We start from the raw sequence: 57,671 nt of genomic DNA, 5'->3' as shown, positions 1-57,671 counted from the left end.
GGTCGCGAAGAATCCCGGCGTTGTTCACCACGATGGCCAATCCGCCCAGCCGGTCGGCGCAGCTGATGAGTTCGTCAGCGGTGACACGCTCGCTGACATCACCGGCCACCGCGACGGCCGCCGCCCCCGCCGCAGCGATTTCGTCGATGACATCCGAGGCATCCAACGCGGGGGCGAGGTCGTTGACGACAACGGTGGCCCCCGCGCGGGCCAAACCGATCGCCTCGGCGCGGCCCAATCCCGCTGCCGCGCCCGTCACCACCGCAACCTTTCCGGACAGGTCGGTCGCGTTAACGCTGCCAGTCACGTGATGAACACCTCCAGTCCGGGGCTGTGCGGGCGCTGGGGGTGGTGGTCGCTGCCCAATGCCCACGCGTATCACGTGGCCGTCACGCCGGCCGCGGCCCGCCAGCACCCGCACCGTATCCTCCGTGAACCGTGTCAGACGGCTCGCCGGTCCGTATCAGCACCATACGGCCATCTCCGCGCAGCCGGGTGCTGGACCCACCGGCTGCACAGGTGGTACAACCGCGGTGGCGGCCGTCGGCACGGCATCACGGCCGGCGCCCGCCAGTGTTCAGCGGAAGGTGGCCGGCATGCGAACCAGCGACGTTCCCGGACCGGACAACGGCGCCACGGGCTGCGACCGTTTGTCAGCGAGCGCATCACGCCGGACGCAGGCGTTAGCTCTCGCGCGATACTGCTCAATGTGACTGAATGTGATTGTGGTCTCTGCTCCGCGCACGCTGTCAGTGTGCCGGCGCCGCAGCATAGTGGCCGCCCGCCCAGCGCCGCCGGACCGGTGAAAACGCCCGGCCCGCTGGCGGCGCTGCACATCGCCGAGCACCCCCGCTGAGATGCCGATCGACGTCGATGCGGCGCTCGGCGCTGAGGTCCGCGCAGTCGAATTCTCATGGACCCCCAGCGACGTCCAGCTCTACCACCTGGCTCTGGGAGCCGGCGCCGACCCGACCAACCCACGCGAGTTGCGCTATCTGATCGACCGCAACCCACAAGTGCTGCCGACATTCGCCTGTGTCGCGGCATCGTTTCACCAGGTCGAACCGCCGAAATTCAGCTGGCCCGGCGTCGAGATCGACCTGGCCGCAGTGCTGCACGCCTCCGAACAAGTCAGCGTGCCCGCACCGCTGCCGCCGTCGGGCAGCGCCCGCGTCATCAGCCGCATCGCCGAGATCTGGGACAAGGGCAAGGCGGCTGTTGTGGTGCTTGAGAATTCGGCCACCGCCTCAGACGGCACACCGCTGTGGACGCAACGAAGTTCGATCTTCGTCCGCGGCGAAGGCGGGTTCGGCGGGTCCCGGGGGCCATCGACATCGGATCCGGCGCCTGAGCGGGCACCCGACCTCGAGATCAAGCTGCCCGTGCTGCCGCAGCAGGCGTTGCTGTACCGACTGTGCGGCGATCGCAACCCGCTACACTCGGATCCCGAATTCGCTTCCGCTGCAGGCTTTCCGAAACCCATCCTGCAAGGGCTGTGCACGTATGGCATGACTTGCAAAGCCCTGGTTGATGCGATGCTGGACGCCGATGTGTCTTCGGTCTGCTCCTACCGGGCGCGGTTCGCTGGCGTCGCATTTCCGGGCGACACCCTCAAGGTCAGCGTCTGGAACGACGACACCCGGTTACTGGCCAGCGTCACAGTCCCTGCCCGCGATGATGCGCCGGTGCTATCCGGCGTAGAGCTGCTTCTGGCCCCGCAGCGACCGTAGCACCATGACGCCCATGTGGGGCCCCGGATTCCCCACCACTCCCCGGCTCGTGGACACCACCAATGACCGCGCGATGGCTTACACTCGCAGAGGCGGAATCGATTGTCGCCGACAGTCGGGTGTCACCGCTGACGAATGCCTAACTCGGGGTGAGAGCGTCTCTGGCTCATGTCGACTGATGTCACCAGCGGGCTGATCTGAGGACAGGCAGTGGAATTCAACCTCGCCCAGGTGTTCGCGGCGGTGGCGGCGGCCAACCCCGACAGGGACTGCATCGTCTATGGAGATCGGCGATTTACCTTCGCGCAGACCGACGAACGCACCTATCGCCTCGCTCAGGCGCTGCATGGGTGGGGGCTCGGCGCACACCGTGAACGATCGGAGCTAGCCGCACACGAGTCCGGTCAGAGTCATCTCGGCTTGTACATGACGAACTGCAATGAGTTCCTCGAGGGCATGGTGGGTGCCTATAAAGCCCGGGTCGCCCCGTTCAACGTGAACTATCGCTACGGGGTCCCCGAATTGGTGTACCTGCTCAGCAATGCCAGGGCGGACGCAGTCATGTATCACGCGCGCTTCGGCCCAACCCTGGCCGACGCGCTCGCTCAGCTGCCGCCGTTATCGCTGATCCACGTCGATGACGAGTCCGGGAACGATCCACTCCCGGGCGCGGTGCGCTACGAGGAGTTGCTGGCAGCTATGCCCGCCGAGCCGCTCGATCTTGCGCTGTCTCCCGACGATCTCTACGTGCTCTACACCGGTGGCACCACAGGGTTGCCCAAAGCTGTGTTGTGGCGCCAGCACGACATCTATCTGAACGCTATGGGCGGGCGGCTTTTCGGTTCCGGCGAAATGGTCAAAAGCCTCGGCGAAATCGTTGCGCGGTCGCGACCTGAGACACCGGGTTCGATGACGGTGGCACCGCTCATGCACGGCGCGGCCCAGTGGGCGGCTTTCATCAACCTGCTTGGCGGCCGGACCTTTGTCATGCCCGCGACAACAGGTCATTTCGATCCTGCGGCGGCTTGGGCGCTGGCAAGCCGGGAACGCGTCATGTCGCTCTCGTTCGTCGGCGACGCCTTCGGCCGACCGTTACTCGATGAACTGGAGTCCGGCAACTACGACTTGTCGGCGCTGATGTTTCTGTTAACCGGCGGCGCCACGCTGAGCGCTGGGGTCAAACAGCGGTTCATCGAGCTCCTGCCGCACGTGACGATCCTGGACGCCGGCGGATCCTCGGAGACCGGCCCGCAAATGGGCCAGACGTCCAGCCGTGCGCAGCCGGCGACCGGACGCTTCGCCCCGAATCCGGGTGCGGTGGTGGTCAGCGCAGACATGACCCGGATATTGCGGCCTGGCGACGACGAGGTGGGCTGGCTGGCTCAGCAAGGCCTCATTCCGTTGGGCTACCTGGGTGACCCGGAGAAAACGGCCCGGACCTTTCCGGTTATTGAAGGCATCCGGCATTCCGTCCCCGGCGACCGGGCCCGCTGGCACCCCGACGGCCATATTGAGCTGCTGGGCCGCGATTCGGTGACGATCAATTCGGGGGGCGAAAAGATCTTCGCCGAAGAAGTTGAAGCCGCCATCGCGTATCACCCCGCGGTCTACGACGTTGTCGTAGTGGGCCGGCCCAGCATCCGGTGGGGAAGCGAAGTCGTAGCGCTGGTCCAGTTAGCTGACGGCGCCCGCGCCGAGGCTGACGAGATCATCGCCGAAGCAGCCCGGCATATTGCCCGTTACAAACTTCCCAAGGAAATAGTCTTTTGCACACGCATACAACGCTCACCATCGGGCAAAGCGGATTACCCTTGGGCGAAAGCTCAAGTCGCAGCGTTGAGTGCTCATCGCCCGGCGTAGCGGCGGTGTCGGGCCGCGTTTTGTGGGCGGCCTGCGGATGCACGCCCGTCGTGCGATATCCAACCCCGTCACAATGACGGCTTATCCCCCGCCAGCATGCGGCGCAGCCGCCGAACCTGGTGCCAGGGAATCACGATCATCGCCGCGGTGGCGAACCCGGCGAGCCCGTAACCGGTCCACGCCGCACCGTCCCGGCCGATAGCCATCAGGTAAGTCGCCGCCGCGACGGCGACTAAAGCAGCTCCCATCGTGCCGAGAAGAGCGAGCGTGCCCCGCAACCAAATTCGATCCACTGCCGCATCGGATAACGTGGCTGCCGGCCCGAACGTGGTCAGTCTCTCCGTGCGGGCCTGATCGACCATGACAGGCTCCGCCAGATACGGCGAGCCGCCCAGTCGCTGAGTCGCTGCACGCGCTCCCGGCGGCCGGGCCGGTGAGGGGTGCTCCCACGTGGTGCGGCGGGCACGCAGCAACATCGGGACGGCGCCCAGGATGACCAGTGTGGACACCACGATGATGGCGTAGAGCACCGGCGGCGTATGCGCATTGCCCGACGAGGTGTGAAATCCGCGCCCGAGATCGACCAACGCCACAATTGCCGCTACGCTCACGCCGACCAGCAAAAGCCATACCACAGCACAGACGCCGATGAGGACTCGGTCGGTGGTGTTCAGCGACATGCTGCCCCACCCGCGTCCGACTGCGGAGGTCCTGTCGACCATCAGCAACTCGTTTGGGGCTGGTCGTTGTTGTTGGATGACAACACGGTTCCGTCGCTGGTGGTGATCGAGCAGTTGAGTTTGCTCAGCCGCAGCAGACTGGAGGCTTCCACCGAACCGATCTCGGACTGCGAGATCGGCGTCAGGGTGAGCGACCACGAGATATACGCATTGCGCTGGGTCCGGCGCTGCCCGGAAGCGTCGATATAGGTGATCGTGATGACGTCGAAGGGCGCTTTGGTGCCGGTCACCGAGTAGGTGACCTGACGCGGCCCGACCGGAGTGGTGGTGGTCGGCGGGGGGGCCGCGACGGTCGACGTCGCCGGCGGCGCGGGTGCGGGCGCCGGAGGCGGTGCCGCTTCAGGCGGAGGCGGCGGCGGCGCTGTCGTCGTGACAGTCACCGTCTCGGGCGGGGGCGGCGGCGGGGGCGGCGTACTCGGCGGCGGGGGCGGCGGAGGCGGCGGCGGTGTGGTGGTGGTGATCTCGTCCTGCACCGGCGGCGTGGATACCGGCGCGGTGCCCGGGGTGGCAAGTTTCTGGGTGTCGGTGCGGGCAAACAGCAGTGACACCGAGACCACCAGCGCGATTGCAGCCACGATCGCCGCTACGCCGACGACCCACGGCCAGCGCGGGGTGGTTCGCTCATCCTCAAACTCGATCGCGTCGTCGTAGTGGTCGTAGTCGTAGAGGCGGGGATCGACCGGGACATAGGGACCACTGGTGAAATGCTCGGACTCGGGAGCCGAATAGGCCTGCGAGTAGAACTCGGTTTGGCCGGTCCCAGCCTCCGGCGCGTCGTCGATGGACTCCGGTTCGTCGCCCGGCTCGCTGCCCAGGTCCAATTCGTCGCTGGGCTCACTGCCGGGTTCCAGTTCTTCCGATTCTGGTCCTGGGTGATTAGGCCCGCTCATGTTCGCCTGTCCTGTTCGACTACATCACTAGCACGCGGCCGCGCCGCGCACACCTCGATGTTTCTCATTGTGCCTCGGCAACCCTATCGAACCAGTCGCGACAGGGCGGTTTCGGCGGACTGGCCGCCGACCGGCCAACGCCCTGATTGGGGCCTCCGTGCCGACGATGCGGGCCGAGTTGTCCACCACGATACCGGGCATCGCAGAGCAGTCGGCTGTGGTCAGTGCTTCTCGGGACCGACGTAGTACTCGAAAACCAGCCCGGCCGCCGAGCTGAGGATGAACACCACGCCGGCAACAATCAACCATGGCAACCATAACGCGATGCCCACCGCAGCAACTGAGCCGGACAGCGCGACCAGGATCGGCCACCAGCTATGCGGGCTGAAGAACCCCAATTCTCCTGCGCCATCACTGATCTCGGCGCCCTCGTAGTCCTCGGGCCGGGTGTCGAGGCGGCGGGCGACGAAACGGAAGAAGGTGGCCACGATCAGCGCCATACCGCCGGTCAGAGCCAGCGCGGTGGTGCCGGCCCACTCCACACCGCCGGTGGCGAACATCGCCGTCAGCACACCGTAGAGCGTCGCGGTCAGGATGAAGAAAACGGCCACAAACTCAAACAGCCTGGCTTCGATCCGCATAGATGTTCCTACCTAATTGCTGGGCTGACCTGCTCGCCGCGACGGGTTTCGAACGGGTGCGTGGTGACCGCGACCGGGGACTGGTGGATCGCTTGCAGGGCCTGCGCGTTGGTTTTTCCCGCGATGCGTTGTTGCAGGTAAGCCTTGAAATCATTGGGTGCCACCACCCGGACCTCGAAGTTCATCATCGAGTGATATGTGCCGCACATCTCGGCGCAGCGCCCGACGAACGCCCCTGTCTTGGTGATTTCAGCGACCTGGAAGGTGTTCACTGAGTGGTTCGCCGCGGGATCGGGAAACACGTCACGCTTGAACAGGAACTCTGGCACCCAGAATGCATGCACAACGTCCACCGAGGCGAGATGAAACTCGATGCGTTTGCCGGCGGGCAGCACCAGCACCGGGATCTCGGTGCTGGTCCCCAGGGTCTCGACCTTGTCGAAGTTGAGGTAGGTGCGGTCGGCGGTGTTGAGCCCGCGCACCGGACCAACGAGTTCTTCGCCGTGTTTGTCTTTGCCTTCCGGCTTGGAGGCCATCGCATGTTTGCGCGCCAGATCAGCCCCGTCGTATGTCAGGGTGCCGTCTTTGAAATCGACCTTCCGATAGCCGAACTTCCAGTTCCACTGAAACGCTGTCACATCCACGACGACCTCGGGGTCAGAGGTCATGTGCAGCATCTTCTCCTGCACCACCACAGTGAAGTAGAACAGCACCGAGATGATGAGAAAAGGTATGACCGTGAGCACCAGCTCCAGCGGCAAGTTGTAGCCGAACTGGCGGGGCAATTCGGTGTCGGTTGCTTTTTTGCGGTGAAATGCCGAGGACCAGAAGATAAGGCCCCACACGAGGGCTCCGACCACGAGAGAGGCGATCACCGCGCCGATCCATAACTGCCGGTTGATGTCGGCTTCGGGGGTGATCCCTTTCGGCCAGCCGATGCCCAGCACTTCCGACCAGCTGCACCCGCTGACGGTGAGCATCAGAACCCACAGCGTCGCGGCCAGCCCCAGCAGCCGAAGCCGGCGTGAACCCGGACGAAAACCTCCATGCAGGCCACCCAAACGTCCTGGCCGGCGAGGTGTCACGTTGGCGCCTCCTGTGTCACACGCTGGGCCGACGTGGGTCGCCGGCTGAGCCAAACGTCGAATACTACGCAGCGTAGACCACGCCGCCCGGGCCGGTGACGACGCGGGCCGGGTTAACGGCTCCGCACAGCAGCCCTCAGCCCCGGCCGGGTGCGGCATACTGGGGCGTCGTGTGTGGACTGCTGGCCTTCGTGAGCGCTACGTCCGGCCAGGAGGCTTCCGGTCGTGGCCCCGATATCGCTGAAGCGGTCGCGCGGGCATCCCGCTTGATGCGCCACCGCGGGCCCGACGAGCTCGGCACGTGGAGCGAGGCCGGTGCGCGGCCCGCCGTGGTGCTGGGCTTCAACCGGCTGGCCATCATCGATATCGCGCACTCGCATCAGCCGCTCCGCTGGGGACCCCCCGAGGCGCCCGACCGCTACCTGCTGGTGTTCAACGGCGAGATCTACAACTACCTGGAGTTGCGCGACGAGCTGGCGACGGGCTACGGCGCCGCGTTCGCCACCGATGGCGACGGTGAGGCCATCGTCGCCGCCTACCACTACTGGGGCACCGGCGCCTTGGCGCGGTTGCGCGGAATGTTCGCGTTCGCGTTGTGGGATACGGTTACCCGTGAACTGTTCTGCGCCCGAGATCCTTTCGGGATCAAGCCGCTGTTCTTCGCGACCGGCCCCGGCGGCACCGCGGTGGCCAGTGAAAAAAAATGCCTGCTTGATTTGGCCGACGTGCTCCACCTCGACGGCGCGATTGACCGCAGAGCGCTGCAGCACTACACCGTGCTGCAGTATGTGCCCGAACCCGAAACGCTGCACCGGGGCGTGCGCCGGTTGGAATCGGGTTGCTACGCACGGATTCGACCGCACCAACCTCAGCCGCAGATCACTCGCTACTTTGTGCCCCGATTTGCCGCCGAACCGTTCACCCGGGACAGCGAGCAGGCGCGATACGACCAGATCACTGCGGTCCTGGAAGACTCGGTCGCCAAGCACATGCGCGCGGATGTCACCGTCGGCGCGTTTCTGTCCGGCGGCATCGACTCCACCGCGATCGCGGCGCTGGCCATCCGGCACAATCCGCGGCTGATCACGTTCACGACCGGTTTCGAGCGTGAAGGCTTCTCCGAAATCGACGTCGCGGCGGCCTCCGCGGAAGCCATCGGCGCCCGGCACATCGCCAAGGTGGTCAGCCCGAGCGAGTTCGTCGCTGCGCTGCCCGAGATCGTCTGGTATCTCGATGAGCCGGTGGCCGACCCCGCGCTGGTGCCGCTGTTCTTTGTGGCCCGAGAGGCCCGCAAGCACGTCAAAGTAGTCCTTTCCGGAGAGGGCGCCGACGAACTGTTCGGCGGATATACCATTTACCGAGAGCCCTTGTCGCTCAAGCCTTTCGATTACCTGCCTGGGCGGCTGCGACGCATGGTGGGCGCCCTATCCAAACCGTTGCCCGACGGGCTGCGCGGCAAGAGTTTGTTGCACCGCGGTTCGCTGACGCTCGAACAGCGGTACTACGGCAATGCCCGCAGTTTCTCCGACGAGCAGCTGCGGCAGGTGCTGCCCGGGTTCCGGCCGGAATGGACCCACACCGATGTGACGGCGCCGCTGTACGCACAATCGGCCGGCTGGGATCCGGTGGCCCGCATGCAGCACATCGATTTGTTCACCTGGCTGCGCGGCGACATCCTGGTCAAGGCTGACAAGATGACGATGGCCAACTCACTAGAGCTGCGGGTGCCGTTTTTGGACCCCGAAGTGTTCGCCGTGGCGTGCCGCTTGCCGGTGAACGCCAAGATCACGCGCAGCACGACCAAGTACGCGCTGCGGCGCGCGCTGGAGCCGATCGTGCCCGCCCATGTTCTCCACCGGCCCAAGCTCGGGTTCCCGGTGCCCATCCGGCACTGGCTGCGCGCCGGGGAGCTGCTGGAGTGGGCGTATGCCACAGTGGATTCCTCGCAGGCGAATGATCTCGTCGACATCGCCGCAACGCGTCGGATGCTCGACGAACATCGTTGCGGCGCTGCAGATCACAGCCGCCGGCTATGGACGGTGCTGATTTTTATGCTGTGGCACGCGATCTTCGTCGAGCACAGCGTGATACCGCGGATCACCGAGCCGCAGTATCCGGTGCAGCTGTGAGTCTCCGTGCCGGCGACGATCACATGCGGTGCGCGTCTGTTCGCCTACGGTAGGGTCGCGGCGATCTCGGCGGCCGCCTGCTGGCCGTAGGCGCCCGCCAGCCGGGTCAGCGCGGCCTCGCGGTCCCACTGCCATTCCTGGGTGCCGCTGGATTCCAGCACCAACACCGCGACAAGTGAGCCGAGCTGTGCCGAACGCTCCAGGCTCAGACCCGCGCTGCGCCCGGTGAGAAAGCCGGCGCGGAACGCGTCACCGACACCGGTGGGATCAACCTGGCCCTTCTCGGGAACCACGTCAACGTGAACGGTATGACCGGCGGGCTCGACCAGATCCACGCCTTTGGGGCCGAGCGTGGTGACCCGCAGCCCGACCTGCGCCATCACATCGGCTTCCGACCAGCCGGTCTTGCTCAGCAACAAATCCCATTCATAGTCGTTGGTGAACAGGTAGGTGGCCCCATCGATAAGCTTGCGGATTTCGTCGCCGCTGAGCCGGGCCAGCTGCTGGGACGGGTCGGCGGCGAAGGCCAGCCCCAGTTTGCGGCACTCCTCGGTGTGCAAAAACATCGCCTCCGGGTCGTTGGCCCCGATGACCACCAGCTCCGGGGTGCCCAGCGCCGACACTACTTGGGCCAGCGAAATATCGCGGGCCTGCGACATCGCACCGGGATAAAACGACGCTATCTGCGCCATATCCAGATCGGTGGTGCAGATAAAACGCGCGGTATGCGCGGTGGTGGAGATCAGCACGTGTTCACAGTTGACGCCGTGGGCCTCCAACCATTCGCGGTAGTCGGCAAAATCGGTGCCGGCGGCGCCGATCAGCGCGACATCACCGCCGAGCACCCCGATCGCATAGGCGATATTCCCGCCGACACCACCGCGATGGATCACCAAGTCGTCGACCAAAAAGCTCAGTGACACCTTGTGCAGGTGATCGGCTAACAGCTGTTCTGAGAACCGCCCGGGAAACCGCATTAAATGGTCAGTGGCAATCGAACCGGTCACCGCGATCGTCACGAACTATCCGCCCTTCATTCATAAGCTCGTCTATCTAAGCGTACGCGGGTTGCGCCGCGCTATGGTGACGGCCAGCGGCTGGTGGTGCGCTAGCCTGCCTAGAGCACTCACGCCGGAAGCGAGTGCTGTTGGCGACAGCCGCCAGTCGCCCCGTCCACCACCATAGGAGAACCACCATGCCCGCTCCGCACCCGCGCAACCGCGGTGTCGGCGCCGGCGGGCCGCCCTCCACTACCCCGCCTCCCGGCCAGCGCGCGATCAACCAGCCCGGGTACCCCGGCACGTCGGCGCCGGGGACCCCATCCCCGTCGGGCCCCTATCCGGGGAGGCCGCTGCCCCCACCCCTGCCCTATCCCAAACACCAGCGCCGGCGACTGATCGTCGGCGCCGTGCTGACCTTCGCCCTGATCGCCGTGATGACGGTCGGGATCGGGTACGGCACCCGTGCGACCAGGTCGGCCACCGGACCCGCACTGTCCGACGCGATGGCCAAAACGGCGATCCAGGGCTATCTGGACGCTTTGGAGCAGCGCGATCTCGACACCATCGCCCGCAACACGCTGTGCGGTATCTACGACGCCGTCCGCGACCGCCGCTCTGACCAGGCGCTAGCCAAACTCAGCAGCGACGCGTTTCGCAAGCAGTTCTCCAAAGCCGAGGTGACCTCGATCGACAAGATCGTGTACTGGTCGCAGTATCAGGCCCAGGTGTTGTTCACCATGCGGGTAACACCCGCGACCGGCGGCCCGGCACGCGGGGGGGTGCAAGGACTCGCGCAGGTGCTACTGCAACGCAACCACGTGCTGGTGTGCTCGTATGTGCTTCGTACCGCGGGAACGTATTAGCGGGTTTTCGCGCCTCAGTTGAACGAATCGCCGCAGGCGCAGGACCCGGTGGCGTTCGGGTTGTCGATCGTGAAGCCCTGCTTTTCGATGGTGTCGACGAAATCGATCGACGCGCCCTGCAAATACGGGGCGCTCATGCGGTCGACCGTCAAGGTCACACCGCCGAACTCCGCGGTCAGGTCGCCGTCGAGCCGGCGGTCGTCGAAGAAGAGGTTGTAGCGCAGACCGGCGCACCCACCCGGTTGCACGGCGATACGCAGCGTCAGGTCGTCGCGTCCCTCCTGGTCCAGCAGAGACTTCGCCTTGGCGGCGGCGGCCTCGGTCAGGGTCACGCCGTGAGTCGTGGCGGTCGACTCGCCCGGAACAGTCATTGCGTCTCCCTACGTGTTCCTACGTGCCATCCATACGTTCGTGGCCGGGTCTGCTCAGCGCGGCAAACCCACTGCATCAACGGTACCCTGTCATGTCGCTATTCCCGAGTCGCGCCGCCACCTGTGACGCCAATCCCATCAGCTGGTTGGCCGCATCTGCCAGGGCCAGCCGGACCGAACCGGCGTAGTCGGCAAGGGCGTAGGCGGCCAACCCGGCTGCGCGCAGCGCGGTGTCGTCCAGCACGACTTGCCCGGCCAGCACCAGCACCGGAATATGCCGCGCCCGCGCGGCACTCGCGAGCGCTCCGACCACCTTGCCGTGCAGCGACTGCTCGTCTAACCGGCCCTCCCCGGTGATCACCAGGTCAGCCGCCGCAAGATCCTGGGCCAGGCGGGTGTGCTCAGCGACTATCGCGGCGCCGGATTCACACCGGCCGCCCAACGCCAACAGCGCCGCCCCGATACCCCCGGCCGCGCCCGCCCCCGACACCGCACTGACGGCCCGCCCGGCAGCGGTGTCCAGCTGGACGGCCCACAGCGTAAGCCGCCGTTCGAGCTCGGTGACAGCGCGGGCATCAGCGCCCTTCTGCGGCCCGAAGACCCGGGCCGCACCCCAGGGCCCCAGCAGCGGATATTCCACATCGCAGGCGCCGATCAGCTCCACTTCCGCCAGCCGCCGGCGGCCCGCGGCCAAGCCGCCCAGCTCGTCGACCAGCCCCCGCCCACCGTCGGTACAGGCACTGCCGCCGAGTCCGAGCACAATGCGTTTCGCTCCGGCGTGCAGAGCGGCCACCAGAAGCTGGCCGACACCGCGGCTATGGGCGGACAGGGCCGTCTCGGGGGTGGCCGGTCCGCCCAGACGGCCCAGACCGCAGGCCTGGGCGCATTCCAGATAAGCCGTGGCCGTGTCGGTGTCGAACAACCACTCGGCGTCGACGTCGGTGTCCAATGGTCCGCACACCCGCGCCCGGCGCAGCTCGCCGAACCGACTGGAAAGCACCGCCACGAAGCCCGGGCCACCGTCAGATTGCGGGGCGATGGCCAGTAGATCCCCGCGCCGCGCCCGATCCCAGCCCGCCGCGATGGCGGCGGCGGCTTCGACGGCGGTCATGCTGTCGCCGTAGCAATCCGGGGCGATGAGCACCCGCAGCACCGGCTTGCGGGCATCCGCGAGCCCGATGCCGGCAGCAGCCGTCTTCGGGGCGCCGACGCCGTTCATCTCAGCAAGCGTAGGACCGGCCACGCTGCGCTGCATGCCCGACCGTGACACGTGGCGACGGTCGCGAAGTACCCTGACGACTGTGAAACTGCTGGGCCGTAGGAAGGCTGACGGCGACGAGGCGCAACGAGACGGTGGTGCTGACGCATCGGTGACCGCCCCGGGCATCGAGTCGACATCTGCCGCCCGGCGCAAATCACGTACCACCGCGCCCAAAGGGCGTCCCACCCCGAAACGCAGCGACGCTGCCAGACGCCGCGGCCCGCTGCCACCGGCGCCCATGACCCTCGCCGAGGCACGGGCACGCCGTAAGTCGCTGGCCCAACCCAAACTGAGCCGCGCGGAACGCCGAGCGGAAAGGGCACGACAGCGGGCCCAGATGGCACAGCGCCGGGAGCGCATGATGGCCGGCGACGAGGCCTATCTGCTGCCACGCGACCGGGGCCCGGTACGCCGATTTGTCCGCGATGTGGTGGACGCTCGCCGCAACGCGCTGGGATTGTTCATGCCGTCGACGCTGGCACTGCTGTTCGTCATGGTCGCCGTCCCGCAGCTGCAGGTCTACATGTCGCCCGCCATGATGGTCCTGATGATCATCATGGTGGTCGACGGGATCGTCTTAGGTCGCAAAGTCAGCACACTGGTCGACGCGAAATTCCCGGACAATACCGAAAGCCGGTGGCGACTCGGCCTGTACGCGGCCAGCCGGGCGTCCCAATTGCGCCGGATGCGGGCACCCCGGCCTCAGGTCACCCGCGGCGCCAGTGTCGGGTAACTACCGGAAAGCTGGCTGACCCACCGTGCGAACCCTGGTACTGGGCGGGATCAGGTCAGGCAAATCCCAGTGGGCAGAGGCAGCCCTCGCCGAGTCGCTGCCGCCCGGACAGGCCGTGCGCTACCTGGCGACCGGCTCGCCCGTCCTCGATGATGCCGCATGGTCGCAGCGGATCGCCGAGCACCGCGGCCGGCGGCCCGAGCACTGGGTGACAGTTGAAACCGACGACATCGCTACGGAATTACGGCAGTCACCGGACACTCCCACATTGATCGACGATGTGGGCGCCTGGCTGACCGCCACTCTGGACCGCCACCGCGCTTGGGACACTGGATCGGTGGCGGTCGATGTCGAGGAGCTGGTCGCGGCAGTGCGGGCGTTTCGCTCCACGCTGATGCTGGTCAGCCCGGAGGTTGGGATGACGGTGGTGCCCGCCACCGCGGCCGGCCGCCGATTCGCCGACGAACTAGGCGGGCTCAACCAGCGGCTCGCCGCCCTGTGCGAGCGGGTGGTATTGCTGGTGGCCGGCCAGCCGGTGCCGATTAAGCCGGGGATCAGATGAAGTTCCCACCTGTGCTCCCGCCCGACGCGGGCACCGCCGCTGCCGCCCGGGCACGGCAAGACGCGCTGACAAAGCCGCGGGGCGCCCTGGGCCGGCTCGAGGATTTGTCGGTGTGGGTCGCCGCGTGCCAAGGACGCTGTCCACCAAGGCAATTCGAACGTTCACGGATTGTGGTGTTCGCCGGTGACCACGGGGTCGCCCGGTGCGGGGTGTCTGCCTACCCGCCGCAAGTGACGGCCCAGATGGTCGCCACCATCGACGCGGGGGGTGCGGCGATCAACGCGCTGGCCGGTGCCGCCGACGCGACGGTTCGGGTGGTGGATCTGGCCGTGGACGCCGACCCGCTGTCAAAACACATTGGTGCTTACAAAATTCGCCGCTCCAGCGGAAACATCGCCAAAGAGGATGCGCTCACCGACGATGAGGTCGTCGGCGCGGTCGAAGCGGGCCGGCGAATCGCCGACGAGGAAGTCGACACCGGAGCGGATCTTCTCATCGCCGGTGATATGGGAATCGGAAACACCACTGCCGCAGCGGTTCTGGTTGCATCGCTCACCGATACCGAACCAGTCGCCGTGGTCGGCCGCGGGACCGGGATAGACGACGCCGGGTGGGCCCGCAAAACAGCCGCGGTGCGCGATGCGTTGTTCCGGGCACAATCGGTGCGCCCGGACCCCGTCGGGTTGCTGCGCTGCTGCGGCGGGGCGGACCTGGCCGCGATGGCCGGCTTTTGCGCGCAGGCGGCGGTCCGGCGCACACCTCTGCTGCTGGACGGGACGGCGGTGACGGCAGCGGGGCTGGTCGCCGAGCGCTTGGCGCCGGGTGCGCGGCAGTGGTGGCAGGCCGGACACCGTTCTCCTGAACCGGCTCACCAGCTTGCGCTGGCCGCTCTCCAGCTGGATCCGATCCTGGACCTGCGGATGCGCGTGGGCGAGGGCACCGGCGCCGCGGTGGCGCTGCTGGTGCTGCGGGCAGCGGTGACCGCGCTGTCATCGATGGCCACGTTTTCCAGCGCGGGAGTGTCCAACCGTGATGACGGCCCCGGAGCTGAATCTCGGTGATCCGTTCACTCGCAACAGCTTTAGCGTTCGAAACCGTCGTTCCCGTGCGGGGGGCCCACCCGCTTGGCCGCGGTGCTTTGACCGCGCTGCCGGTGGTCGGCGCGGCGCTGGGCGGGCTGGCGGCGGCCGTCGCGTGGGCTGGCGGACTGGTGTTCGGCCCGGCCAGTCCACTGTCCGGACTGCTCGCGGTCGCCGCAGTGCTGGCCGTGACCCGCGGACTGCACATCGACGGTGTGGCCGACACCGCCGACGCACTGGGCTGCTACGGGCCGGCGCCCCGCGCGCTCGCGGTGATGCGCGACGGGAGGGCCGGGCCGTTCGGCGTGGCTGCTGTCGTGTTGGTGATCACGCTGCAGGGGCTGGCTTTCGCCGCGCTGAGCGCGGCCGGGATCACGGTCGCCGTCTGGGCCGGCCGGGTCGCTGCGGTGCTGGCGTGCCGCCGCTCGGTGCCTGCTGCCCAGGGCAGCATCCTCGGCGCGCATGTCGCCGGCACCCAGCCCGGCCCGGTGGTGGCGGCCTGGGTGGGGGTGCTGGTGACCGCCTCGCTGGCGGCGGGCCCGCGGCTGTGGCAAGGGCCGTCGGCGGTGCTGCTGGCGCTGGCCTGCGGCCAGGTGCTGGTCGGGCACTGCGTGCGCCGATTCGGCGGTATCACCGGTGACGTGCTGGGCGCGGCGATCGAAACGACGACGACGGTGTGCGCGCTGGTCCTGGTCGGGCTGGCGCGGTTCTAACGCGTGGCCACCACGAGCCCGGGGGTGCCGGCGTCAGCCCAGCCGCGCCATCCAGCCGTGGGTGTCGACGAAGGTGCCCCGCTGGATTCCGGTCAAGGTGTCGCGCAGCGCCATCGTCACTTCACCCGGTTCCCCGTCGGCGATGGTGAACTCGACATCACCGTATTTGACCCGCGACACCGGGGTGATGACGGCGGCGGTGCCGCAGGCGAACACCTCGGTGATCTCGCCTGAAGCGGCCTTCTTCTGCCACTCTTCGATGTCGATCTTGCGTTCCTCGACACCGATAGCCGCGTCGGTTGCCAACTGCAGCAACGAATCCCGCGTGATACCGGGCAACAGCGAACCGGACAGCTCCGGAGTGACCAGCCGCGCGGAAGCACCGCTGCCGAACACGAAGAAGATGTTCATCCCGCCCATCTCCTCGATGTAGCGGCGTTCGACGGCGTCCAGCCACACCACTTGGTCGCAACCATTCTCAGCGGCCTGAGCCTGGGCCACCAGCGATGCGGCATAGTTGCCGCCGAACTTGGCCGCGCCGGTGCCGCCCGGGGCGGCCCGCACGTACTCGGTCGACACCCACACGCTGACCGGCCTGATGCCGCCTTTGAAGTACGCACCAACCGGTGATGCCATCAGCAAATAACGGTATTGCTTGGCTGGGCGCACCCCGAGTCCGGGCTCGGTGGCGAAGATGAAAGGCCGCAGATATAGCGCCGCTTCCCCACCGGGCGCCGGCACCCACGCCTTGTCCACCGCGATCAGCTGACGCAACGATTCCAAAAACAGCTCGTCGGGTAGTTCCGGAATCGCGATGCGGCGAGCCGACGATCGCATCCGGGCCGCGTTTGCGTCAGCGCGAAACGACACGATCGATCCGTCGGCCCATCGATATGCTTTGAGCCCTTCGAAGACTTCTTGCGCGTAGTGCAGCACGATCGCCGAGGGATCCAGCTCGATCGGCCCGTAGGCCATGACCCGCGCGTTATGCCACCCCTCGCCGTCGGTGTAATCGATCGACACCATGTGGTCGGTGTGGTATTTGCCGAAACCCGGGTCCGCCAGAATCGATTCGCGTACCTCGTCGACCGTCGGGTTTGCGGTAGGCGAAACCGTGAACTCGAGCAGGCCGCTGGTCATCCAGCGATTGTAGCTGTCTGCGCTATCGCGTCTTAGCGGCCACGAACGGCAGGCGCACCACTTCGCATTCCATTGCGCGCCCGCGCACGTCGACGGTGACGTGCTGGCCGTCCTCGACGCCGGCGTCGGTATCGATCAACGCCAGCGCGATGCCGACTTTCAATGTCGGAGAAAACGTTCCCGAAGTGGTGATCCCGATCGCGCGGTCTCCGCACCGCACCGTCAGACGGGGGCGCAGCACCCCGCGGTCGACGGCCCGCAGGCCACGCAGCCGTCGACGTGGTCCTGCAGCCTTTTCGGCCAGCAGTGCATCCCGGCCGAAGAACGCATCCTTTTTCCAGCCGACCGCCCAGCCGCAGCCGGCTTGCAGCGGCGAAATCTCAGTCGACAATTCATGCCCGTGCAACGGGTAGCCCATCTCCGTCCGCAGCGTGTCACGGGCACCGAGACCGGCCAGCTGCCCACCCGCGCCGGTGACCGCTGCCAGCAGCGGTTCGAAAATCACCCCGGCGGACTCCCAGGGCGGCAGCAGCTCGTAGCCGTGCTCACCGGTATATCCGCTGCGGCACACCCGCACCGGCACCCCGGCGTAGGACGCGTCGGTGTAGCTCATGTAATCCATGCCGGTCGGCAGGCCCAGGTCGTCGAGCACCTCGGCCGAACGGGGCCCCTGCACCGCCAGCACAGCGTAGGAGCGGTGCTCGTTGCTGATCACCACCCCGGGCGGCGCGACTGCCCGCAAGGCGGCAACGACAGCCGCGGTGTTGGCGGCATTGGGCACCAAAAAGATCTCGTCCTCGGCCACGTAGTAGGCGATCAAATCGTCGATGACCCCACCGGAATCGGTGCAACACAAGGTGTATTGCGCTTTCCCCGGCCCAATACGATTCAAGTCGTTCGTCAGCGTCGAGTTGACGAACTGCGCCGCGCCCGGCCCGCGGACCAGCGCCTTGCCGAGATGACTGATGTCGAACAAGCCCACCGCGGTGCGGGTCGCGATGTGCTCGCTGACCGTACCGGCGTAGGAAATCGGCATCAGCCAGCCACTGAACTCGGCGAAGGTGGCGCCAAGTTCACGGTGGCGGTCTTCCAGGGGGCCGTGCACCAGGTCATCGTTCACGACAGCCCACCCTAGACCGGCCATGGTTAGGGTGATGGCCGTGAGCAGACAACCCGGTTACCTTGCCCCCGACGTCACCGTTGCCTCCACGCTGCCGCGCCGCGGCGCCGCGTCGGCGGTGTTGATCGTGCCGGTCGTCTCGACCGGCGATGACGACCGGCCCGGCGCGGTCGTCGCCGCAGCCCACCCATTCCTGCCCGGCGAAGCGGTCGCCGAGATCGAGGCGGGGCTGCGCGCTCTGGACGCCACCGGCGGCAGCGAACAGGTGAACCGGCTGGTGGTGCCGTCACTACCGGTGGGCAGTGTGCTGACGGTGGGCCTGGGCGGGCCGCGAGACGAGTGGCCGGCCGACACGCTGCGTCGCGCGGCCGGTGCGGCCGCCCGGTCGCTCGGGGGCGCCGAATCGGTGATTACGACGCTGTCCGAACTGGACATGGCCGCCACCGTCGAAGGTCTCATCCTGGGCAGCTATCGGTTCACCGCTTTCCGCAGCGAAAAGACCGCCCCGAAAGACCGTGGGCTGCGCAAAATCACCGTGCTGTCCACAGCCAGGGAGGCCAAAACGCAGGCCGCACACGCCGCGGCGGTCGCGGCCGCGGTCGCTACCGCCCGCGACTTCGTCAACACCCCGCCCAGCCACCTTTTCCCCGCTGAATTCGCCGCACGGGCACAGGCTTTGGGCGAGTCCGCGGGCCTGGACGTCGAGGTGCTCGATGACAAGGCGCTGCAGGACGCCGGCTACGGGGGGGTGATCGGGGTCGGCAAGGGCTCGTCCCGGCCGCCGCGGCTGGTGCGGCTGATCCACCGCGGGTCACAGCTGGCGAAAAACCCGAAAGCAGCCAAGAAGGTCGCCCTGGTGGGCAAGGGCATCACGTTCGACACCGGCGGTATCTCGATCAAACCGGCGTCGAACATGCATCACATGACCTCGGATATGGCGGGGGCGGCCGCGGTCATCGCCACCGTGACACTGGCCGCGCAGCTGAAGTTGCCGATCGACGTGATCGCCACCGTGCCCATGGCCGAGAACATGCCGTCGGGAACCGCGCAAAGACCCGGTGATGTGCTGACCCACTATGGTGGCACCACCGTCGAAGTGCTCAACACCGATGCCGAGGGTCGACTGATCCTGGCTGATGCGATCGTGCGGGCATGCGAGGACAACCCTGATTACCTCATCGAGACATCGACGCTGACCGGTGCGCAGACGATAGCCTTGGGGACCCGCACGCCGGGGGTGATGGGCAGCGACGAGTTCCGCGACCGGGTGGCCGCCATCTCGCAGCGGGTCGGCGAGAACGGCTGGCCGATGCCACTGCCCGAGGAGCTCAAAGACGAGCTGAAGTCGACGGTGGCCGACTTGACCAATGTGAGCGGCCAGCGTTTCGCCGGCATGCTGGTGGCCGGCGTCTACCTGCGCGAGTTTGTTCCCGATACCGTGTCGTGGGCTCATATCGACGTGGCCGGCCCGGCCTACAACACCGGAAACCCCTGGGGTTACACGCCCAAAGGCGGCACCGGTGTCCCCACCCGCACCATGTTCGCGGTGCTGGAGGACATTGCAGAGCACGGCTGATCGCTGCCGCGGTCCGCGGCAGCACCGTTGACCCCGCGCGGCACGGCTTGCACCCTGGTGCCTGCCGTGCCGATCGGGCGCCTTTATTCCGTTTCGCGTTTAGACACGGTCCGCCACGGCTACACTCGCTCTGGTTTAAGCCGTGGAAAGGCACACATATGGGCGCGCGGCGGGTGATCGTGATTATCGGTGCCGCGGTTTTGGCGGCCGGGCTGATCGGGTTGTTCCTGCCGGTGTCGGTGTCAGGTGGCGGGAGCGGTTCCATCGGGTGCGGCAACGCGGTGGCATCGAATCTCTCGTCGGCGCAATCAGCCAACAACCAGAACCCGGCGAACCTCCCCATCGTCAGCCAGCTGGTGCCGCACACCGATTATGTAGCCGAATGCCAGTCGTCACTGTCGAGTCGGCGTGCGTGGAGCATACCGTTGACGATTGCGGGGGTCATCGCCGCCGGCGGCGCGCTGTTGGTGCGGCGACCGCGGGGAACAACAGCGCGCGAGCTGTAAGGCCGAGCGCTGCCGCAGCTGCGGCGGGCGGGATCGGGCCGACCCATCTGACCAACGTCACGACCCGTTGCCGCTTTCCCACACCATCGGGAACGCCGCTGCCCTGGGTGTGGGTCGAGTCTGCCGCAGTGACAGGATGGTTTCGATAATCGACTTGGGCACCGCCCACGGACGCTGCGGGTGAGACAGAGGTCCCGTGCGATGACCGACCGACCGATCGAGGAGTCAACACAATGGCCTTCTCCGTCCAGATGCCGGCACTCGGTGAAAGCGTCACCGAGGGGACAGTCACCCGCTGGCTCAAACAAGAAGGCGACACGGTCGAGGTCGATGAGCCGCTGGTCGAGGTGTCGACCGACAAAGTCGACACCGAAATCCCGTCCCCGGCGGCCGGTGTGCTCACCAAGATCATCGCCCAGGAGGACGACATCGTCCAGGTTGGCGGTGAGCTGGCCATCATCGGTGACACCGCGGATGACACCGGCGCGCCGCCCTCCCCGCCACCGGCCCCATCCCCATCAGAACCCGAGAGCGCACCGCAACCCCAGACCGCACCGCCACCGGCCGCGGCGGCTTCCGGCCAGTCCACACCGGTGCTGATGCCTGAACTCGGTGAATCGGTGGCCGAGGGCACGGTGACCCGCTGGCTGAAAAAGGTCGGCGATCATGTGCAGGTCGACGAGCCCCTGGTGGAAGTGTCGACCGACAAAGTCGACACCGAAATCCCCTCTCCGGTGGCCGGCACGCTGGTCAGTATCACCGCCGACGAAGACTCCACTGTCCCGGTCGGCGGCGAGCTGGCCCGGATCGGGGTGGCCGCCGACAGCACGGCTGCGCCGGCGACTGAACCTGAGCCGGCAACCCAACCACCCCAGCCCGCCGCGGCGCCGGCACCTGCACCGCCAGCCCCGCCACCTGCACCCAAGGCCGGGGTGACACCGCCGTCGGAGCCGGCGCCGCAAGCCCAACCCGCACCGCAACCTCAGCCGGTGCCCACGGCCGAAGCGCCGCCGCCCCGGCCCGCTGCGGCCGCCACCCCACCAGGCGCGCCCTACGTCACCCCGCTAGTGCGAAAGCTGGCGGCAGACAACGGTGTTGACCTCAGCCAGATCAGAGGCACCGGTGTGGGCGGGCGCATCCGCAAGCAGGATGTGCTGGCTGCCGTCCGGCGAAAAGACGAGGTGCGCACGGCGCCGACACCGCCACCGCCCGGACGGGGCCCGGCGGCGCCGACCCCCTCCGTGCCCGCATTGGCGCATCTGCGGGGCACCACCCAGAAAGCCAGCCGGATTCGCCAGATAACCGCCAACAAAACCCGCGAATCTCTTTTAGCGACAGCACAACTCACGCAAACCCACGAAGTGGACATGACGAAGATCGTGGCGCTGCGGGCGAGGGCCAAAGCCGCCTTCGCCGAACGTGAGGGGGTGAATTTGACGTATCTGCCGTTCATCGCCCGGGCGGTGATCGACGCGCTGAAGATCCACCCCAACATCAACGCCAGCTATAACGAGGAAACCAAGGAAATCACCTACTACGACGCCGAGCACCTCGGGTTCGCCGTCGACACCGAGCAGGGTCTGCTCTCACCGGTCATCCACAACGCCGGCGACCTCTCGCTGGCCGGGCTGGCGCGCGCCATCGCCGATATCGCCGCCCGCGCGCGGTCGGGTGACTTGAAACCCGACGAGCTCTCCGGCGGCACGTTTACCATCACCAATATCGGCAGCCAGGGCGCGCTGCACGACACCCCGATCCTGGTCCCGCCGCAGGCTGCCATCTTGGGTACCGGGGCCGTCGTCAAACGTCCCCGGGTGGTCGTCGACGAGAACGGCAATGAATCGATCGGTATCCGCTCCATCTGCTATCTGCCGCTCACGTACGACCACCGGCTGATCGACGGCGCCGATGCCGGACGTTTCCTGACCACCATCAAGCACCGGCTTGAAGAGGCAGCGTTCGAGGCCGATTTGGGGCTGTGACGATATGGCCAAAGCCGTCATCGCGGTCGCTGGTTCATCCGGACTGATCGGCTCGGCTCTGGTGGCAGCGCTGCGCGCGGCCGATAACCAGGTGCTGCGGATCGTGCGCCGTACACCGTCGAATTCCAATGAACTGCATTGGAATCCCGATAGCGGTGTTTTCGATCCGGGTGCACTGCACGGAGTTGACGCCGTGGTCAACCTGTGTGGTGTCGGCATCGCCCAGCGCCGATGGTCTGGCGCCTTCAAGCAGAGCCTGCGCGACAGTCGCATCACGGCCACCGAAGTGCTGTCGGCCGCGGCCGCCGATGCCGGCGTCGGCGTGCTGATCAATGCCAGCGCAGTGGGCTATTACGGGAACACCAGGGACCGTGTGGTCGACGAAACCGCCTCGCCGGGAACCGGTTTCCTGGCCCAGCTGTGCCGGGACTGGGAGGCTGCCACCGCACCCGCTCAGCGCGCCGGCGTTCGTGTGGTGCTGGCCCGCACCGGACTGGTGCTAGCCCCGTCCGGTGGGCTGCTGCGCCAGCTGCGGCCCCTGTTCTCGCTCGGGCTGGGCGCTCGGCTCGGCAACGGCCGCCAATACATGTCGTGGATCACCCTCGAAGACGAGGTGCGTGCGCTTCGCTACGCGATCTCGCACGCGTCGCTGTCCGGTCCGGTGAACATGACCGGGCCGGCGCCTGTCACCAACGCCGAATTCACCGCAGCCTTAGGCCGTGCCCTCAACCGCCCTGCCCCGTGGACGCTGCCCGGATTCGCCGTGCGCGCCGCGCTCGGTGAATTTGCCGACGAGGGGCTGCTCACCGGCCAGCGTGTCATTCCGGCTGTGCTTGAGCGAGCCGGTTTCCAGTTCCACCACAACACCATCGGCGAAGCGCTGAGCTACGCCACAGCCCGCCCCAGCGAAGCCTGATCGGACTCGCGTGGACGCGGCGCTACACCGCAGTCGGGGTGACGCCCGCGGCATCCCCTGCTGCGGCGATGGTGGGTGGCCGATCAGTGTCCCGGCCGGGGGTTGGCCAGGGGCCACCGGTGGGCCGGGTGGGCGTACCCTCGCCACCGTGACGAGGTCTATCCGCTCGAGCCCGGCTCCGATCGACGTGCGCCAACTGGGCAGCATCGACTACCTCGAGGCGTGGCGGTTGCAGCGCGAACTGGCCGACGCCCGGGTGGCCGGCGGTCCCGACACCCTGTTGCTGCTGGAACACCCGCCGGTGTACACCGCCGGGCGGCGCACTGAGCCGCATGAGCGGCCCGTGGACGACGCGTCTGTCGTCGACACCGACCGCGGCGGAAAGATCACCTGGCACGGTCCGGGCCAACTGGTCGGTTACCCCATTATCGGCCTGACCGAACCGCTCGACGTGGTCAATTACGTTCGCCGCCTCGAAGAAGCGCTGATCGAGGTGTGCAGCGAGCTGGGCCTGGACACTGGCCGGATCGACGGCCGGTCCGGGGTGTGGCGCCCGGCCGGCGGTGGCCGGCCCGCGCGGAAGGTCGCCGCCATCGGCGTGCGGGTGTCGCGGGCCACCACGCTGCATGGGTTCGCCCTCAACTGTGACTGTGACCTGGGCGCTTTCGCGCGGATCGTACCGTGTGGCATCAGCGACGCCGGGGTGACCTCATTGTCGGCCGAACTCGGTCGGCGGGTGGGTGTCGATGAGGTCCGATACCTCGTCGCTGACGCGGTGTGTGCTGTCCTCGACGGTGTGCTGCCGGTCCGTGACCACGATGCGACCCGCGTAGCATCAACGTTGTGACCGTCGCTCCGGAGGGCCGCAAGCTGCTACGGCTGGAAGTGCGCAACGCTGCGAGCCCGATCGAGCGCAAGCCGCCGTGGATCAGGACCAGGGCCCGCATGGGGCCGGAATACCGCGAGCTGAAAAACCTGGTCCGCCATCAGGGACTGCACACCGTCTGCGAAGAAGCGGGCTGCCCCAACATCTTCGAATGCTGGGAGGATCGGGAAGCCACCTTTCTGATCGGGGGGCAGGTGTGCACCCGTCGCTGCGACTTCTGCCAGATCGACACGGGCAAGCCCGCCGGCCTGGACCGCGACGAGCCGCGGCGGGTGGCCGAGAGTGTGCATGCGATGGGGTTGCGGTATTCCACGGTGACCGGTGTGGCCCGCGACGACCTGCCCGACGGCGGGGCTTGGCTATACGCGGAGACGGTTCGCGCCATCCGGCAGCTGAACCCCTCGACCGGTGTGGAATTGCTGATCCCAGATTTCGGTGGCGACCCCGGCCGACTCGAGGAGGTGTTCGCGTCTCGTCCGGAAGTGTTGGCGCACAACGTTGAAACCGTCCCTCGCTTATTCAGACGGATCCGGCCCGCGTTCAGCTATCAGCGCAGCCTCGGCGTGTTGACGGCGGCCCGCGACTTCGGCCTGGTCACCAAGAGCAATCTGATCCTCGGCCTGGGCGAGACCCCCGCGGAAGTGCGTGCTGCCCTGGCTGATCTTCGCGCCGCCGGCTGCGATCTGGTGACCATCAGCCAGTATTTGCGTCCGTCGGTGCGCCATCACCCGGTCGAGCGCTGGGTGCGCCCTGAGGAATTCGTCGACTATGCCCGCTACGCCGAGCAGCTGGGTTTCGCCGGGGTGCTGGCCGGGCCGCTCGTGCGATCGTCGTACCGGGCCGGCCGGCTTTACGCGCAAGCCACACAGCACCGACGCGCCCGAGCGTCGCGCTGACGGCGGTTCCGTATGGTGGGTAGTTATGGCGAAACCCCGCAATACCGCTGCCGCCAAGGCGGCCCGGGCTGAGGCCAGGGCCGCTCGCAAAGCGGCGGCACAGCAGCGGCGCAGTCAACTCTGGCAGGCGTTCGTCATGCAGCGCAAAGAGGATAACCGCCTGCTGCCCTACATGATTGGTGCATTCGTGCTGATTGTGGGGGTATCGGTGATGGCGGGCGTGGCCGTCGGCGGTTTTGCGATCATCATGATGATCCCGCTGGGGGTGGTGCTGGGCGCGTTAGTGGCGTTCGTCATATTCGGCCGGCGGGCGCAACGCACGGTCTACCGCAAGGCCGAAGGGCAGGCCGGCGCTGCGGCGTGGGCGCTGGAGAACTTGCGCGGCAGATGGCGCGTCACTCCGGGCGTGGCTGCCACGGGCAACTTCGATGCGGTGCATCGGGTGATCGGCCGGCCCGGGGTCATCCTGGTCGCCGAAGGTTCACCGGCCCGGGTCAAACCGCTGCTGGCCCAGGAGAAAAAACGCACTGCCCGGCTGGTCGGCGACGTACCGATCTACGACATCGTCGTCGGCAACGGGCAAGGCGAGGTTCCGCTGGCCAAGCTCGAGCGCCACCTCAACCGCTTGCCGGCGAATATCACGGTCAAACAGATGGATGCCCTGGAGTCGCGGCTGGCTGCGCTGGGCTCGCGGGCTGGTGCCGCCGCCATGCCCAAGGGACCGGTGCCCCCCGCCGCCAAGCTGCGCGGGGTCCAGCGCACCGTACGCCGCCGCTAGCCCGCTGCACGCCACGACGAGCCGCTCCCAGCCGACCGGTTACCGGCGCAGCACAGCGGTGCCGGTCAGCCGATCATGCAGGCCGCGTCCGTCGGCGTCGACGAACAGCGCCGGGATGACCGTCGCTATCAATGCCGCCCGCAACGCCGCGCGGCCAAGCCGCACCGGCGCCGGCCTGTCCACGCACACCACCATCAGCCCCAGCATGAATTGTCCGGGCGTGAAACCGAACAACCAGACTGCAACCGTGCCAAGTATGAACCAGAAGACCAGCACCGCCGTGTCCAGCAGCGCGAGCGGAACGACCCCGAGCGCTGTCCCCAGGCCAGCCAGGCCGTACGCCACCAGCCAGTCGGCCGCCAACGCGCTCAGCCGGCGTCCCATTCCGGCCAGTGCGCCGCGACCAGCCTCCGGTAATCCCAGCGCCTGGCCCCGATACCCGTGCCCGGCAGCTGATACCGGCCGCTTCGGCTGCCGGCCGGGGCGCGGCCATCGGTCGGCCGGTTCCGGGACCCGAGCGGCATTTCCGCAAGGCATGGCCCAACGATACGGGGTCACCACACCGGAATAGAGCCAGCACGGTTCGAGCGCGGGCACCCCTCCGCGTAACGTCTGCGCAACAAGGGGGTGACTATAGTGCAATATCGGCTCCATAGCGTCAGTGCGGCGGTTACCAGTAGAGGAGCAGGCAGTGACCGAAATGACGCCCGACGACGTCTTCAAGCTCATCAAGGACGAAGACGTCCGCTACATCGATGTGCGCTTCTGCGATCTGCCCGGCGTCATGCAACACTTCACCATTCCGGCGTCAAGCTTTGATGAAAGCGTGTTTGACAACGGGATCGCGTTCGACGGTTCGTCGATTCGGGGCTTTCAGGCGATCCACGAGTCCGACATGCTGCTGCTTCCCGACCCGGACACCGCGTGTGTGGATCCGTTCCGTGCCGCTAAGACGCTGAACCTGAACTTTTTCGTGCATGACCCGTTTACTCTCGAGCCCTACTCCCGCGACCCCCGCAACGTGGCCCGCAAAGCCGAGAGCTATCTGGCGAGCACCGGTATCGCCGACACCGCGTACTTCGGCGCCGAGGCCGAGTTCTACATCTTCGACGCGGTGCGATTCGATTCCAAGGCCAACGCGTCTTTCTACGAGGTGGACGCGATTTCCGGCTGGTGGAACACCGGCAACCCCACCGAGGCCGACGGCAGCCCCAACCGCGGCTATAAAGTCCGCCACAAGGGCGGCTACTTCCCGGTGGCACCTAACGACCATTACGTGGACCTGCGTGACCAGATGCTGACAAACCTGATCAACGCCGGCTTCACTTTGGAGAAGGGCCACCACGAGGTGGGCAGCGGCGGGCAGGCCGAGATCAACTACGTCTACAACACACTGCTGCACGCGGCCGATGACGCGCAACTGTACAAATACATCATCAAGAACACCGCGTGGCAGGCCGGCAAGACCGTGACCTTCATGCCCAAGCCGCTGTTCGGCGACAACGGGTCGGGTATGCACACCCACCAGTCGCTGTGGAAGGACGGCAGCCCGCTGTTCTACGACGAGACCGGCTACGCGGGGCTGTCGGATCTGGCCCGCCACTACATCGGCGGCCTGCTGTATCACGCGCCGTCGCTGCTGGCATTTACCAACCCGACCGTCAACTCGTATAAACGGCTGGTGCCCGGCTACGAGGCACCGATCAATCTGGTGTACAGCCAACGCAACCGGTCGGCGTGTGTGCGTATCCCGGTGACCGGCACCAACCCGAAGGCGAAACGGCTGGAGTTCCGCTGCCCCGATTCGTCGGGCAACCCGTATCTGGCTTTCGCCGCCGAGCTGATGGCTGGGCTAGACGGCATCAGGAAGAAGATCGAACCGCAGCCCCCGGTGGACAAGGATCTCTACGAGTTGCCACCCGAAGAGGCCGCCAACATCCCGCAAGCACCGACCTCGTTGTCGGCGGTGATCGACCGGCTCGAGCAGGACCACGAGTACCTCACCGAGGGCGGCGTGTTCACCTCCGATCTGATCGAGACGTGGATCGCCTACAAGCGCGAAAACGAAATCGACCCGATCAACATCCGGCCACATCCTTACGAGTTCGCGCTCTACTTCGACGTGTAGACCGACTATCACTGGTGGTCTGTGTCAACACTGGCACAGTGGATCAGCAGTGCACAGCAGAGCGGTGGCGCCCCGCCCTTTTCCCGGGAGTTACACCGTTTAACTTCAAACAGTCCTTACATTACGCCGCCCGGCTTGACCCGCTAAACGGCTGACGGTAGCTTCTCCGCTGTGGATTCCAAGGGCGTCAACTATTCGCGCACCGTCACGGTGTTTGAGCGAAAGCTGAAGTTGCATCGACATATTGTTGGTGGCCAGTGGGATAAGATCGGTCGGCTTCAGTTTGATTTCATGGTCGCGCAGGGATTGAAACCGGATTCGACACTGCTTGATGTGGGGTGCGGCGCACTGCGGGGGGGGGTGCACTTCGTCCGCTATCTCAATGACGGAAACTATTACGGCATTGATATCAACAAGGGGCTGTTAAAGGCCGGCAAGCAGGAGCTTCGAGACGCTGGCCTTGATAAGACCGTGCATTTGCACCGTACCGCTGACTTCGACGCCTCCGGGTTCGGAGTAAAGTTTGATTTCGGCATCGCAATGTCGCTGATCACTCATTTGGCTGCAAACCACATCCTCTATTGTTTCGCGCAGATGCGCCGCGTCATGCACAAGCAGAGCCGGTTCTACGTCACGTTCTTTGAAGTTCCCGAACTTCCAGTACCGGATCGCGGCTATAAGCAACCTAAAGCTGGTATCGTGACATATTTTCTGCGTGACCCATTCCACTACACACGTGAGCAAGTTGAGGATTTCGCACGTTCGGCCGGATTGCTTCCCAGTTACATTGGCGAATGGGGTCACCCACGGAATCAGCGGATGCTAGCGTTGCGACCCAGCTCAGATCACAAATTCAGCGTCAGAACCCGTCTAACTTCGAACTAGCGCCCCTCGGTTGCTAGACGGTATGGGGGGCTGGGGCCTCGCTCACATGTGAACGTGGGTTGCCGACAGGAAACGGGTCCTGGCCGGTAGAGCCACAAGATGTGGGAGGCCCCAGTGAAGGTTCAGCGTACGAGTGTCGGTTTGGATGTGCATGCGCGGTCGGTGGTTGGGTGCGCGTTGGACGGAGATACCGGTGAGGTATTCGAACGTCGGTTGACCCCGGATTATCGGCTCTACGCAGCCAAGCGTGGTAGACGACCTCGCAGTGGTGTCGGGATTTGATGGTTCCATCTGATTCCGCAGTGCAGTAGTAGGCGCAGCCGATAGTTGCTGAAGTTTCGAAATCCGTGGCCAACGCGCTTGACCTTCTTGATGAGCAGGTTGACTGCTTCGGTGGGTCCGTTGCTGATCCGACCGGCGTTGAAGTAGGCCAGGAACTCCTCGCGCCAAGTGGTGATGGTGCGCGCCAGGCGGGCGAGTTCAGCAACGCCGGAGTCGATGCCCAAGACCGTCCAGTCATAGAGGCGGTTGGCCGCATGGTCGCCGTCACGGCAGCCGTAGATCGCGCGCAGCTCCTGGGCGGCCACCCACGCTTTGGCGACCTGGCCATCATCGTCGCCGGCTTCGATGCCAGACAGCAGCCGCGCCCAGGCGTGCTCGGTGAGATTGTCGGCGCCGCGGCGCAGTACTCGCCGAATCCCATACAGCGGGTCGCCACCGCGGCCCCGATGCCCGCACGTTTCTTGTTGCACCCGGCGACGCGCATCATCGACGGCCGCAAAGCCCAGGCGCACCACGTGGAACGGATCAAGGACCCGCACCGCATTGGGCAGCCCGGCCGACAGGGCGGCGCCATAGCCGCGGAACAGATCCAATGCCGCCACTGTAACTGCGCTGGCCCACACATCCGGCTGTTCAGAAAACCGGTCCGCCAACACCTTCCGGCTCCGACCAGGTACCACATCAATCAGCCGGACACGATGTAGGTCAACGATGCCCGTAGCGAACCCAGTGCCACAGACCGCATTGGCTCGGGTGAACGCGGTTTCATCCACCCCGATCGCGGTAGCCGCCGCGCCAGGGCATGCCCGCTGCAACAACGGCTCGCCATGGTCGCGCACCGCAGCCATCACGGTGGCCCAGCCGACGCCGAACTCGCGGGCCACCGCGGCCACCGCATGCCCGTCACGACCCACCCGCCGACAGGCGTGGGCGCGGGCCCGCTCGGTCCATGACGCGCGCGGCGCGATCGCCGGATGCGTTTCGGTCCAGGTCTGCTGCTCACATTGGGGATGCACGCACCGCCAGATGCGTTTGACCCACACCAGCGTCACCGGTCGATCCCCGGCCGACAAATCACGCACCCACGTCGGGCGGCGATCATGCAACCGCGCGATCGCCCCGCATACCGGACACCAGCCGGTCGCCGCGGTTGTCTCAATCGCGTACTCCAGTTCACCATCGTGCTCGGACACCGCCAGCACGGCCATGCCTTCCAGTCCAAGCATCACCGTCGCACTACTGTTGTTATTCACCTGGGGCCTTTCCATTCGTGTTCACTAACACCACGAATCATGAGGCCCCAGGCCCATTCCCAGGGCCAGGCAGACAACCGTGTCACCCGACCGCTACCAAGCTTCATTGCGAAGACCCGGATTATCAGGAGATTTTGGAGTGGTTGCGATCGTTGCCGGGCCGGGTCGCGGTGGCCTATGAGGCTGGCCCGAAGGGGTTCGGTCTGGCGCGCTTTCTGGTGGCGGCTGGGGTGATGTGGCTGGTGGCCGCTCCGTCGAAGCTGCAACGCCCGACCGGGGATCGGGTCAAGACCGATGCCCGTGATGCGGCGCATCTGGCCCGGTTGCTGCATTTGGGTCAGATTGTGGAGGTCACGGTTCCCAGCGCCGAGCAGGAGGCGGCCCGAGATCTGGTGCGGGCACGAGAGGACTGCCGCGGGGATCTGATGAGTGCCCGGCATCGATTGTCGAAACTGCTGTTGCGGCAGGGGGTTATCTATTCCGGTGGAGGAACTTGGACCGGCAAGCACGAACTGTGGCTGCAGCGGCGCGTTGCAGCTCACCTACGACACGGCACTGGACACGATGCTGGCCACCGTGGATCGCCGTAACCGCCTCGACGAGGCGATCGCCAAGTTGGCCGCCGACAGCGCCTACACCCCGGTGGTGACCCGGCTGGGTTGTCTGCGCGGGGTCTCGACGCTGACGGCGTTTGGGCTGGCCGTCGAGATCGGCGACTGGCACCGGTTGACCGGCCGCTCGATCGGCGCCTACCTGGGTCTGGTGCCCACCGAGTACAGCTCGGGGGCTTCCCGCTGGCAGGGGGCGATCACCAAGACCGGCAACAGCCACGCCCGCCGACTGCTCATCGAGGCGGCCTGGCATCACCGCCAGCCCTACCGACCCGGAATGGTGATGCGGCGCCGCTGGGACGCGGCCAGCCCGGCAGCACGAGCGCGCGGCCAACAGGCCAACCGGCGCCTGCACGAGCGCTGGTGTCGCTTCGATGCCCGTAACAAGCGCCCGGTGGTCGCCAACACCGCGATCGCCCGCGAACTGGCGGGCTGGTGCTGGTCACTGGCGGTCCTCGACAGCTAAACCGAAGTTGCGACTGTTTGGGTGGCTGATCTGGGCTTTGGGGTGGGGATTTGGTGGTTTTTGGTGGGTTGGGTCTGACTACGCGGCGATGGTGAGGGGTATGGTGACCCCGATGAGGTCGAAGGCGCGGCGTTGTTCGGGTGTTGGCTGGGTGAGTGTGTCGATTTCGATGTTGGTGTGGTGGTAGCGGATTTGGTTGCGGGTCAGGGTGGCCAGGTGGTCGAGCAGGGCGCGAAAGCTCCGCGGGGTGCCGTGGGGGGTTTGTTGGCGGGAGGCTTTGGCTTTCGCGGCTGGTGAGCGTTGGGCGGGCGCGACGGGGTTGTCGCGAGCTGGTGGGTGTTCGTCGGTGTAGGTCAGCGGTGCCCAGGTTTTACGCAAGTGCCAGGTCAGATAGCAGGCCAGCAGGCAGATCAGCACGTGGGCTTTGACACGGTCGGACAGCCGGTGGTGGATGGGCCGCAGGTCGAGGTCGTCGGTTTTGATGCTGCGGAAGTCGCGTTCGAGGTGGGCGAGGTTCTTGTAGCTTTGCACCACGGCGGGGCGTCGAGGTCGGCGGCGGGCACGCAAGTGCGCAGCACGTAGATGCCATCGAGGGCGGCTTCGGCGGCGATGGCGGCCTCATCGCGCCCGTAGGTGAAGCCGGTGTCGGTGATCTGGTAGCGAAAATGCTTGCCCACCTTGTATTTATTGATGACTTTCCCGACGGCTTCTCCGATGCGGGCCGCACCGGTGAGGGTTCCGCGATCGACCCGCTCGGCGATACGGGCCAGCAGCGCCTGGGTCGCGGCCAACAGTTCGGCGCGTTTGCGGGCGCGCTCGGCGGCCAGGGCGGGGTTGCGGCAGGCGATCAGCCGCTCGCCCGGGTAGTCGGGGTGGGTGATCTCGGCGAGGTCTTGGATGTCGAACAGGCTCATCTGCAGCGGCCCGTCGTCGGCGGCGAGTTTGGTGATCGCCGGGGCGCGCAGCGCGGTGATCCACCCGAACCCGGCGCCGGTGTCGTTGAGTTTTTTGATCGCCTCGATGCGCGCGCGGGTGATCATCCCGCGATCACCCACCAGCACCAGCTGGGTCAGCCCAAACCTGGTTCGGATGACGTCGACGATCTCGGTGAAGGCGAGCGGGTCGGCGGTGTCGCCGGGAAACACCCGCACCGCCACCGGGCGCCCGGCCGCATCGGTGAGCACCCCGTAGGTGATCTGGGGAAGTCCCTTTTTGCGGTCGCGGGAATACCCGCGGGCGGCCAGCTCGCAGCAGCGCCCGGTCACCCACGAGCTGGTCAGGTCAAACAACGCCATACGCGACGGGTTCACATCGCGACCAAGGTGTTTGGCAACAAGCTTTTTTTCGATCACGTCTTGGCGGGCCAGCAGCCAGTCCATCGCGGCATACACCTCGTCGGTGGATGCGCCGGCGATGGCCAGGTCGGCTCCCAGCGTGGTGTCGGCCCAGCGCGACAGCGTCGCCAGCTTAGAGCCCGGGTGAATCACCCGGGAGATGATCAATCCCAGCACGAGATCGCGGGACCGGCAGGGCGGTCCCAAAAGCGCCGGCAAGCCAAGCTGGCGGGCCATCGCCGCCACGGCGGCCACATGCCCGTGCGGCAGCGCCCGCGTCACCGTGAATTCATCGTCGGCGGGCACCAGGGTATGCCCCTTCAACGTCGCCTCCAGCGCGGCGATCGCCGCCGGGGGCAGCGTGGACAGGTTGGCCACCGTCTCGTTACGCACCGTGGGCCCATCACGGTAGGTGCGGCGCAGCAGCACCGACTCATAGATCCGTTCGCTGCCCTGCTTATCCACGTGAGTCTTCCTCACTCTGACTACGTGGGCCTTCATCGGGCTACGCGGCATAGCCACAAGTATAGACGCTTTACACCAGAATACTCGGAACAACACACATAAATTCGTGACTACAAATTCAGGCCAGGTCCATGCCCAAAATGTCAGCTCAAACGGCTAATCCCCGATCAGAACCCGCCGCAACTTCGGGCTAAACCCGCGCCCTCCACAACTGTCCGAATCGAGCCTGGTGGCGGCAGCGCCTGGGAGTGACCCGCGAACGCTTTATGAGCAATCCTGTTGCCTGACAACGTGATGACGCTCGACCTCTAGATCTGCGATCCACTCCAGCAGAACAGTCCGTCCTGCGGTAACCAACCCGCGAATATCAGACTTGACACCCGCGTCGACAACCTCGACACGCTCGCCAACCGGGACGATTCGGTCAACCGGAAGCGGGCGCCCGGCGACGGCCGCGGCGCCTGCTTCCCCCTGCCTGGTTGACAAAACGAATTACATATCAAAGCGTGTCGAACAACTGGCTGCGGTCGAGTCGTCGGAGCAGCAGAGCGATTTGGCTGAGGTGGCGGAAGCCTTTGCGGGCGGCGAGGGTGGTTTGGTAGTGGCGGTCGATGCGGCGGCAGTGGTTGATCCAGCTGTTGGTGCGTTCGACTACCCAGTGGGTGCACGATGAACCCGCGGCCGGGTTTCGGCCCGGACACCACGTCCACTGTGACACCGGCCCTGGCCGCGGCGGTGGTGACGGTCTGGCCGGTGTAGCCGGGAATGCGCGGGCAAAGCAAGCGGCGCAACGTAACGCGCCGACGGCCCGATCAAAGTCATCCGGATGCCGCGCATTGCCCGCAACGGAGCGGTCAAGGCCCGTACCGCCGCGCTCAACACACCGTGGCGCTCAATGAGCGGACGCGATCAACACCTCGACAGCGAGACACGCACTTTGCGAACGCAACTCGACGAGCTCACCCGCGGAGCAGCGTCAGGCCCAGCCGGCCGGTGCGCCTTATCGGTGCTGAAGGATGACTGTGGCCCGGTTGATCGGCATCAGCATCGGTCGAATCGGATGCGCTCGAGCGGGCGGCCCCGGCAACGCGGTCAGTGACCGGTGCTGCAGCAGGGTCCGGAATAACACCCGGGCCTCGAAGGTGGCCAGCTTGGCGCCCAGACACCGATGAGCCCCGCCGCCGAACGGCAGCCATGTGTAGGTTCCCGGCGGGGTGTTCAGGAACCTCTCCGGCCGGAACGCCAGCGGGTCGTCGTAAATATCGGGCCGTTCGTGCACAGCCAGAAAAGGGATCACGACCACCGTGCCCCGGGGCAGGGCGATGCCGTTCAAAACGGTGTCGCGCAACACTCGCCGCGCGGTACCGGGAACGGCCGGCCGCAGGCGCATCACCTCGTAAATCACCGCATCCAAATAGCAGTCGTCACCCGCCTCGATGCTGCGCTGCAACTCGTCCAAGACCCGGGGGTTGTGGCTGACAAACTCGGCGATCCACGCTAACGTCACCGCCGTGGTCTCGTATCCCGCGAGAACGGTTCCGCGCAGCTCCCGGGCCAACGTGGCGTCATCCTTGGGATTTTCACTTTGGGCATTCACCTGAAGCATGTGCTCAATCAGGCCATTGTCCGAGTAGCCTCGCCCGGCTCGGCGGTTGGCGATCTCTTTGAGAAGGATTGCGTCAACTGCCTTCTCGTGTCGGCGGAGCGGAAGATAGGGAAGGGCGTGCCCGCCGGTGAACACGCCGAGCGCACTGAGACCTTGAAAAGCAGGGCTTTCCAGAGCCTTGAACCACCCGTACATCGCCTGCTCAAGGTCAGCTGTCGCGCCGGGCTCGGCGGCGCCGAAGACCACCGACATCATCACATCGACGGCAAGCTGGTAGCCAATCTTGAGAAAGCTGATCGGCGAGCCGACCGGCAGCCGCTCGAGGTGCTTTCGCATCACGGCGGCAATCGCATCCTCATAGGACTTCAGAGCCCGGCCATGGTAGGGCGGTGACACCAACTTGCGCTCCGCGCGATGCTGCGCACCTTCGAGGAAACTCAACGTGTCGGTACCGAATATCACATCGTGGGCCGTCAGACGCCGCAAGACCTGCCCGAACGAGAAGTTGTCTTCCGGGTCGATCAATAACGCCCGCACGTCGGCAATCGAACTGGTGAACAGCAGCGGCGGTAGGAGCGGCACGTCGACGACAACCCGCTCGCCGAGGCGGCCCAAAGCAGAGCTGGCCGCCCCGGGCCACAACAATGCCGGAACGTCTCTCGCGGCCGACCACACCCGGGCGTGCGGCAAGTCGTGCAGGCTGGACATCTGATCAACAGGGGCCGCCATCGAGCGCACCTACCTTCTGGGACGTCAACGGTGCATAGGCAGACCTTAGGCTCACCTGGCGGACCGCTCAACCCCGCCCGGACCAGCCCCGGCGCACTCAACTGCGCTGCTGTTCCCGCGACAGCGCCGTGCCGGCGAAAACCGTCGACCCTCGGCGCACCGTCTTCTACTGTGCCGCTTAGGAACTCTGGAACTCTCGCCCACCGCCATGTTGTGCGAACAATCCGGGGCCGACGGCGTGGGTCGGCAACCCCCGACCAGGTCTGGCCCGGCCAGGGAGGCTGCGCGTCCCCCAGCGTGCACCCGGGGCGACGGTCACCGGCGTGTCGCCACCCTGGCTGCACAGTGGGCACACCGTCTAACACCCGCAGCGAGAAATCCGAGTTTTGCGAAAACCGGGGGCTGGGCCTGCACCACGGCACCGATTTCACAGATCAGCCCGGGGATCTCCTGTTGACGGCACCACAATGCACGGGTCTCAGTGAAACGGGATATCCGGCGACGTCGCCCGTCTGCCGTTCACATCACGGTAATGAGTTCCGCGACACGCCCGGAGAGCGCACATTCCCCAGTGCAGACCCCGTTCACTTTTATGGTGGGCGCACCTGTGTCGAAGAGGTAGCGCCCGGATGAGCAACAGCCCGTTTGACGGCATGTCCCGAAGGGAGTTTATCGCCAAAGTCACCGCCGCGGGGGGCACTGCGATGCTCGCGGCATGGGCGGCACCCATTATCGACAAGGCCTACGCAATGCCGGTGCCATCGGGTTCACTGCAAAGCATCCAGCACATAGTTCTGTTCATGCAGGAAAACCATTCATTCGACAACTATTTCGGAACCCGGTACGCGGTTAACGGATTCGGCCACGATCCGAATAATCCACCGCCGGTTTTCCGGCAGCGCGGCTGGGCACCGTCACCGACCGGCGGCCGACCCACCGACTTCAACAACCCTAGCTTGTACACATTGCCATTCCGGCTCAACACCACCCGAGGCCCGAGCCTGGACGGCGAATGCGTCAACGACCCCGACCACACCTGGATCGGCATGCACAAGGCGTGGAACGGCGGCGCCAACGATATGTGGTTGCCCAACTCGATCCGCGCCGTAGGTCCCCGCAACGCGCCGGCCGTCATGGGCTACTACACGCGCGCAGACCTGCCCGTGCACTATATGCTGGCCGATAAGTTCACTATCTGCGATAACTATTTCTGCTCAGTGCTGGGACCTACGATTCCCAATCGGCTGTACTGGCTCAGCGCGACAATCGACCCAGAGGGTAACTTCGGCGGCCCGATTGTGGAAACACCAGGAATTTGGCCGAATTTCAAGTATTCCTGGGAAATCATGCCGCAGGCCCTCGACCAGGCGCAAGTGAGCTGGAAAGTTTACAACAGCCACGATGTCGGGCCGATCAACCGTGTCCTTTACAACGGATTGGTCAGTGCATTCAAGCAAGCCCGGGATATCAGATCGAGCTTGTGGAGAAACGGCATCGCGCCCAGATATCCGTCGGACTTCGCCGCTGACGTCGCGGCCAACCGCCTCCCGCAAGTGTCATGGGTGATTGGCCCCCTGCTTCAATGCGAGCATCCGGCGCTGCCGGTGTCCCTCGGCGGTACCGGCATCGTCAATGTGCTGCGGATCCTGCTGTCCAACCCGCAGGTTTGGGAGAAAACGGCGCTCATCGTCACCTATGACGAGAACGGCGGATTTTTCGACCACGTCACCCCACCGACCGCTCCTCCCGGTACCGCCGGTGAGTACATCCCGCAGTCCATCGTCAGCAATGTGCCGGACTCAGGCGGGATCAGCGGGCCGATCGGCTTGGGCTACCGGGTCCCATGCCTGGTCATCTCACCGTTCAGCCGGGGCGGGCGAGTCGATTCGACCGTCTACGATCACACCTCGCAGCTGCGGCTCATCGAGACCCGGTTCGGAGTGCAGGTGCCGAACCTGACCTCCTGGCGGCGGGCGACCACAGGCGACATGACAAACGCATTCGACTTCAGCACGTTCGACCCGGGCCGTCCCTACCTCGACACACCCACCCTGGATGCGCTGCCGAAACTCCCACAGTGTGTGCCCAATGTCGTCACCGGCTTTTTGGATAAAGGCACGCCGTATCGGGTGCCGTACCCCCAGCAGATGCCGGTGCAGGAGACCGGTCCGCCCGCCTAGCGGTCACGCATCGAGCGCGAGATCCTTGCGCAAGCGCCGCATACCGTCGATCTTTTCCGACAAGGTGGCGCCGGCGCCGGTATAGAACATCCACGGCATGGTGAGAATGCCGGTGATGCCAGCGTCCTCAGCGCGCCGGTAGTCGCCGATGGTGAAAGCATCGGTGAGCGGAGTCAGGATGGTGAAATCGTCGAGCGGCAAGTCGTTTTCGGTGCGCAGCGTGCGCAGTCGGCGCGCCACCCCGATAGCCCGGTCGGTCTTGATCAAATCCCCGATCCAGCCGTCGTTGCGGGCGGCACGGCGGAGCGCAAGCTCGCTGAGCCCACCGACATAGATCGGTATCCGCGGCGGTGTGGGTTGCATCTCCAGCCGTGGGGTGTGGTAGAACTCGCCGTCGAACTCCGTCCAGCCGGGTTCCCACAGCGCTCGCATCAAATCCAGTATTTCGTCGGTGCGTCTGCCGCGGTCCTCGAACTGTTCACCCATCAGCGCGAATTCCTCCGCGCACCACCCCACACCGACGCCGAGCTCAACCCGGCCCTCAGCCAGAAACGCAGCGGTACCAATGGCTTTGGCCGCGGAGTAGGGATTGCGCATCGCCGGGACGTACACGGTGGTGACGAACCGTAGCCGAGTGGTCACCTGCGCCAGCGCCCCGATCAGTACCCACGGATCGGGCCAGTCGGTAAACGGCTGCCAGCGCCGCTGCCCGTCTTTGGTGTACGGGTACGGGGTGCGCAGAGTTTCCAGGTTGACGACGTGGTCGGGGATACCGACACCGTCGTAACCGAGGTCGTCGGCGGCCTTGGCGACCTCGATGATCTCGCGGGTATCGAGGAAGGCGCTGCTGATGTAGTACTTCACGACGCTTCCCGCGCCCACGACGGCCGCACGAAAACTCCCTCCGCTTCGGCAGTTATCCCTGAGGCATCTGAAAGGTGGCCTCGGACAAACGTTTTGACAGCCTCTGCGCGGTCAATTTCCGCTTCGGCGCGCAGCTCACCCAGAGGGGTGCCACGCAGGTATCTGACGGTGATGGTTCCGGTGAACAGCGGTTTGGTCAGTCCTTCGCTGGCCGCCTCACCGAGCATGTGATCGAGCACCAGAGCGCACACGCCGCCGTGCACCAGACCGGGTGGGCCTTCGTAGGCTGCCCCGAGAGAAAACTCACTCCAGCAGCGGCCAGGCGCGTCGTGATTGACCGTCAGCGGAGGCGCGATCGGGTTGCGCAGGCCGATCACCGCGTTACTCCACACCACGGGGCGGCCATCGGCCCCGATGCGCACCTCCGGCCGGGTGCGGAGCTGACCGGCGCGCAATGCGTCGGTGACCGCCGCGATCGCAGCCCGCGCCTCCCGGAGGGTGTTTTCGTCGGCGTCGGTACGGATGGTGGCGTCGATCAGATCGCGGACCGCATCGGTTAGCGGGCCATATAACGATGTCAGTCGGTCGTATTCCTCGGCGCTGATGGCCTCCAACGTTGGGTCCACCCGACTCCGCCTCCTGCCGCCGGCTTGTAGCCATCTTCGTGCGTCCTTACTAGCAGCACGGTGCGTCCCCCGCGCGCACCGGGGTCAGTTCCGTGCCGCGTCAACCGCCGAACACCCTGCGCACGACCGCTTTTGCGCGCCGGGTTACTCGCAGATAGTGGTCCAGGAATTCGCCACCGTCACCGCTGTGCCAACCCGCGGCGGCGGCGACGGCGTTGAGCTGGCGCCCGGGACCCGGTAGCTGGTCGGTGGGCTTGCCGCGCACCAGGACCAGCGCGTTGCGGGCCCGTGTCGCGGTCAGCCAGGCCTGCCGCAGCAGATCCACGTCGTCCTCGGCGAGCAGCCCGGCCGCGGCGATGGCGTCGAGGGTTTCCACTGTCGACGTGTTGCGCAGCTCGGGAAACTCGTGCGCGTGCAACAGCTGCAGCAGCTGCACAGTCCACTCAATATCAGCCAGTCCCCCACGGCCCAGCTTGGTATGGGTATTCGGATCAGCACCGCGCGGCAGCCGCTCAGCATCGACACGTGCTTTCATGCGGCGAATCTGGCGCACCGCCTCAGCCGATACGCCCCCGGGGGGATAACGTGTCTTGTCGGCCATCCGCAAGAATCGCTGGCCCAGATCTGCGTCGCCGGCGACCCAGGATGCCCGCAGTAGGGCCTGAATCTCCCACGGCTGCGCCCACTGCGCATAGTAGGCCTCATAGGCTCCCAGCGTGCGCACCAGCGGACCGCTGCGCCCTTCGGGCCGCAGGTTGGCATCGACATACATCGGCGGGTCGGCGCTGGGCGCTCCTAACAGCGCCCGCATCTGCTCGGCGACCGACGTCGACCAGCGCACCGCCGCCGAATCATCGGCGCCACCGGCTGGTTCGCAGACGAACATCACGTCTGCATCCGACCCGTAGCCCATTTCCCCGCCCCCGAGCCGGCCCATCCCGATGACCGCGATAGCTGCCGGCGCGCGACGGCCATCAGCGAGATTGGCCCGCACCACCACGTCCAGGGCGGCTTGCAGCGCGGCGGTGCCCATCGCGGTCAGCGCTTTGCACACGTGCCTGACATCGAGCATGCCGAGCAGATCCGCCGAGGCGATCCGGGCCAGCTCGCGGCGACGCAGTGCGCGGATGGCGGCGATGGCCCGCACCGGGTCGGGATGCCGACTCGCCGACGCGACGAGCGACGGTGCTAACGCACCGGGCTCGACGTCAAGCAACTTGGGGCCGGATGGCCCGTCCCCATACTGCTGGATGACCTCGGGCGCGCGCATGAGCAGTTCCGGGACATAGGCCGAGGTGCCCAACACCCGCATCAGCCGCTTGGCCACCGCGCTTTCATCGCGCAGCGTGGGCAGAAACCAGCGCTGCCCGGCCAGCGCCTCGCTGAGCCGGCGGTAGGCCAGCAGACCGCCGTCGGGATCGGGAGTGTCGGACAACCAGTCCAGCAGCTTGGGCAGCAAGACCGCCTGCACGCGTCCCCGGCGGCCGCTTTGACCAATCAACGCGGCCAGGTGACTCAGCGCGCTTTGCGGGCCCTCGTAACCGAGTGCGGCCAATTGCCGCTCCGCCGCAGCGGGTGTCATCCCGTGGGTGAATTCCAGCCCGGGTGGCCCGATGGATTCGAGCAGTGGCTGATAAAAAAGTTTGGCGTGCAGCCGTGATACCCGCAGGTGGTGCCGCCGCAGCTCCTCACGCAGGACTCCCTGCGCGTCGCGTGTCCCATCGGGAAGGATATGGGCCGCACGCGCCAGCCAGCGCAGTGCTTCGTCGTCGTCGAACCGTGGCAGCAGGTGCGTCCGTTTCAGTCGCTGCAGCTGCAGTCGGTGCTCGAGCAGCCGCAGGAACTCGTAGGAGGCTCTCAGGTTCTCCGCATCCTCACGCCCGATGTACCCGCCGGCTCCCAGCGCCCCCAGAGCATCCACCGTGGACGCCACGTGCAGCGATTCGTCCGTGCGGCCGTGAACCAGTTGCAACAGCTGTACCGCGAACTCGACATCACGCAGTCCACCGCTGCCGAGTTTGAGCTCGCGGTCGCGGAGTTCGGCGGGCACCGACTGTTCCACCCGTCGGCGCATCGCGCGGACTTCGGACACGAAATCCTCACGCTCGCACGCTTGCCACACCATCGGCGTCAACGCCGCCACGTACTGCCGACCGAGCTCGGGATCGCCGGCGGCCGGCCGGGCTTTCAGCAATGCCTGAAACTCCCAGGTTTTCGCCCACCGCTGGTAGTAGGCGATGTGCGCGTCGAGTGTGCGGACCAGTTCGCCGTGGTGTCCCTCCGGGCGCAGCCCCGCGTCCATTGTGAAGAAGGCCTGTGAGGCCACTCGCATCATCTCGCTGGCCAGGCGCGCGGTCAGCCAGTCGGCACGCTCGGCGACGAAGATGACATCGACGTCGCTGACGTAATTCAATTCGCGGGCACCGCATTTACCCATCGCGATGACCGCCAGGCGGGGAGGGGTGCGCTGCCCGCACACGATTCCTTCGGCCACCCGCAACGCGGCGGCCAGCGCGGCGTCGGCGAGATCCGACAGATGTGTGGTCACGGTGGTGAACGACGGCGCCGGCAGGTTCTCGACCGTCGCTGCCACATCCAAAGCGGCCAGCACCAGCAGCCGATCCCGGTAAAGGGTGCTCAGCCGGGGCAACACCAACCCTGGCGCACTTGACGTTTCGGCCACACATTCCAGAAAAGTCCCGCGCAGCTGGTCAACCGAGGGCAATGTGAGGTCGCCGCGAAGCAACCGCCACGACGCTGGATGCGCAACGAGGTGATCTCCAAGGGCCAGCGACGAGCCCAAGACCGCGAACAGCCGCCCCCGCAGTTCCCGCTCAGTCAGCAGGGCGGCATTGAGCTCCTCCCAGCCGGCACCCAGGGCCTCAGCCAGCCGCACCAGGGCATGCAGCGCAGCGTCGGCGTCGGGTGCCCGTGACAGCGACCACAGCACGTCAACATGCTCAATGCTGTCCCACCCCAGCCGCGCCACGTTGGCGCCCGCACGCGGGTCCACCAGCCCGAGCCGCCCGACACTGGGCACCGCCGGGCGCTCGATGGCAGGTTTGGACACGAGTTTCTCCTATGTCAAGCCTCGACGTTAGCGCATTTGCGCCCAACGACGATGCGGCCCGCGCTGCAGCCACGCAAGAGTCGGGCATCAGCGCCGCGCGGGGCTCGCCGGCGCAATGAGCCGCTACAGCGACAAGTATGTCTTCAGCTCGTAGGGTGTGACGTGGCTGCGGTAAGTCGCCCACTCACGACGCTTGTTGCGCAGGAAGAAGTCAAAAACATGCTCGCCCAGCGTTTCCGCCACAAGCTCAGAGTTTTCCATCGCTCGCAGGGCGCTGTCGAGGCTGGACGGCAGCTCGCGGTATCCCATTGCGCGGCGTTCCTCGGGCGTGAGGTCCCATACGTTGTCCTCGGCCTGGGGACCCAAAACGTAACCTTTTTCCACTCCGCGCAGTCCGGCGGCTAGCAGCACCGCGAACGTCAGATAGGGGTTGCACGCCGAGTCGGGGCTGCGCACCTCGATCCGCCGTGACGAGGTCTTGTGGGGGGTGTACATCGGCACACGCACCAGCGCCGACCGGTTGGCCGCCCCCCACGAGGCGGCGGTGGGGGCCTCACCGCCGCCCACCAGCCGCTTGTAGGAGTTGACCCACTGATTGGTGATCGCGCTGATCTCGCTGGCGTGTTCAAGAATCCCGGCGATGAACGACTTGGCTACATCCGACAGCTGAAGCGGATCGTCGGGACTGTGGAAGGCGTTGACCTCACCCTCGAACAGGCTCATGTGGGTGTGCATCGCTGAACCGGGGTACTGGGCAAATGGTTTGGGCATGAACGTGGCTCGCGCGCCTTCTTCGAGGGCCACTTCTTTGATGACGTAGCGGAAGGTCATCACGTTGTCGGCCATCGACAGGGCGTCAGCGAAGCGCAGGTCGATCTCTTGTTGCCCGGGAGCGCCTTCATGGTGGGTGAACTCAACCGAGATCCCCATGAATTCCAACGCCTCGATTGCGTTTCGGCGGAAGTTGGATGCGGAGTCGTGCACCGCCTGGTCGAAATAGCCGGCGTCGTCGAGGGGCACCGGCACCGAGCCATCGCAGGGACCGGGTCTTAACAGGAAGAATTCGATTTCAGGGTGCACATAGCAGGAGAAACCCAGGTCGTTGGCCTTCGCCAGCTGACGCCGCAGCACATGACGCGGATCTGCCCAGGACGGTGAGCCGTCCGGCATCGTAATGTCGCAGAACATACGCGCCGAGTGGTGGTGACCCGACGGAGTGGTCCAGGGCAACACCTGGAAGGTCGACGGGTCTGGGTGCGCCACACAATCGGATTCCGAAACCCGGGCGAAGCCCTCAATCGACGACCCGTCGAAACCGATGCCTTCCTCGAACGCTCCCTCGAGTTCGGCCGGAGCGATGGCAACCGACTTGAGGAACCCGAGCACGTCGGTGAACCACAGCCGGACGAAACGGATATCCCGTTCCTCCAGCGTGCGGAGCACGAATTCCTTTTGTCGATCCATAACCCGAACAGTATGCACTGGCTGTTAACTCTGTGTTACCGCCATCACGCTACCAATATTGCGGAACTTATTGTGTAGCTCTTGTGTAGCTCTTCACGCGCCGCCCCGCGGCGCGCATCGCGGCCGCGCTAGCAGTGGAGGCCCTCCGGCGGTAACTGCCGCCCGACAAGATAGCCCACCACCGCGGTGTCCACACAGGCATCCCCGTTGAACACCGCGGTGTGCTGGGTGCCGCGATAGGTGATCAGGGGGGCGCCCAGCTGGCGGGCCAGATTGACGCCGGCCCGATACGGTGTGGCGGGGTCGTGGGTGGTGGAGACCACGACAACTTTGCCGGGAGCGACCGCCGCTGCAGCGTGCGGCACGGATGTCGCCGGCACCGGCCACATCGCGCACAGATCACGCGGGGCGAATCCGGTGAATTGGCCGTAGGACAAAAACGGGGCGGCTTGGCGGATCTGCCGGTCCGCGCCCACCCAGGCCGCCGGATCGGGCGGCGACGGTGCGTCGACGCACCGGATCGCGTTGAACGCATCCTGCTCGTTGCTATAGTGCCCGTGCGCATCGCGGCCCTGGTAGTCATCGGCCAGCGCGAGCAGGTCATCAGCGTCGGTGCCGCGCTGCAGCGCCAGCAGCCCGCTGGTCAGATACTTCCACAGCTGCGGGGCATACAGCGCGTGGATGGTTCCAGTTGTCGCGTCGGCGTAGCTGAGCCGCCGCGGATCCGCCGTCATAGCGGGCTTGGTGGCCAGCGGGTCGACGAGCTGGTGGTAACGGTTTACCCACTGGGTTGGGTCGGTGCCCAGCGGGCAGCCGGGGGAACGGGCGCAGGCTGCCGCGTAATCGTTAAACGCCGTCTGAAAGCCGGCCATCTGCTCGATGTTTTCCTGCACCGGGTCCACGCTGGGGTCGATGGCGCCGTCGAGCACCATCGCCCGCACGTGGCCGGGGAACCGCTCGAGATAGGCCGTGCCCAGCTCGGTGCCGTAACTGAAGCCCAGATAGTTGATCTGCTCGTCGCCCAGCGCCTGACGGATGACGTCCATGTCCCGCACGACGGCAGCGGTGCCGACGTTTTCCAGGAATCCCCGGCCCATCCGTTCGGCGCAGTGTTGGGCCAGCTGCTGGTAGAGCTGCTCGATGTGGGCAACCCCGGCCGGGCTGTAGTCAACCATGGGTTCGCGGCGATAGGCGTCGAACTCGGCATCGGTGCGGCAACGCAGCGCCGGTGTGGAGTGCCCAACTCCGCGCGGATCAAACCCCACCAGGTCGAAGTGACGGGTGATCTCGGTGCCGGCCAGGTCGGCGGCCATGCTGGCCACGCTGTCAACCGCAGACACCCCCGGCCCGCCGGGATTGACGAGCAGCGACCCGATCCGGCGCCCAGTTGCGGGAATGCGGATCAGCGCGAGCCGGGCTTGCGCGCCAGCGGGGTCGTCGTAATTGACGGGGACCACCACGGTGGCGCATTGCGCGGTGGGAATGTCGGTGGTGCCGGCCAAAAACTGCGAACAACTGCCCCAGTCCAGCCGCAGTGCTGCAACCGTCTGCGGTACCGCCGGGTTCGGGGTCTGGCCTGTCCCCGACTCGCCGGTCGCGCCGGCCGGCGGCAGCCCGGCCGCCAGCAGCACCGCCCCCACAGAAAGCAGCGCTGAGCTCAGCTTTCTCATGCGCCACACGGGATGTCATCGTCGCACGCGCCGACGGTTCCCGGGGTTGCCCGACGGTCACATGTAGGTCTCGGCTTGAGTTCGGTTGCGCCGCTTGCTGGAGGGCCGCTGCCCGGCGCCCGGCGCTCGCCTCAGCATTTGGCGCCCGGCGGCGGCACCGTGCCACTGATCAGGTACTCCGTCACGTAGCCGTCGATACAGCTGTTGCCCTGGAAAACGACGGTGTGTTGAGTTCCGTCGAATGTAAGCAACGCGCCGCCAAGCTGTTTGGCCAGATCGACCCCGGCCTTATACGGTGTCGCCGGGTCGTGGGTCGTGGACACTATCACCGTCGGCACCAGCCCGGGAGCCGAGATGACGTGTGGTCGGGTCGTGGGCGGCACCGGCCAGTAGGCGCATGCACCCAGCGGCGCGTCGCCGGTGAATTTGCCGTAGCTCATGAACGGCGCGAGCTCCCGCGAGCGCCGGTCTTCGTCGATGACCTTAGCTCGATCTTTCACCGGCGGTTGGTCAACACAGTTGATCGCCGAGCGCGCGTCGGTGGCGTTGGTGTAATGCCCGTGCGAATCGCGGCGCATGTACATATCGGCCAGGGCAAGCAGGACGTCACCGCGACCGTCGCGCAACTCGGTCAGTCCCTCGGTCAAGTGGTGCCACAAGCTCGGTGAGTAAAGCGCCATGATGGTGCCGACAATGGCGTCGCTGTAGCTCAGCCCGCGCGGATCCTTGGTACGGGCCGGCCTGCCGATCATCGGATTAGCCGGGTCGACCAGTGGGTCCACCAGGCTGTGGTAGACCGCGACGGCTTTCGCCGGATCGGTGCCCAGCGGACAGGCCGGATCCTTCGCACAATCAGCGGCGTAGTCGTTGAACGCGTCCTGGAACCCCTTGGCCTGGCGCAGGTCCGCCTCGATGGGATCCGCATTGGGGTCGATGGCACCATCGAGGATCATCGCCCGCACGTTTCGCGGGTAGGCCTCGGCGTACGCGGCGCCGATCCGGGTGCCATACGAATATCCCAGGTAGGTCAGTTTGTCATCACCCAGCGCAGCCCGGATAGCGTCCAGATCCCTGGCGACGTTGACGGTGCCCACATTGGCCAGAAATTTCTTGCCCATCCGGTTGACGCAGCGCTGCACGAAATCCTTCGTCTCGGCCTCGATGTGCGCAACGCCTTTCGGGCTGTAGTCGACCTGCGGCTCGGCGCGCAACTTGTCGTTTTCGGCGTCGGTGTTACACCAGATCGCCGGCCGGGACGACGCCACCCCCCGCGGGTCAAAGCCCACGAGGTCGAAACGCTCCCGCACCCGCACCGGCAAGCTCTGCACCACCCCGACCGCGGCCTCGATACCGGACTCGCCGGGGCCGCCGGGGTTGATGATCAGCGATCCGATTTTGTCGCCTGTCGCCGGAAAGCGGATCATCGCCAGCGCCGCGGTGTCGCCGTCGACATGGGCATAGTCGACGGGCACCGCGATTTGCCCGCACACGGCGCCGGCCGGAATCTTCACCGCGGTGCCGCCGGAGGTACGGCACGGCGCCCACACCACCGGCTGTCCGAGCTTCGGCCCGGCCAGCTGCGCATGACCGCCCACGACGCGTGTGCAGCCCGCGATCACCAGTAGCACGGCGGTGATCGCGGCCCAGACCAGCGCCGCACGCCTGATCTTGTTGCGATATGCCAGGCCCATGTCAACCTATGCTGCCACGGCAAGAGCCCATACCTGGGTGAGCAGACGCGCCGCCGTGTCATGCAGTGGCTGCGAGCAGCTCCTCGATCCCCACGCCAAAGTCATCAGCCAGCTTCCATAAATCCGGAAGCAACTCCGGACAGGAGATGATCCCCACGTTGAGCTTGCCGTTGAGCGACATCACTGTGACGTTCAAGCCGGCCCCGTGAAAAATCGGGCCGAGCGGGTACATGGCCTTGACCTCACAACCCAACAGGTAGAGCGGGATCTGGGGGCCCGGCACATTGGAGACCACCAGGTTGTGCACCGGCCTGCTTCGGCTGAGCCGGGTCTTGGAGTACACACGCATCGCCGCACCGAATACCGCCGGCGCGGCGAACTGCGTCCAATCCTGCAACAGCGTCGCACTGATTGCTGAACTATGCTGTTTAGCAACAGAATTCGCTTTAGCGATGGCCTGGAGTCGTTCGACCGGGTCGCCGATGTGCGTTTCCAGGCGGGAGAACATGCCCGAGACCTTGTTACGCCCCGGCCGATCAGACTTTCCGTGCACCGAGACCGGCACCATGGCGATCAGCGATGACGCCGGCAGTTCACCGCGCTCCAGCAGATAATGCCGCAGCACCCCGGAAACGAGGGCCATCACCACGTCGTTGACCTTGACGCCGAAATGTTCCTTGACCTTTTTGACGTCATCGAGATCCAGTTGGGCATACGCGATGTTGCGATGGGCCGTGATGCGGGCATTGAACGCGGTCGCCGGCGCCGCGAAAGGCGCGGCCATCGTGCGCCCGGTGCCTACCCGCGCCAGCGTCTCGACCGCCGACTGCACCGTTGCGGGCAACACCCTGGCCAGGTGCAGCGGTCGGGTGGCGAACTTCACCAGCCCGGTGGCGGCGATGTGTAGTCCACTGGCCTCGCCCACACCCTCCACGGGATCCGGCGCAGGCGTGTCCGGTTCGGTGGTGCACAGCTGCGCCAGCAGGTTGGCGCCGGTCACCCCGTCCACGCCGGCGTGGTGAACCTTTGTCATGACGGCCAGTCGCCCGCCTTGGTGGGCATCGGTGCCCGCCACCCCTTCGATAACCCACATCTCCCACAGCGGCCGGCTGCGGTCCAACGGCAGCGAAGCGATATGCCCGCAGATCTCCGACAGTTCGGCGCGTCCTCCCGGCGGCGGCAACCCGATGCGGTGCAGATGACGATTGAGGTCGAAATCTTTGTCATCCACCCAGACCGGGTGGTCGAGATTCAGCGGGCTGTCGGCCAGTTTCTCGCGGAACTGGGGCATCGCCGCGATGCGGAGCGCCAGCGCGTCACACAGCCGATCGAAGCTGTAACCACCCTTCATCGTCGACGTGTCCAGGTCCACGATCGAGCAGACATGCAATGGCTGCTCAGGGGTTTCTAAGTACAAGAAGCTGGCGTCGAGACCGCTGAGCCGCTGCATGCGCCGATGGTATGCCCGGCAGCGCGGCGCGACGCCCGAATCGGCAAACCGCGGCGGTGCCGGACCGCGTGTGAGCAAATCCACTGGATCCGCCGTGTATCTGAGCCGCGACAGATGGCAGACTGACAAGGTCAGTCGAACCCGGGGACCCTGCAGGGCCACGAGGATCGAACCGGCGACGACTAGGGACAACGATGTCGCAACACACTGTATACGGCGCAGCCGCGGGTAGTGACGCACCGCGGAGCAAAATCCGCATCCATCATCTGCAGAAGATGAAGGCCGAAGGCCGCAAATGGGCCATGCTGACGGCCTACGACTACTCGACGGCCCGGATTTTCGACGAAGCCGGTATTCCGGTGCTGCTCGTCGGTGATTCCGCTGCCAACGTGGTGTACGGCTACGACACCACTGTGCCGGTTTCCCTGGACGAGCTGATCCCGTTGGTGCGCGGGGTGGCGCGCGGCGCCCCCCATGCTCTCGTGGTCGCGGATTTGCCGTTCGGCAGCTATGAGGCCGGCCCCGCTGCAGCCTTGACCGCCGCCACCCGGTTCATGAAGGAAGGCCGCGCGCAGGCGGTCAAGCTCGAAGGCGGTGAGCGGGTGGCCGAGCAGATCGCCACCCTGACGGCTGCCGGTATCCCGGTGATGGCACATATCGGCTTCACCCCCCAAAGCGTCAACACGCTGGGCGGTTTTCGGGTCCAGGGTCGCGGTGACGCTGCTGAAAAGACCGTCGCCGACGCGATCGCCGTCGCTGAAGCCGGTGCGTTTTCCGTCGTCATGGAAATGGTCCCGGCTGAATTGGCCACCCAGATCACCGGCAAGCTGACCATTCCGACCATCGGCATCGGGGCCGGCCCGAATTGCGACGCGCAGGTCCTGGTCTGGCAGGACATGGCCGGGTTGACCAGCGGGACGACGGCCCGTTTCGTCAAGCGGTTTGCCGATATCGGAGCCGAACTGCGCCGCGCGGCAATCCAATACGCGAACGAAGTCGCGGACGGGGTGTTTCCCGGCGACGAGCACAGCTTCTGAACACACTCTCGGCTTTTCGCCACATCATCGGCGTCATCGGCAAATCCCCGGCGACGGGCCGCGACACGAGACACCAGTCGAGACGGGCGTATCCGCATCGCCCTGCACTAACCACATTCCCCCGCCCGCCACTGCCCTGCTGCCGGACGGCCTTGGCTGCGCCGTGAGATTCCCGCCCCCGGTTATTCCATGCGGGCATACGCCGGCATGTCGTATGGCACTCTGAGATTGCCTGCCCATGCTTTTCCCCGGCCGTGGCGCCTACCCCCCTGGAGGCGGATATGCTGGTCAACCGTTCGGCGATGCCGCGTCACCTGGAAGTGGAGCGCAAGTTCGACGTCGGGGAATCAACGGTCTCGCCCTCGTTCGACGGCATCGCCGCAGTGGCCCGGGTGGAGCGGTTCCCGTCGCAAACCTTGGATGCCGTGTATTTCGACACACCCGGACATGACCTGGCGGCCAAGCGGATCACGCTGCGCCGTCGCACCGGCGGCGCCGACGCGGGCTGGCACCTGAAGTTACCCGCCGGCCCCGATGCCCGCACCGAAGTCCGCGCGCCGCTCGGCGCCGCGGACGGCGACTCGGGCGACGAGGTACCGGACGAATTGCGTGATGTCGTGCTGGCGATAGTTCGTGACCGTCCACTGGTGCCGGTGGCGCGGATCACCACCAGGCGCGACAGCCAGCGACTGTACGGCACCGACGGTGCACCTGTCGCCGAATTTTGCGACGATCACGTCGCAGCGTGGTCCTCACACATCTCCGCCGACGGTCCAGCCGAACAACGTTGGCGGGAGTGGGAACTCGAAGTCATCGCCCCCGACGCGGCCGCCCATGCCGAGCTGCTGGACCGGCTCAGCAACCGGCTGCTCGATGCCGGCGCCGTGCCGGCCGCCCGCGGTTCCAAGCTGGCACGGGTGCTCGGGGCGCCCAGGGTACAAGACGGTTGGTCCGCTGACGTCGACCCGGTGCGCCACGCGGTGGCCGAACAAGTGGAGCAACTGCTGGTGTGGGACCGCGCGGTGCGCGCCGACACCGAGGACGCGGTGCATCAGATGCGGGTGACCACGCGCAAGCTCCGCAGCCTGCTGCAGGCTTCCCCGGAAGAGTTCGGGTTATCCGAGAACGCCTGGGTTCTCGACGAACTGCGCGAGCTGGCCGGCGTGTTGGGCGAGGCCCGCGACGCCGAGGTGCTTGGCCAGCGTTACCAGCAGGCGCTGGATCAGCTGCCGCCGGAGCTGGTGCGCGGGCGCGTCCGGGAACGTCTGGTCGACGGCGCAAAACACCGCTACCAGAACGGGCTGCGGCGTGCGCTGATCGCGTTGCGCTCGGAGCGCTACTTCCGCCTGCTCGATGCGCTGGAGACGTTGGTGCTGGCCGAACCCCCCATGGCGCGGTTTGGCCAGCAGCCGGCGACCATCGACACCGCCTACCGGCGCGTCCGCAAAGCCGCCAAGGCTGCAGCCCAGGCCCCTACCGAGAATCGCAACGAAGCGCTGCACCGAATCCGTAAGCGCGCCAAAAGACTTCGGTACATCGCCGCAGCTACCGGTGACACGCAGGTAAGCGAACGGACTAAAACCGTCCAGACGCTGCTCGGGGATCACCAAGACAGCGTCGTCAGCCAGACGCATCTTCTCCAGCAGGCCGACGCTGCCTACGCAGCCGGTGAGGACACCTTCACCTACGGTGTGCTCTACCAGCACGAAGCCGACCTGGCCGCTCGCTGCCGTCAGCAGCTGGACGCTGCTCTGCGCAAACTCGACAAAGCGGTGCGCAAGCAGCAGCGGGGCCTGCCCGCCCACTGAACCGAACAAGGCGGGCAAGCAAGGCGGGCGAGTTGGCCTGTAAGCCGGATTCTGTTTCCCGCCGTCGTGATTCCGCGGCGGCGAGGCGGCGACCATCCATCTGGGACACCCGTCACCGGGTGCCTCAAGCGGCCTACCCGCAGACTCGGGCGAGCAACCCTCAAGCGCCTGCGCGACCGCACGCTGGTGCGGTCTTCTTGGCCTTGCTTCGGGTGGGGTTTGCCGAGCCATCCCAGTCACCCGGGATGCTGGTGCGCTCTTACCGCACCGTTTCACCCTTACCACCGCGAGGGTGGCGGTTTGTTTTCTGTGGCACTTTCCCGCGGGTCACCCCGGGTTGCCGTTAGCAACCACCCTGCTCTGTGAAGTCCGGACTTTCCTCGACGCATCGCTGGACAAACCAACGTGCGCCGCGGCCGCCCGGCCAACTCGTCCGCAACCCACCACCGTACTCGCTGCGCCCTTTCCGAGCCAGCCTCTTTCGCTCAGCGGCAGGACCGCCAAGATTGAAGGTATGAGCGCCGATGCCGCACACACAGGCCGCCGTCCGCCCGGGCAGCGCTGATGCCGCCCACCCGCTGGGACACGCGTGTCGACTCCGCTGACTGGGAGGCCATCACCGCAGAGGTCAACACCGTGGGCGGCGCACTGTTGCCCCGCCTGCTGACACCGCGCGAGGCGGTGCGGCTCCGCGCGCTCTACCGCGAGGACACCCTGTTCCGCAAAACCGTCGACATGGAGCGTCACCGATACGGCATGGGCGAGTATCGGTATTTTCGCGCTCCCTACCCGCAGCCGATCGAGCATCTCAAACAGGCTCTGTATCCGCGGTTGCTGCCGATCGCGCGGAACTGGTGGGCCGCGTTGCGCCGTAACCCGCCGTGGCCAGACAGTCTCGACGACTGGCTGCGCATGTGCCACGCCGCCGGCCAGACTCAACCCACCGCCCTGATGCTGCGATACGGCGCTGGCGACTGGAACGCCTTACATCGAGACCTGTATGGGGAGTTGGTGTTTCCACTTCAGGTGGTGATCAACTTAAGTGATCCCGTCACCGAGTACACCGGTGGGGAGTTCCTACTGGTCGAGCAGCGGCCACGAGCCCAGTCCCGCGGCACTGCAATGCAATTGCCCCAAGGTTACGGCTACCTGTTCACCACCCGCGACCGCCCGGTGCGCTCGGCGCGGGGCTGGTCCGCGGCGCCGGTGCGCCACGGTCTGTCCGTTGTCCGCTCCGGGGAGCGTTATGCGTTGGGGCTGATCTTTCACGACGCCGCCTGAGGCGTTCGGCAAATCTGTCGCCGCAGCCCGCCGAGGCCCAGCCCTCGCCGCCGCAGACGCGCAGCCCATTTGGGCATTGCCCACGACCGGCAATAGTGCCAGGCTGACGACATGACCGAAAGCGAAAGCTATGTCGACCAGGCGATGATGGGTCTGGCGGAGCCGCAGCCTATGTACAAGGCGCTGCGCGAGTCGGCCCCGGTATTCCGGTCGCCGCAGGCGGTGGTGCTCACCCGCCTATCCGACATCGAGATGGCGCTCAAACGCACCGACCTGTTCTCGTCCAATATGGATGCGGTTGATCTGGGTAACCTGCGGCCGCTGATCCCGCTGCAGATCGATCCGCCTGAGCACGCGAAATACCGGCGCATCCTGGATCCGCTGTTCACCCCGCGCGAGATGGGCCGGCGGGAACCGGAAGTCACCAAGCTGGTGAACGAGATCATCGACCAGTTTGCCGCGCGGGGCGAATGCGACTTTCACGCCGAGTTCGCGGTGCCCCTGCCGTGCACGGTATTCCTGCAGCTGCTCGGCCTGCCGCTGGAGCACCTGGAAAAGTTTTTGGTCTGGAAGGATCAGGTGATCCGCCCGGAGGGGGTGCACGGCTTCGACGAGCACGGCAAGGCCGCGGCGCCGGCGGCTCAGCAGATCTATGACTACTTCGAGCGGGCTATCGATGACCACATCGCCAACCCGCGCGACGATGTGCTGTCGGCGTTGATCGCGGCCGATGTGGAGGGGCGACCGCTGTCACGCGAGGAGCTGCTTGACATCTGCTTCCTGTTTCTCATCGCCGGATTGGACACGGTCACCGATTCGCTGGACTGTTTTTTCGTTTACCTGGCGCGCCACCCCGAACAGCGGCGGCTGCTGATCGAACAACCAGATATTCTGCCCAGCGCGATCGAAGAGCTGCTGCGCTGGGAGACGCCGGTGCCGGGGATTGCCCGTGTCGCCATGTGCGACGTCGAGGTCGCCGGGTGCCCGATCAGCAAGGGCGAGCGGGTCAGCCCGTTACTCGGCGCAGCCAACACCGACCCGGCGGAGTTTCCCGACCCCGATGTTGTCGACTTCCGGCGCAACCCGAACCGTCACCGCGCGTTCGGCGCCGGACCACACCGGTGCCTCGGCTCCCATCTGGCCCGCATGGAACTGCGGGTGGCGTTGCGCGAATTTCACCGGCGCATCCCGGATTACGAGATCCCGCCCGGGGTCGAGCTCAAATACACCCGGGGGCTGCGCTCGGTGGAGACCCTGCCCCTGAGGTTCCCCGTGTCCGGATCATGACCCGCGCCGGCGGCGATGCAGAGCAATGCGATGAGGAGGAGCGGCGCTTATGACCAAGGTCTGCGTCGACTCAGCCCTGTGCGTCGGGCATGGGCGCTGTTATACGTTAGCCCCCGACGTTTTCGACGCCGACGAGTACGGCCACTCGATCGTCCGCGTCGCCGACGTGTCCGGTGAGCTTGAGCAGCAGGCCGTCGACGCCGAGCAGAACTGCCCGGAACGGGCCATCACGTTGTCACACTGAAGCGGACCACGCTGCGGGCGCCGCGCCCGGCGGCCATGTCGGCGAACGCCGCTTCGACCTCGTCGATCCCGATGCGCCGCGTCACCAGCGCCTCCAGGTCCAGCCGGCCGCGCAACGCCAGCTTCGCGAGCACCGGGATATCGCGTGCGGGGTCGCTGGCCCCATAGACGCTGCCCTGGATCGTTTTGCCGTCGGCCATCAACGACAGCGCCGGCAATGTCACGGTTTCGTCGATCCCGGCCGCGCCGACCAACGTGACCTTGCCGCCGCGGCGGGTGGCCTCATAGGTCGCGCGGATCGTGGCGGGCTTGCCGACCACTTCGATCCCGTGATCCACTCCGATGCCGCCGGTGAGGTCGCGCACCGCGGAGGCAAGGTCGGCCCCGGCGGTGTCAACGGTGTCGGTCGCGCCGTTGGCCACTGCGGCCGGAAGCTGCCCGGCCACCCGGTCGGCGGCGATAATCGGGGCGGCGCCGGCTAGCCGCGCAGCCTGGATTGCCGCCAAACCCACGCCGCCGCAGCCGACGACGAGCACGCTTTCCCCCGGGCGGACAGCCGCTGTGCGGATCACCGCGCCAACGCCCGTGGTGACCCCGCACGCCAGCAGCGCGGCGTGGTCCAGCGGCAGGGACTTATCGACCGGCACCACCGCGGCGGCCGGCAGCAGCGTCGCCTCCGCGAGCGTGCCTGCGCCCATCTCCGGCCACACCGGTCCGGCCGCGCCCTGCGCGTACGGCTCACCGAAGGCGTGTGCCAGCCCGTGCGGACACAGCTGGGCTTCCCCGCGCAGGCAGTGCAGGCAGGAGCGGCACGGCGCATTCCAGGTGAGCACCACGTGATCACCCGGGGCGACGGTGGTGACATCGGCGCCGACGTCGGTGACGATGCCGGCGCCCTCGTGGCCGAGTGTGCAGGGCAGCAGCACCGGGATGGCCCCGTCGCGCACCGATAAGTCGGTGTGGCACACCCCGCTGGCGGCCAGCTGGACCCGGACCTCGTGGTTGCCGACCGGCCGCAGCGTGAGGTCCTCCACCGCGGTGGGCTGCCCGGCCTGGTGCAGTACGACGGCCTTCACCGCAAGGCACCTGAGAGCTGCGTCACACTGACTTACGATGGCGGCACGACCGCGCCGGGTCAAGCAGCACGGGTGCCGGCTGCTGTCGGGAAAGGAGACGGTCATGACGAGCGCACCCTCGAAAGCACCTTCGGAAACGTCCCCAACACCGCTGGCGGCGCTCACGATCGGCGGCGCACGGCAACCGGGGGCCGCCGGAACGTATCCGGTGCACAATCCGGCGCGGCCGGCCGAAATCGTCGGTGCCGCCCCCGCCGCCGACCGCGCCCAGCTGGACGCCGCGGTGCAGGCGGCGCGCCAGGCGGCGCCCGGCTGGCGCGCCCGCAGCGTCGCCGAACGGGTCGCCGCCGTCAGCGCCGCGGCGACCGCGGCGGCCCAGCAGCTGCGCGATTGCGATGGCGCTCGGTTGTACACCCGCGAACACGGCAAGGTGCTGTCCGAAGCGAACCTGGAAATCGACACCGCGCCGGCCATCGCCGCCGTGCTCGGCTCGATGGCCGAAACCGCGCTGGCACCCGAGCGCATCGACCCCCACGCGCCCTATCCCCGGCTGCAGCGGGAACCCTACGGAGTGGCGGCGCTGGTGCTGCCGTTCAACTGGCCGCTCGCAGTCATGATGACCAAGCTGACCTCGGCGCTGACCGCGGGCAACACCGCCGTCGTCAAAGTGCCTCCGACGTGTCCGCTGGCCGCCCTGCAGTTCGGCGCGGCGTTCGCCGCGGCGCTGCCGGCCGGGGTGGTGAGCGTGCTCGCGGGTCCCGGCGTCGACATCGCCCAGGCGCTGGTCACCCACCCGGGCATCGATGTGATCTCGCTGACCGGGGGGGTCGCCACCGGGCGCGCGGTGATGGCGGCGGCCGCGGCCCGGCTCACGCCGGTCCTGCTCGAGCTGGGCGGCAACGACGCCGCCATCATCGCCCCGGACATCAGCATCACCGACCAGCTTGTCGAGCAGCTGATGGCGGCCACCTACACCACCGGCGGGCAGGTCTGCATGGCAATTAAGCGGCTCTACGCCCCGGCCAACCGGGTGGGCGAACTGGCCGACGCGCTGCTCACCCGCTGCGAGCGCGAGGTGGTCGGCGACGGGCTGGCCGAGGAGACCACACTGGGTCCCCTGCACACCGCCACCGGGCGCAACCGGGTGGCGGCGCTCATCGCCGACGCCGAGGCACACGGTGCGACAGTCCGCGCCGCCGGGCGCATCCGCGACGCCGACGCGGACACCGGCGGATATTTCATGCTGCCCACCGTCGTCACCGGGCTCGCCCCGGATGCGGCGCTGGCCACCGAGGAACAGTTCGGTCCGGTGTTGCCGATCTTCGGCTACCACGGTATCGACGAGGCCGTCGCCGCGGCGAATGCCACCGACTTCGGCCTCACCGCGTCGGTGTGGAGCGGGGATGAGGCGCTGGCCGAGCGGGTGGCAGCGCAATTGGTCGCCGGCACAGTCAGCATCAACTGCCACGGGATGGCGGCACAAGATCCGCGCCTGCCGTTCGGCGGCGTGGGCCAGTCGGGCTTGGGCCGGGAACTGGGTGTGGAGGGGATCCGGGCCTTCACCCAGCCGCGCACATTCGTGCGCCACCCGCTGCCGAGCTAGCCGGCGCGTCGCACCGGCGGCCGTGCCGCGCCCTTCACCGGCGGCCGGCTCGTCGACGGCGTCGCCGGCTCGCAAATCTGTTGTGCGGCAAATCTGCAGAACCGTTCCGGCCCGCTGTTTGCCGGCGCCGCCCACGATCTTTGCATTGATTGCATTAATAGCATTGACACCGAGCGAAAACTGACGATAGTCATCAGATATGGCCCTGTTGCCAGATCCGGCTCCCCGCCAGCGGAAACATGTCATTATCTCGGTCGACGACCACGTCATCGAGCCACCGGATACGTTCGAGGGCCGGCTCCCCGCTGCCCTGGCCGAGCGGGCACCGAAAATCGTCGAGACCGGCGACGGGCGCCAGGTGTGGCGTTACGAGGACTGCGAATACCCCAACATCGGGCTCAACGCGGTGGTCGGGCGTCCCCTTGAGGAGTGGAGTATGGAGCCGGCCCGGTTCGACGAGATGCGCCGCGGCTGTTGGGATATCAAGGCGCGTATCGCCGACATGGACCTGGCCGGAATCTGGGCATCGCTGAACTTTCCGTCGCTGATCGCGGGTTTCTCCGGGACCGTGTTCTGGAAGAGCAAGGACCCCGAGCTCGGCCTGGCCGCGCTGCGCGCCTGGAACGACTGGCATTTGGAGGTGTGGGCGGGCAGCTTCCCGGAGCGGATCATCCCACTACAGCTGCCGTGGCTGGCCGACCCTCAGCTGGCCGCCGAGGAGATCCGCCGTAACGCGGCCCGCGGTTTCAAGGCGGTGAGCTTCCCCGAGCTGCCCGCCCAGTGCGGGCTGCCCAGCCTGCACACCGGGGTATGGGATCCGTTCTTTGCCGCCTGCGAGGAGACGGACACGGTCGTGTGCCTGCACACCGGATCCGCTCAGTGGGCGCCGATCCCGTCGCCGGACACCCCGTTCGAAACCATCACCACGCTGTTCCCGGTGAACGCGCTGATCGCGTGCACCGACCTGCTGTGGTCGGGTATCCCGGTGCGGTTCCCGCGGCTGAACATCACGCTGGCCGAGGGCGGACTGGGCTGGGCGGCGATGCTGGGCGATCGGGCCGACTATGTGCTCGCCCACTCCGCCTCCGGTCACGAAGGCGGATC

General features: G+C 66.5%; 47 protein-coding genes, 1 other RNA gene and 3 pseudogenes (2 of these 51 cut by a window edge). 27 read left to right on the top strand and 24 right to left on the bottom strand.

What is annotated here, in order from left to right:
- On the bottom strand, positions 1–307 hold the start of the coding sequence (locus G6N08_RS14305) for a 3-oxoacyl-ACP reductase (RefSeq protein WP_163758325.1). Its footprint begins 617 nt before the window's first position; only the first 307 of its 924 coding nucleotides appear in the window; the start codon lies at positions 305–307; its stop codon lies off the left edge, out of view.
- 550 nt (positions 308–857) lie between these two features.
- Here G6N08_RS14305 and chsH3 point away from each other — a divergent pair.
- A complete protein-coding gene (gene chsH3, locus G6N08_RS14300) occupies positions 858–1,730 on the top strand; it encodes an enoyl-CoA hydratase ChsH3 (protein WP_163758323.1) in 873 nt (290 codons plus the stop codon).
- 210 nt (positions 1,731–1,940) lie between these two features.
- Positions 1,941–3,590: an acyl-CoA synthetase gene (locus G6N08_RS14295; RefSeq protein ID WP_163758321.1), complete on the top strand. Its 1,650-nt coding sequence runs from the start codon at positions 1,941–1,943 to the stop codon at positions 3,588–3,590.
- A gap of 68 nt (positions 3,591–3,658) precedes the next feature.
- On the opposite strand, the gene G6N08_RS14290 is transcribed toward G6N08_RS14295, so the two are convergent.
- From G6N08_RS14290 to ctaC, 4 genes are all read right to left on the bottom strand, one after another.
- Positions 3,659–4,312: a DUF2561 family protein gene (locus tag G6N08_RS14290; RefSeq protein ID WP_163758319.1), complete on the bottom strand. Its 654-nt coding sequence runs from the start codon at positions 4,310–4,312 to the stop codon at positions 3,659–3,661.
- Entirely contained in the window at positions 4,312–5,220 is a 909-nt protein-coding gene (locus G6N08_RS14285) for an MmpS family transport accessory protein (RefSeq protein WP_163758317.1), read from the bottom strand. Before G6N08_RS14285 ends, G6N08_RS14290 begins: the two co-directional genes overlap by 1 nt.
- Before the next feature lie 221 nt (positions 5,221–5,441).
- On the bottom strand, positions 5,442–5,861 hold the full coding sequence (locus G6N08_RS14280) for a cytochrome c oxidase subunit 4 (protein ID WP_163758315.1): 420 nt from the start codon (positions 5,859–5,861) through the stop codon (positions 5,442–5,444).
- An 8-nt stretch (positions 5,862–5,869) separates the two neighbouring features.
- A complete protein-coding gene (gene ctaC, locus G6N08_RS14275) occupies positions 5,870–6,946 on the bottom strand; it encodes an aa3-type cytochrome oxidase subunit II (RefSeq protein ID WP_371869030.1) in 1,077 nt (358 codons plus the stop codon).
- Positions 6,947–7,116: 170 nt separating this feature from the next.
- On the opposite strand from ctaC, the gene asnB reads away from it, so the two are divergent.
- Positions 7,117–9,075 (top strand): asparagine synthase (glutamine-hydrolyzing), encoded by a 1,959-nt coding sequence (gene asnB, locus G6N08_RS14270; protein WP_163758313.1) that lies wholly within the window; start codon positions 7,117–7,119, stop codon positions 9,073–9,075.
- A gap of 44 nt (positions 9,076–9,119) precedes the next feature.
- Here asnB and G6N08_RS14265 read toward each other — a convergent pair whose 3' ends face one another.
- On the bottom strand, positions 9,120–10,094 hold the full coding sequence (locus tag G6N08_RS14265) for a carbohydrate kinase family protein (protein ID WP_163758311.1): 975 nt from the start codon (positions 10,092–10,094) through the stop codon (positions 9,120–9,122).
- A 176-nt stretch (positions 10,095–10,270) separates the two neighbouring features.
- Here G6N08_RS14265 and G6N08_RS14260 point away from each other — a divergent pair, with 176 nt between their 5' ends.
- Positions 10,271–10,939 (top strand): Rv0361 family membrane protein, encoded by a 669-nt coding sequence (locus G6N08_RS14260; protein ID WP_163758309.1) that lies wholly within the window; start codon positions 10,271–10,273, stop codon positions 10,937–10,939.
- A 14-nt stretch (positions 10,940–10,953) separates the two neighbouring features.
- Here the strand turns inward: G6N08_RS14260 and G6N08_RS14255 are convergent, their stop codons facing one another.
- Positions 10,954–11,310 carry a HesB/IscA family protein gene (locus tag G6N08_RS14255; RefSeq protein WP_163758308.1) on the bottom strand — a complete coding sequence of 119 codons (357 nt, stop codon included), beginning with the start codon at positions 11,308–11,310 and terminating at the stop codon, positions 10,954–10,956.
- 76 nt (positions 11,311–11,386) lie between these two features.
- Positions 11,387–12,460, bottom strand: coding sequence for a glycerate kinase family protein (locus tag G6N08_RS14250; protein WP_246216847.1), 1,074 nt, complete (start codon positions 12,458–12,460; stop codon positions 11,387–11,389).
- 220 nt (positions 12,461–12,680) lie between these two features.
- On the opposite strand from G6N08_RS14250, the gene G6N08_RS14245 reads away from it, so the two are divergent.
- From G6N08_RS14245 to G6N08_RS14230, 4 genes are read left to right on the top strand one after another with little or no spacing between them, the layout of a single operon-like run.
- Positions 12,681–13,304, top strand: coding sequence for a DUF3043 domain-containing protein (locus G6N08_RS14245; protein WP_246216846.1), 624 nt, complete (start codon positions 12,681–12,683; stop codon positions 13,302–13,304).
- Between the two features lie 25 nt (positions 13,305–13,329).
- Positions 13,330–13,866 (top strand): bifunctional adenosylcobinamide kinase/adenosylcobinamide-phosphate guanylyltransferase, encoded by a 537-nt coding sequence (locus G6N08_RS14240; RefSeq protein ID WP_163758302.1) that lies wholly within the window; start codon positions 13,330–13,332, stop codon positions 13,864–13,866.
- On the top strand, positions 13,863–14,927 hold the full coding sequence (gene cobT / locus G6N08_RS14235; RefSeq protein ID WP_163758300.1) for a nicotinate-nucleotide--dimethylbenzimidazole phosphoribosyltransferase: 1,065 nt from the start codon (positions 13,863–13,865) through the stop codon (positions 14,925–14,927). The genes G6N08_RS14240 and cobT overlap by 4 nt, the downstream gene beginning before the upstream one ends.
- Positions 14,924–15,658 carry an adenosylcobinamide-GDP ribazoletransferase gene (locus G6N08_RS14230; RefSeq protein ID WP_163758298.1) on the top strand — a complete coding sequence of 245 codons (735 nt, stop codon included), beginning with the start codon at positions 14,924–14,926 and terminating at the stop codon, positions 15,656–15,658. Before cobT ends, G6N08_RS14230 begins: the two co-directional genes overlap by 4 nt.
- A gap of 33 nt (positions 15,659–15,691) precedes the next feature.
- Here the strand turns inward: G6N08_RS14230 and G6N08_RS14225 are convergent, their stop codons facing one another.
- Together G6N08_RS14225 and gcvT are read right to left on the bottom strand one after the other, a co-directional pair.
- Positions 15,692–16,798: a branched-chain amino acid aminotransferase gene (locus tag G6N08_RS14225; RefSeq protein ID WP_163758295.1), complete on the bottom strand. Its 1,107-nt coding sequence runs from the start codon at positions 16,796–16,798 to the stop codon at positions 15,692–15,694.
- 22 nt (positions 16,799–16,820) lie between these two features.
- Positions 16,821–17,942: a glycine cleavage system aminomethyltransferase GcvT gene (gene gcvT / locus G6N08_RS14220; RefSeq protein WP_163758293.1), complete on the bottom strand. Its 1,122-nt coding sequence runs from the start codon at positions 17,940–17,942 to the stop codon at positions 16,821–16,823.
- 16 nt (positions 17,943–17,958) lie between these two features.
- On the opposite strand from gcvT, the gene G6N08_RS14215 reads away from it, so the two are divergent.
- The 7 genes from G6N08_RS14215 (at position 17,959) to G6N08_RS14185 (ending at position 25,458) form a co-directional block, all read left to right on the top strand.
- Entirely contained in the window at positions 17,959–19,494 is a 1,536-nt protein-coding gene (locus G6N08_RS14215; RefSeq protein WP_163758292.1) for a leucyl aminopeptidase, read from the top strand.
- Between the two features lie 158 nt (positions 19,495–19,652).
- Positions 19,653–20,000 carry an aminopeptidase gene (locus G6N08_RS14210; protein WP_163758290.1) on the top strand — a complete coding sequence of 116 codons (348 nt, stop codon included), beginning with the start codon at positions 19,653–19,655 and terminating at the stop codon, positions 19,998–20,000.
- A 233-nt stretch (positions 20,001–20,233) separates the two neighbouring features.
- Positions 20,234–21,982 carry a 2-oxoglutarate dehydrogenase, E2 component, dihydrolipoamide succinyltransferase gene (sucB, locus tag G6N08_RS14205; protein WP_163758288.1) on the top strand — a complete coding sequence of 583 codons (1,749 nt, stop codon included), beginning with the start codon at positions 20,234–20,236 and terminating at the stop codon, positions 21,980–21,982.
- 4 nt (positions 21,983–21,986) lie between these two features.
- Positions 21,987–22,898, top strand: a complete 912-nt coding sequence (locus tag G6N08_RS14200; protein WP_163758286.1) for a TIGR01777 family oxidoreductase — start codon at positions 21,987–21,989, stop codon at positions 22,896–22,898.
- 148 nt (positions 22,899–23,046) lie between these two features.
- Positions 23,047–23,745: a lipoyl(octanoyl) transferase LipB gene (gene lipB / locus G6N08_RS14195; RefSeq protein WP_163758284.1), complete on the top strand. Its 699-nt coding sequence runs from the start codon at positions 23,047–23,049 to the stop codon at positions 23,743–23,745.
- Positions 23,742–24,680 carry a lipoyl synthase gene (lipA, locus tag G6N08_RS14190; protein ID WP_163758282.1) on the top strand — a complete coding sequence of 313 codons (939 nt, stop codon included), beginning with the start codon at positions 23,742–23,744 and terminating at the stop codon, positions 24,678–24,680. The genes lipB and lipA overlap by 4 nt, the downstream gene beginning before the upstream one ends.
- 25 nt (positions 24,681–24,705) lie before the next feature.
- Positions 24,706–25,458, top strand: coding sequence for a DUF4191 domain-containing protein (locus G6N08_RS14185; protein ID WP_163758280.1), 753 nt, complete (start codon positions 24,706–24,708; stop codon positions 25,456–25,458).
- Between the two features lie 39 nt (positions 25,459–25,497).
- Here the strand turns inward: G6N08_RS14185 and G6N08_RS14180 are convergent, their stop codons facing one another.
- A complete protein-coding gene (locus G6N08_RS14180) occupies positions 25,498–25,995 on the bottom strand; it encodes an RDD family protein (protein WP_163758278.1) in 498 nt (165 codons plus the stop codon).
- 154 nt (positions 25,996–26,149) lie between these two features.
- Between G6N08_RS14180 and glnA the strand changes: the two genes are divergently transcribed.
- The 3 genes and pseudogenes from glnA to G6N08_RS20795 all read left to right on the top strand — a co-directional run.
- Positions 26,150–27,586: a type I glutamate--ammonia ligase gene (gene glnA / locus G6N08_RS14175; RefSeq protein ID WP_163758276.1), complete on the top strand. Its 1,437-nt coding sequence runs from the start codon at positions 26,150–26,152 to the stop codon at positions 27,584–27,586.
- A 171-nt stretch (positions 27,587–27,757) separates the two neighbouring features.
- Positions 27,758–28,471: a class I SAM-dependent methyltransferase gene (locus tag G6N08_RS14170; protein WP_163758274.1), complete on the top strand. Its 714-nt coding sequence runs from the start codon at positions 27,758–27,760 to the stop codon at positions 28,469–28,471.
- Between the two features lie 114 nt (positions 28,472–28,585).
- Positions 28,586–28,699, top strand: a pseudogene (locus G6N08_RS20795) (IS110 family RNA-guided transposase); the annotation flags it as partial.
- 5 nt (positions 28,700–28,704) lie between these two features.
- Here the strand turns inward: G6N08_RS20795 and G6N08_RS14160 are convergent.
- Positions 28,705–30,006 (bottom strand): ISL3 family transposase, encoded by a 1,302-nt coding sequence (locus G6N08_RS14160; RefSeq protein WP_163758272.1) that lies wholly within the window; start codon positions 30,004–30,006, stop codon positions 28,705–28,707.
- Between the two features lie 116 nt (positions 30,007–30,122).
- Here G6N08_RS14160 and G6N08_RS14155 point away from each other — a divergent pair.
- Positions 30,123–31,083: pseudogene (locus tag G6N08_RS14155) on the top strand (IS110 family RNA-guided transposase); the annotation flags it as partial.
- A gap of 78 nt (positions 31,084–31,161) precedes the next feature.
- On the opposite strand, the pseudogene G6N08_RS14150 reads toward G6N08_RS14155, so the two are convergent.
- From G6N08_RS14150 to G6N08_RS14140, 3 genes and pseudogenes are all read right to left on the bottom strand, one after another.
- Positions 31,162–32,933, bottom strand: a pseudogene (locus G6N08_RS14150) (IS1634 family transposase).
- A 448-nt stretch (positions 32,934–33,381) separates the two neighbouring features.
- A complete protein-coding gene (locus G6N08_RS14145; protein WP_163758270.1) occupies positions 33,382–33,600 on the bottom strand; it encodes a transposase in 219 nt (72 codons plus the stop codon).
- Positions 33,601–33,882: 282 nt separating this feature from the next.
- Positions 33,883–35,217 (bottom strand): cytochrome P450, encoded by a 1,335-nt coding sequence (locus G6N08_RS14140; RefSeq protein WP_163758267.1) that lies wholly within the window; start codon positions 35,215–35,217, stop codon positions 33,883–33,885.
- A 629-nt stretch (positions 35,218–35,846) separates the two neighbouring features.
- Here G6N08_RS14140 and G6N08_RS14135 point away from each other — a divergent pair.
- Entirely contained in the window at positions 35,847–37,397 is a 1,551-nt protein-coding gene (locus G6N08_RS14135; RefSeq protein WP_163758265.1) for a phospholipase C, read from the top strand.
- A gap of 3 nt (positions 37,398–37,400) precedes the next feature.
- Here the strand turns inward: G6N08_RS14135 and G6N08_RS14130 are convergent, their stop codons facing one another.
- The 7 genes from G6N08_RS14130 to G6N08_RS14100 form a co-directional block, all read right to left on the bottom strand.
- Positions 37,401–38,261, bottom strand: a complete 861-nt coding sequence (locus G6N08_RS14130) for a TIGR03619 family F420-dependent LLM class oxidoreductase (RefSeq protein ID WP_163758262.1) — start codon at positions 38,259–38,261, stop codon at positions 37,401–37,403.
- On the bottom strand, positions 38,258–38,887 hold the full coding sequence (locus G6N08_RS14125; protein ID WP_163758260.1) for a PaaI family thioesterase: 630 nt from the start codon (positions 38,885–38,887) through the stop codon (positions 38,258–38,260). The genes G6N08_RS14130 and G6N08_RS14125 overlap by 4 nt, the downstream gene beginning before the upstream one ends.
- A gap of 100 nt (positions 38,888–38,987) precedes the next feature.
- The gene (locus G6N08_RS14120) at positions 38,988–41,957 is read right to left on the bottom strand and encodes a bifunctional [glutamine synthetase] adenylyltransferase/[glutamine synthetase]-adenylyl-L-tyrosine phosphorylase (RefSeq protein ID WP_163758258.1); all 2,970 of its coding nucleotides are present in this window, start codon (positions 41,955–41,957) and stop codon (positions 38,988–38,990) included.
- Between the two features lie 123 nt (positions 41,958–42,080).
- Positions 42,081–43,421: a glutamine synthetase family protein gene (locus G6N08_RS14115; RefSeq protein WP_163758256.1), complete on the bottom strand. Its 1,341-nt coding sequence runs from the start codon at positions 43,419–43,421 to the stop codon at positions 42,081–42,083.
- 128 nt (positions 43,422–43,549) lie between these two features.
- Positions 43,550–45,091: an alpha/beta hydrolase gene (locus G6N08_RS14110; protein ID WP_174813297.1), complete on the bottom strand. Its 1,542-nt coding sequence runs from the start codon at positions 45,089–45,091 to the stop codon at positions 43,550–43,552.
- Between the two features lie 131 nt (positions 45,092–45,222).
- Complete coding sequence (locus G6N08_RS14105) at positions 45,223–46,782, bottom strand: alpha/beta hydrolase (RefSeq protein WP_163758252.1); 1,560 nt, start codon at positions 46,780–46,782, stop codon at positions 45,223–45,225.
- A 58-nt stretch (positions 46,783–46,840) separates the two neighbouring features.
- Entirely contained in the window at positions 46,841–48,232 is a 1,392-nt protein-coding gene (locus tag G6N08_RS14100) for a WS/DGAT/MGAT family O-acyltransferase (protein WP_163758250.1), read from the bottom strand.
- A 194-nt stretch (positions 48,233–48,426) separates the two neighbouring features.
- On the opposite strand from G6N08_RS14100, the gene panB reads away from it, so the two are divergent.
- Entirely contained in the window at positions 48,427–49,269 is an 843-nt protein-coding gene (gene panB, locus G6N08_RS14095; protein WP_163758248.1) for a 3-methyl-2-oxobutanoate hydroxymethyltransferase, read from the top strand.
- Positions 49,270–49,550: 281 nt separating this feature from the next.
- Positions 49,551–51,077 (top strand): CYTH and CHAD domain-containing protein, encoded by a 1,527-nt coding sequence (locus G6N08_RS14090; protein WP_163758246.1) that lies wholly within the window; start codon positions 49,551–49,553, stop codon positions 51,075–51,077.
- 24 nt (positions 51,078–51,101) lie between these two features.
- Here the strand turns inward: G6N08_RS14090 and rnpB are convergent.
- Positions 51,102–51,509, bottom strand: an RNA gene (gene rnpB, locus G6N08_RS14085) — RNase P RNA component class A.
- Between the two features lie 132 nt (positions 51,510–51,641).
- On the opposite strand from rnpB, the gene G6N08_RS14080 reads away from it, so the two are divergent.
- The 3 genes from G6N08_RS14080 to G6N08_RS14070 all read left to right on the top strand — a co-directional run bounded on the left by G6N08_RS14080 (position 51,642) and on the right by G6N08_RS14070 (position 53,889).
- Entirely contained in the window at positions 51,642–52,358 is a 717-nt protein-coding gene (locus G6N08_RS14080; protein ID WP_163758243.1) for a 2OG-Fe(II) oxygenase, read from the top strand.
- Positions 52,359–52,469: 111 nt separating this feature from the next.
- Positions 52,470–53,645, top strand: a complete 1,176-nt coding sequence (locus G6N08_RS14075) for a cytochrome P450 (RefSeq protein ID WP_163758242.1) — start codon at positions 52,470–52,472, stop codon at positions 53,643–53,645.
- A gap of 49 nt (positions 53,646–53,694) precedes the next feature.
- Positions 53,695–53,889: a ferredoxin gene (locus G6N08_RS14070; RefSeq protein ID WP_163758240.1), complete on the top strand. Its 195-nt coding sequence runs from the start codon at positions 53,695–53,697 to the stop codon at positions 53,887–53,889.
- On the opposite strand, the gene G6N08_RS14065 is transcribed toward G6N08_RS14070, so the two are convergent.
- Positions 53,873–54,964, bottom strand: coding sequence for a zinc-binding dehydrogenase (locus tag G6N08_RS14065; RefSeq protein WP_218033380.1), 1,092 nt, complete (start codon positions 54,962–54,964; stop codon positions 53,873–53,875). The two genes, G6N08_RS14070 and G6N08_RS14065, sit on opposite strands and share 17 nt — an antisense overlap.
- Before the next feature lie 103 nt (positions 54,965–55,067).
- On the opposite strand from G6N08_RS14065, the gene G6N08_RS14060 reads away from it, so the two are divergent.
- On the top strand, positions 55,068–56,567 hold the full coding sequence (locus tag G6N08_RS14060; protein WP_163758236.1) for an aldehyde dehydrogenase family protein: 1,500 nt from the start codon (positions 55,068–55,070) through the stop codon (positions 56,565–56,567).
- A 199-nt stretch (positions 56,568–56,766) separates the two neighbouring features.
- A protein-coding gene (locus G6N08_RS14055; RefSeq protein WP_163758234.1) for an amidohydrolase family protein crosses the window boundary here: on the top strand, positions 56,767–57,671 show its 5' portion. It continues 286 nt past the right edge of the window; only the first 905 of its 1,191 coding nucleotides appear in the window; its start codon is at positions 56,767–56,769; its stop codon lies beyond the right edge, outside the window.

The organism is Mycobacterium botniense (assembly GCF_010723305.1).
GTDB lineage: Bacteria > Actinomycetota > Actinomycetes > Mycobacteriales > Mycobacteriaceae > Mycobacterium > Mycobacterium botniense.
This window is presented reverse-complemented; position numbering and strand designations above follow the sequence as displayed.

What these genes read in the sequence shown, in the direction of transcription:
- G6N08_RS14110 (WP_174813297.1), bottom strand. Translation starts at nt 45,091, where the DNA reads ATGAGAAAGCTGAGCTCAGCGCTGCTTTCTGTGGGGGCGGTGCTGCTG.
- G6N08_RS14290 (WP_163758319.1), bottom strand. Translation starts at nt 4,312, where the DNA reads ATGGTCGACAGGACCTCCGCAGTCGGACGCGGGTGGGGCAGCATGTCG.
- G6N08_RS14075 (WP_163758242.1), top strand. Translation starts at nt 52,470, where the DNA reads ATGACCGAAAGCGAAAGCTATGTCGACCAGGCGATGATGGGTCTGGCG.
- G6N08_RS14185 (WP_163758280.1), top strand. Translation starts at nt 24,706, where the DNA reads ATGGCGAAACCCCGCAATACCGCTGCCGCCAAGGCGGCCCGGGCTGAG.
- G6N08_RS14280 (WP_163758315.1), bottom strand. Translation starts at nt 5,861, where the DNA reads ATGCGGATCGAAGCCAGGCTGTTTGAGTTTGTGGCCGTTTTCTTCATC.
- G6N08_RS14285 (WP_163758317.1), bottom strand. Translation starts at nt 5,220, where the DNA reads ATGAGCGGGCCTAATCACCCAGGACCAGAATCGGAAGAACTGGAACCC.
- G6N08_RS14135 (WP_163758265.1), top strand. Translation starts at nt 35,847, where the DNA reads ATGAGCAACAGCCCGTTTGACGGCATGTCCCGAAGGGAGTTTATCGCC.
- G6N08_RS14210 (WP_163758290.1), top strand. Translation starts at nt 19,653, where the DNA reads ATGGGCGCGCGGCGGGTGATCGTGATTATCGGTGCCGCGGTTTTGGCG.
- G6N08_RS14080 (WP_163758243.1), top strand. Translation starts at nt 51,642, where the DNA reads ATGCCGCCCACCCGCTGGGACACGCGTGTCGACTCCGCTGACTGGGAG.
- G6N08_RS14225 (WP_163758295.1), bottom strand. Translation starts at nt 16,798, where the DNA reads ATGACCAGCGGCCTGCTCGAGTTCACGGTTTCGCCTACCGCAAACCCG.
- G6N08_RS14260 (WP_163758309.1), top strand. Translation starts at nt 10,271, where the DNA reads ATGCCCGCTCCGCACCCGCGCAACCGCGGTGTCGGCGCCGGCGGGCCG.
- G6N08_RS14140 (WP_163758267.1), bottom strand. Translation starts at nt 35,217, where the DNA reads ATGGCGGCCCCTGTTGATCAGATGTCCAGCCTGCACGACTTGCCGCAC.
- G6N08_RS14200 (WP_163758286.1), top strand. Translation starts at nt 21,987, where the DNA reads ATGGCCAAAGCCGTCATCGCGGTCGCTGGTTCATCCGGACTGATCGGC.
- G6N08_RS14100 (WP_163758250.1), bottom strand. Translation starts at nt 48,232, where the DNA reads ATGCAGCGGCTCAGCGGTCTCGACGCCAGCTTCTTGTACTTAGAAACC.
- G6N08_RS14070 (WP_163758240.1), top strand. Translation starts at nt 53,695, where the DNA reads ATGACCAAGGTCTGCGTCGACTCAGCCCTGTGCGTCGGGCATGGGCGC.
- G6N08_RS14115 (WP_163758256.1), bottom strand. Translation starts at nt 43,421, where the DNA reads ATGGATCGACAAAAGGAATTCGTGCTCCGCACGCTGGAGGAACGGGAT.
- G6N08_RS14255 (WP_163758308.1), bottom strand. Translation starts at nt 11,310, where the DNA reads ATGACTGTTCCGGGCGAGTCGACCGCCACGACTCACGGCGTGACCCTG.
- gcvT (WP_163758293.1), bottom strand. Translation starts at nt 17,942, where the DNA reads ATGGCCGGTCTAGGGTGGGCTGTCGTGAACGATGACCTGGTGCACGGC.
- G6N08_RS14180 (WP_163758278.1), bottom strand. Translation starts at nt 25,995, where the DNA reads ATGCCTTGCGGAAATGCCGCTCGGGTCCCGGAACCGGCCGACCGATGG.
- G6N08_RS14105 (WP_163758252.1), bottom strand. Translation starts at nt 46,782, where the DNA reads ATGGGCCTGGCATATCGCAACAAGATCAGGCGTGCGGCGCTGGTCTGG.
- cobT (WP_163758300.1), top strand. Translation starts at nt 13,863, where the DNA reads ATGAAGTTCCCACCTGTGCTCCCGCCCGACGCGGGCACCGCCGCTGCC.
- panB (WP_163758248.1), top strand. Translation starts at nt 48,427, where the DNA reads ATGTCGCAACACACTGTATACGGCGCAGCCGCGGGTAGTGACGCACCG.
- G6N08_RS14060 (WP_163758236.1), top strand. Translation starts at nt 55,068, where the DNA reads ATGACGAGCGCACCCTCGAAAGCACCTTCGGAAACGTCCCCAACACCG.
- sucB (WP_163758288.1), top strand. Translation starts at nt 20,234, where the DNA reads ATGGCCTTCTCCGTCCAGATGCCGGCACTCGGTGAAAGCGTCACCGAG.
- G6N08_RS14090 (WP_163758246.1), top strand. Translation starts at nt 49,551, where the DNA reads ATGCTGGTCAACCGTTCGGCGATGCCGCGTCACCTGGAAGTGGAGCGC.
- chsH3 (WP_163758323.1), top strand. Translation starts at nt 858, where the DNA reads ATGCCGATCGACGTCGATGCGGCGCTCGGCGCTGAGGTCCGCGCAGTC.